The sequence below is a fragment of the Paenibacillus arenosi genome (genome assembly GCF_014841135.1).
Lineage (GTDB): Bacteria > Bacillota > Bacilli > Paenibacillales > Paenibacillaceae > Paenibacillus_B > Paenibacillus_B arenosi.
Window position 1 is genome coordinate 1 of record NZ_JACYTN010000032.1, and the last position, 40,599, is coordinate 40,599.

General features: G+C 42.2%; 36 protein-coding genes, 3 pseudogenes and 1 riboswitch. Of the genes and pseudogenes, 26 read left to right on the top strand and 13 right to left on the bottom strand.

Features of this window, described 5'->3' with window-relative positions; all coding sequences use genetic code 11:
* Positions 1-334 precede the first annotated feature (334 nt).
* Positions 335-877: a GrpB family protein gene (locus IFO66_RS21855; protein ID WP_192027158.1), complete on the bottom strand. Its 543-nt coding sequence runs from the start codon at positions 875-877 to the stop codon at positions 335-337.
* Between the two features lie 62 nt (positions 878-939).
* Positions 940-1,896 carry an NAD(P)H-dependent flavin oxidoreductase gene (locus tag IFO66_RS21860; protein WP_192027159.1) on the bottom strand — a complete coding sequence of 319 codons (957 nt, stop codon included), beginning with the start codon at positions 1,894-1,896 and terminating at the stop codon, positions 940-942.
* A gap of 579 nt (positions 1,897-2,475) precedes the next feature.
* Here IFO66_RS21860 and IFO66_RS21865 point away from each other — a divergent pair.
* Entirely contained in the window at positions 2,476-3,378 is a 903-nt protein-coding gene (locus IFO66_RS21865; RefSeq protein WP_192027160.1) for a prenyltransferase/squalene oxidase repeat-containing protein, read from the top strand.
* 194 nt (positions 3,379-3,572) lie between these two features.
* Here IFO66_RS21865 and IFO66_RS21870 read toward each other — a convergent pair whose 3' ends face one another.
* Positions 3,573-4,760: an ornithine--oxo-acid transaminase gene (locus IFO66_RS21870; protein WP_192027191.1), complete on the bottom strand. Its 1,188-nt coding sequence runs from the start codon at positions 4,758-4,760 to the stop codon at positions 3,573-3,575.
* A gap of 24 nt (positions 4,761-4,784) precedes the next feature.
* Positions 4,785-5,726 (bottom strand): arginase, encoded by a 942-nt coding sequence (rocF, locus tag IFO66_RS21875; protein ID WP_192027161.1) that lies wholly within the window; start codon positions 5,724-5,726, stop codon positions 4,785-4,787.
* Positions 5,727-6,238: 512 nt separating this feature from the next.
* Between rocF and IFO66_RS21880 the strand changes: the two genes are divergently transcribed.
* The 16 genes and pseudogenes from IFO66_RS21880 to IFO66_RS21950 all read left to right on the top strand — a co-directional run bounded on the left by IFO66_RS21880 (position 6,239) and on the right by IFO66_RS21950 (position 25,141).
* Positions 6,239-7,066 (top strand): CPBP family glutamic-type intramembrane protease, encoded by an 828-nt coding sequence (locus IFO66_RS21880; RefSeq protein WP_192027162.1) that lies wholly within the window; start codon positions 6,239-6,241, stop codon positions 7,064-7,066.
* 163 nt (positions 7,067-7,229) lie between these two features.
* Complete coding sequence (locus IFO66_RS21885) at positions 7,230-8,075, top strand: STM4015 family protein (RefSeq protein WP_192027163.1); 846 nt, start codon at positions 7,230-7,232, stop codon at positions 8,073-8,075.
* A gap of 2 nt (positions 8,076-8,077) precedes the next feature.
* Entirely contained in the window at positions 8,078-9,295 is a 1,218-nt protein-coding gene (locus tag IFO66_RS21890) for an STM4014 family protein (RefSeq protein WP_192027164.1), read from the top strand.
* A gap of 19 nt (positions 9,296-9,314) precedes the next feature.
* Entirely contained in the window at positions 9,315-10,100 is a 786-nt protein-coding gene (locus tag IFO66_RS21895) for an STM4013/SEN3800 family hydrolase (protein WP_192027165.1), read from the top strand.
* Positions 10,101-10,119: 19 nt separating this feature from the next.
* Entirely contained in the window at positions 10,120-11,496 is a 1,377-nt protein-coding gene (locus IFO66_RS21900) for an STM4012 family radical SAM protein (protein WP_192027192.1), read from the top strand.
* Positions 11,493-12,350, top strand: a complete 858-nt coding sequence (locus IFO66_RS21905) for an STM4011 family radical SAM protein (RefSeq protein WP_192027166.1) — start codon at positions 11,493-11,495, stop codon at positions 12,348-12,350. The genes IFO66_RS21900 and IFO66_RS21905 overlap by 4 nt, the downstream gene beginning before the upstream one ends.
* 722 nt (positions 12,351-13,072) lie before the next feature.
* Positions 13,073-13,153: riboswitch (ZMP/ZTP riboswitch) on the top strand.
* A gap of 80 nt (positions 13,154-13,233) precedes the next feature.
* A complete protein-coding gene (gene purT, locus IFO66_RS21910) occupies positions 13,234-14,394 on the top strand; it encodes a phosphoribosylglycinamide formyltransferase 2 (RefSeq protein WP_192027167.1) in 1,161 nt (386 codons plus the stop codon).
* Between the two features lie 276 nt (positions 14,395-14,670).
* A complete protein-coding gene (locus tag IFO66_RS21915) occupies positions 14,671-15,234 on the top strand; it encodes a hypothetical protein (RefSeq protein ID WP_192027168.1) in 564 nt (187 codons plus the stop codon).
* A gap of 20 nt (positions 15,235-15,254) precedes the next feature.
* Positions 15,255-15,503 carry an SMI1/KNR4 family protein gene (locus tag IFO66_RS21920; protein ID WP_192027169.1) on the top strand — a complete coding sequence of 83 codons (249 nt, stop codon included), beginning with the start codon at positions 15,255-15,257 and terminating at the stop codon, positions 15,501-15,503.
* Positions 15,504-15,593: 90 nt separating this feature from the next.
* Positions 15,594-16,616, top strand: coding sequence for a hypothetical protein (locus IFO66_RS21925; protein ID WP_192027170.1), 1,023 nt, complete (start codon positions 15,594-15,596; stop codon positions 16,614-16,616).
* 20 nt (positions 16,617-16,636) lie between these two features.
* A pseudogene (locus tag IFO66_RS23915) lies at positions 16,637-16,816 on the top strand (hypothetical protein); the annotation flags it as partial.
* Positions 16,817-17,211: 395 nt separating this feature from the next.
* On the top strand, positions 17,212-18,489 hold the full coding sequence (gene codB / locus IFO66_RS21930; RefSeq protein WP_192027171.1) for a cytosine permease: 1,278 nt from the start codon (positions 17,212-17,214) through the stop codon (positions 18,487-18,489).
* On the top strand, positions 18,458-19,729 hold the full coding sequence (locus tag IFO66_RS21935; RefSeq protein ID WP_192027172.1) for a cytosine deaminase: 1,272 nt from the start codon (positions 18,458-18,460) through the stop codon (positions 19,727-19,729). The genes codB and IFO66_RS21935 overlap by 32 nt, the downstream gene beginning before the upstream one ends.
* A gap of 460 nt (positions 19,730-20,189) precedes the next feature.
* A complete protein-coding gene (locus tag IFO66_RS21940; protein WP_192027173.1) occupies positions 20,190-21,599 on the top strand; it encodes an NAD(P)-binding domain-containing protein in 1,410 nt (469 codons plus the stop codon).
* Positions 21,600-21,603: 4 nt separating this feature from the next.
* A complete protein-coding gene (locus IFO66_RS21945) occupies positions 21,604-22,476 on the top strand; it encodes an EamA family transporter (protein WP_192027174.1) in 873 nt (290 codons plus the stop codon).
* A 389-nt stretch (positions 22,477-22,865) separates the two neighbouring features.
* Positions 22,866-25,141 (top strand): annotated as a pseudogene (locus tag IFO66_RS21950) (preprotein translocase subunit SecA).
* 176 nt (positions 25,142-25,317) lie between these two features.
* Here IFO66_RS21950 and IFO66_RS21955 read toward each other — a convergent pair.
* Positions 25,318-25,878: a TetR/AcrR family transcriptional regulator gene (locus IFO66_RS21955; protein WP_192027175.1), complete on the bottom strand. Its 561-nt coding sequence runs from the start codon at positions 25,876-25,878 to the stop codon at positions 25,318-25,320.
* A gap of 674 nt (positions 25,879-26,552) precedes the next feature.
* Here IFO66_RS21955 and IFO66_RS21960 point away from each other — a divergent pair.
* From IFO66_RS21960 to IFO66_RS21970, 3 genes are all read left to right on the top strand, one after another.
* Positions 26,553-26,699 (top strand): hypothetical protein, encoded by a 147-nt coding sequence (locus tag IFO66_RS21960; protein WP_192027176.1) that lies wholly within the window; start codon positions 26,553-26,555, stop codon positions 26,697-26,699.
* Positions 26,686-27,702, top strand: a complete 1,017-nt coding sequence (locus IFO66_RS21965) for an aminoglycoside phosphotransferase family protein (protein ID WP_192027177.1) — start codon at positions 26,686-26,688, stop codon at positions 27,700-27,702. The genes IFO66_RS21960 and IFO66_RS21965 overlap by 14 nt, the downstream gene beginning before the upstream one ends.
* 115 nt (positions 27,703-27,817) lie before the next feature.
* Positions 27,818-27,991 (top strand): asparagine synthase, encoded by a 174-nt coding sequence (locus IFO66_RS21970; RefSeq protein WP_192027178.1) that lies wholly within the window; start codon positions 27,818-27,820, stop codon positions 27,989-27,991.
* A gap of 117 nt (positions 27,992-28,108) precedes the next feature.
* On the opposite strand, the gene IFO66_RS21975 is transcribed toward IFO66_RS21970, so the two are convergent.
* Positions 28,109-28,774 (bottom strand): DNA alkylation repair protein, encoded by a 666-nt coding sequence (locus IFO66_RS21975; RefSeq protein ID WP_192027179.1) that lies wholly within the window; start codon positions 28,772-28,774, stop codon positions 28,109-28,111.
* Between the two features lie 119 nt (positions 28,775-28,893).
* Positions 28,894-29,349 (bottom strand): DinB family protein, encoded by a 456-nt coding sequence (locus IFO66_RS21980; RefSeq protein ID WP_192027180.1) that lies wholly within the window; start codon positions 29,347-29,349, stop codon positions 28,894-28,896.
* Between the two features lie 511 nt (positions 29,350-29,860).
* On the opposite strand from IFO66_RS21980, the gene IFO66_RS21985 reads away from it, so the two are divergent.
* Positions 29,861-30,319 (top strand): cupin domain-containing protein, encoded by a 459-nt coding sequence (locus tag IFO66_RS21985; RefSeq protein WP_192027181.1) that lies wholly within the window; start codon positions 29,861-29,863, stop codon positions 30,317-30,319.
* A gap of 157 nt (positions 30,320-30,476) precedes the next feature.
* Here the strand turns inward: IFO66_RS21985 and IFO66_RS21990 are convergent, their stop codons facing one another.
* The 3 genes from IFO66_RS21990 to IFO66_RS22000 form a co-directional block, all read right to left on the bottom strand.
* Positions 30,477-31,157 carry a stalk domain-containing protein gene (locus IFO66_RS21990; RefSeq protein WP_192027182.1) on the bottom strand — a complete coding sequence of 227 codons (681 nt, stop codon included), beginning with the start codon at positions 31,155-31,157 and terminating at the stop codon, positions 30,477-30,479.
* Positions 31,158-31,406: 249 nt separating this feature from the next.
* Complete coding sequence (locus IFO66_RS21995; protein ID WP_192027183.1) at positions 31,407-32,066, bottom strand: cysteine hydrolase family protein; 660 nt, start codon at positions 32,064-32,066, stop codon at positions 31,407-31,409.
* 564 nt (positions 32,067-32,630) lie between these two features.
* Positions 32,631-33,263 carry a flavin reductase family protein gene (locus IFO66_RS22000; RefSeq protein WP_192027184.1) on the bottom strand — a complete coding sequence of 211 codons (633 nt, stop codon included), beginning with the start codon at positions 33,261-33,263 and terminating at the stop codon, positions 32,631-32,633.
* A 182-nt stretch (positions 33,264-33,445) separates the two neighbouring features.
* Here IFO66_RS22000 and IFO66_RS22005 point away from each other — a divergent pair, with 182 nt between their 5' ends.
* The 3 genes from IFO66_RS22005 to IFO66_RS22015 all read left to right on the top strand — a co-directional run bounded on the left by IFO66_RS22005 (position 33,446) and on the right by IFO66_RS22015 (position 36,533).
* Positions 33,446-33,817 carry a winged helix-turn-helix transcriptional regulator gene (locus IFO66_RS22005; protein WP_192027193.1) on the top strand — a complete coding sequence of 124 codons (372 nt, stop codon included), beginning with the start codon at positions 33,446-33,448 and terminating at the stop codon, positions 33,815-33,817.
* A 15-nt stretch (positions 33,818-33,832) separates the two neighbouring features.
* Positions 33,833-34,546, top strand: a complete 714-nt coding sequence (locus IFO66_RS22010) for an alpha/beta hydrolase (protein WP_192027185.1) — start codon at positions 33,833-33,835, stop codon at positions 34,544-34,546.
* An 862-nt stretch (positions 34,547-35,408) separates the two neighbouring features.
* Complete coding sequence (locus tag IFO66_RS22015) at positions 35,409-36,533, top strand: RICIN domain-containing protein (RefSeq protein WP_192027186.1); 1,125 nt, start codon at positions 35,409-35,411, stop codon at positions 36,531-36,533.
* 52 nt (positions 36,534-36,585) lie between these two features.
* Here the strand turns inward: IFO66_RS22015 and IFO66_RS22020 are convergent, their stop codons facing one another.
* Together IFO66_RS22020 and IFO66_RS22025 are read right to left on the bottom strand one after the other, a co-directional pair.
* Positions 36,586-36,762 carry a hypothetical protein gene (locus IFO66_RS22020; RefSeq protein ID WP_192027187.1) on the bottom strand — a complete coding sequence of 59 codons (177 nt, stop codon included), beginning with the start codon at positions 36,760-36,762 and terminating at the stop codon, positions 36,586-36,588.
* A gap of 377 nt (positions 36,763-37,139) precedes the next feature.
* The gene (locus IFO66_RS22025) at positions 37,140-38,300 is read right to left on the bottom strand and encodes an alpha/beta hydrolase (protein WP_192027188.1); all 1,161 of its coding nucleotides are present in this window, start codon (positions 38,298-38,300) and stop codon (positions 37,140-37,142) included.
* Positions 38,301-38,599: 299 nt separating this feature from the next.
* On the opposite strand from IFO66_RS22025, the gene IFO66_RS22030 reads away from it, so the two are divergent.
* The gene (locus IFO66_RS22030; protein ID WP_192027189.1) at positions 38,600-39,190 is read left to right on the top strand and encodes a histidine phosphatase family protein; all 591 of its coding nucleotides are present in this window, start codon (positions 38,600-38,602) and stop codon (positions 39,188-39,190) included.
* A gap of 134 nt (positions 39,191-39,324) precedes the next feature.
* Entirely contained in the window at positions 39,325-40,185 is an 861-nt protein-coding gene (locus tag IFO66_RS22035) for an alpha/beta hydrolase (RefSeq protein ID WP_192027190.1), read from the top strand.
* A gap of 20 nt (positions 40,186-40,205) precedes the next feature.
* Here IFO66_RS22035 and IFO66_RS23920 read toward each other — a convergent pair.
* Positions 40,206-40,478: pseudogene (locus IFO66_RS23920) on the bottom strand (nucleotidyltransferase); the annotation flags it as partial.
* Between the last annotated feature and the right edge of the window lie 121 nt (positions 40,479-40,599).

Below are 40,599 nucleotides of genomic sequence, written 5' to 3' on the forward strand. Positions count from 1 at the left end.
AGGGCTGAGAAGTTTACTTACTCGTTATGTAGAACTTTGTTAACCTTTTGGAACCGCCGTATGCGGACCCGCATGTACGGTGGTGTGAGAGGACGGGGGCTAGGCGCCCCCTCCTACTCGATCTTGTCGTTCTTGTCAAAATTAGATTGCTATAAAACCCTGTCCCTTTTTCAAAGGTCACAGGGTTTCTCTTTTTTAATTACTGTGTATGTCAGAAGAGGATAATGGCGTTGATTAAACATAGTAATCTTGAAAAATATCAAGATCCGATGATGAGGATAGGGGACTTTTCTCTAGTATAGTGTCAATGATCTCGCACAAATTTGATTCCACATTATTTTAGAACCTGTTTAATAAAGTCTGTTTTTGCTTTTGAGTATGCTTCTCTATCTTGGTTAAATCTTTTCGCTAATTCTTTCTTAAGAATTGAATAATCATAAACGAATTGTGGATTTTCTCGTAAACGATTACGAAACAAAAGTTGCTGTTCCCATCGTTCAGTTCCTTTAACCATCACATGCAAATGCGCCACACGCTTATTGTTTTTAACCTTTACAAAGAATCTTCTCCAAGGTCTTTCGTCTAGTTCCGGGCTTACATAATGCCAATTATATGTCTCCAATTTCGCTGAAATATCTGCTACTCTGTCAAATGAATCTGTTTCAGCCATTAGATCAATGATAGGTTTAGCAGGTAAATCAGGAATAGATGTACTTCCTATATGTAATACCTTGCTTATACCAAGGGAAGATAGAAGATCATAGAGTTGCTGTTCTTCTTGTCTCCCTTTGTCTTGCCAATCAGGATCTGCCTTAACTATTTCTACCGACTCAGTTGCCCATAAAGGCCAAGCATTTTGCTTATTATTTTTATCCATTTAACAAATCTCCTTTTGCAAATTATAACACTTTTTTTTATGTGGCTGTATAGAAGCTCCACCTACAAAGCATCTAACGCTTCCTTATACTGCTGCTTTAATTCTTCAGTGACCTGTGCGACGGGAGCAACATGTTGGATCGCTCCTAATCCTTGACCAGCTGACCAAATGTTCTTCCACGCTTTGGCTTCAGTCGCATTAAGTTGGGAAAAGTCCACGTTTTCTTTTTTATTCAAGTTGGCAGGATCGAGTCCTGCATTGCGAATGCTTGGAATAAGATAGTTGCCTTTTACGCCACTAATGGCATCCGTGTAAATCAAATCATCCAACGTGGAATCGATAAGCATCATCTGGTAATCATCATGGGCAAAGCTCTCGGTTGTCGCGATAAAACGCGTGCCCATATATGCAAGATCAGCACCGAGTACTTTGGCAGCCAAAATTTCTTGCCCATTTGAGATGCTGCCAGCGAGAATCGTTATGCCTTTCCATGTTTTTTTAATTTCAGCGATAAAAGCGAAGGGGTTAATCGTACCTGCGTGTCCACCAGCGCCGCTGCAGACAAGGATAAGTCCGTCTACGCCGCGCTGCGCAGCTTTTTGCGCATGTTTAAGTGTACTGGCATCGGAAAAGACAAGCCCGCCGTATTGATGTACGACATCAACAATTGGCTGTGGGTCGCCAAGCGACGTAATGACGATCGGTGGCTGATGTTTCACGATTAGGGCTAGATCGGTTTCAAGGCGCTTATTCGATTGGTGAACGATAAGATTGACTGCCCACGGAGCAATTTTTCGTTCAGGGTCATCGCTCTTTGCGGCAGAGAGCGCATCCGTTATTTGCTGCATCCATTCGTCAAGTTCATCTGAAGTACGTGCGTTTAAGAGAGGAAATGACCCGATCAATCCGGATTTGCAGCTTTCGATAACCATTTTGGGACTGGAAATAAGGAACATAGGGGCGACGATAACAGGTAAGTGGAGTTGATGTGCTATCGCTTGAGATAACCGTTTGGACAATTGAACTCATCCTCTCGTCGTTCATATTTTAATTAATAAACTGAATCTCTGCTATTAAAAGGAAAAAGCGCTTAGAGGGAAGCGTATCATGTATATGAATATGTAGGCGTTGTCAATCCATTCTGAATTAAAAATTAGCTTAATAGCATTTGATTGTTTTTTCGAATGATAATTCTTTGTTTTAATTAATTGGTGTAGGTGTGCTCTCAGTGTGGTTTTCAAAATGGGGCTGATGGCCGCGGTGGAGCAGTTTAAATGGTAGACATGCCACCTAATTGCTTGGAGAGAATAGAATAGGCGTTATCATATATATTAGTATATTTACTAATAATTTGATAGGCAATATCTTATAAATGATTGAGCAGGGCTTCCATGCCTACTCATTTTTTAACAAATAAGATTTACAATAATGCTGCGGGACCTTTACTAGTATCTTCATGTAGGTAGTGCTTGTACGTATGATTCTGCAAGATTATCGGATTGATTAATGACCCATCGAATTTGTTAACGTGAAAAAACATGTCATAAGGTAATGCTTTACTGGATCTTGAAGCCGAGCTAACGAAAAGGAGATACTAGATGCAAACGAATCAAGCGATTCATTGGGCGATTGAAGAATCTATAAAATTTCTTGAATGTGCAACGAATTTTACGATAGATCATGGCCAGTTCAGTCGCCAAAAATGGGATGGAGCTTGGTGGCATATGGCTGCTCTTTATGAGATGGGTGAGGTAACACGAATTCCCGAGTCAGCGATCGTCAGAGCTAAACATTTACTTAAAACCCAGGTCTGGCAAACTTTTATGATAGCCACCGATGATCACCCAACAAGTGAAACCGATAAAATGAAGCTGGATTGCTGCCATTGTGAACTTGCCGTATTTTATATGATATTAATGGCGTATGGCTGTGATTTGGATGAGGAACTCCCTTGGATTCGTGAATGGCTTTTAAAACACCAGCTACCTGATGGTGGCTTGAACTGCGAGCCTGAAGCGTATACGCATTCTAAAAAAAGCTCTATTATTTCAACACTTCCACCACTTGAAGCTATTCTTTTTTATACAAACCGCGAATTTACTGAGCAGGAAGCTATTTACCTAGACGAAGGCGCACGTTATTTAATAGAGCATCGTCTTGTATGCTCAAAACAAAATGGGAGCGTCATTGATCGAACTTGGCTGAAGCCTTGCTTTCCGAGATTCTTTGAATATGATATTTTGCGTGGCATGTTCTTCTTGGCAGAATGGTCCCGGCGTAGAAACAAACCACTTCCAATCGACGTGCTTCAGGAAGGTTTAGAACGCTTGAAACCATTAATGGAGGCAGAAGGCTTACAAATCGGTAGACAGATTTTTGATCCACAAGGCCCGTGGGGTGGGCGAACCTTTCCCCTGCTCCAAGCAGTAGCAGGTATTGGTTTCGTTTCGCCTTATTTGACTCAACAACTGAATCAAGTGATCGAACGATTACGAGCGTAAGTGTGCTTTAGAACAGTGATCTGGGTATGACAACAGAACCTTCCATCTAGGTTCTGAAATGAGCGTCAGGCTACCTAGCACTGATTTGAGAAATTGTTAACCAAAGCTGTCTTACCTATAAAGGAAGGACGAGAGTCTACCTATTACATGGAAGACAGCTTTTTTCCTGCATAGAAATCGTCTGAAGCGTTACCTTACAGTACTTGTTTAATGCGTTCCAAAGCCCAATCCAATTCATCTTGTGTAATGACAAGGGGTGGAGCGAAGCGAATCGTGTTGTCATGCGTTTCCTTAGCAAGCACGCCTAAGCGCTGCAGTTGTTCGCAATAGGGTCTAGCAGCTTCTGTAAGCTCAACGCCGATGAAAAGCCCTTTGCCGCGTACTTCCTTAATAAGTGGGGATTGTATGCCTCGCAGTGCCGTGATGAAATAATCTCCAAGTGCAAGTGAGCGCTTAACGAGTTGTTCATCTTGCAGCACTTGAAGGGCCGCTACAGCTACCGCACTTGCGAGTGGATTTCCACCGAAGGTTGAACCATGTGAGCCTGGATTAAAGATGCCTAGCACATCCTCATCGGCCGCTACCGCAGATACGGGAATTACACCACCACCCAATGCCTTACCGAGAATATACATGTCTGGAACGACATCTTCCCAGTCACAAGCAAACATTTTACCTGTACGTCCAAGACCTGTTTGGATTTCATCGGCAATGAATAAGACATTGTGCTTGCTGCATAGCTCCCGAGCTGCCCGCAGAAATCCATGCTCTGGCATCATTATTCCCGCTTCACCTTGAATCGGCTCCACTAAAAATGCGGCGGTATTTGCGTTAATCGCTTGTTCTAATGCTTCGATATCACCGTACGGAATCGTGACGAACCCTGGGGTGAATGGTCCAAAGCCGCGTTTATAGCTATCTTCGGACGAGAAAGAGGTTATCGTGACCGTGCGTCCATGGAAATTCCCTTCGCATACGATAATCGTTGCTTCATTTTCAGGAACCTTTTTCATATCATACGCCCATCTTCGTGCCGCCTTAATTGCGGTTTCCACCGCTTCTGCTCCTGTATTCATTGGGAGAATCAATTTTTTTCCTGTGAGGGTAGACAACTGTTCATATAAATGACCTAGCTGATCGTTATAGAAGGCTCTTGAAGTTAGTGTGACTTTGTCAGCTTGATCCTTGAGTGCTTGGATGATAGTCGGATGGCGATGTCCATGATTCAAGGCGGAATAAGCGCTAAGCATATCCATATAGCGTTTACCCTCAGGATCGGAGACCCAGACTCCTTCGGCTTGTGAAATGACGATAGGTAGGGGGTGATAGTTACGGGCACCGTACTGTTCGGTCTGATCGATAATTTGCTTAGATTTATTCATCATCAATCCGCTCCTTATTAGGAATTATAAAATGGTTTGGCCGAGCAGTGAGCAGATAAGCCCATTAGCAAGAAGAACGGTTCGTTTGTTTTGATCTAAGGTTGGATTGACTTCGACGAACTCTGCTGAGGTAATGAGTCCTGATTCGTGCATAAGCTCTAACGCAAGATGAGCCTCACGATAATTTACTCCGCCTTGAACTGGAGTTCCAGTACCTGGTGCTTCGTAAGGGTCGAGACTATCAATGTCGAAGCTGAGATGTACACCGTCCGTACCGCTACCTACGATAGCCAGTGCTTCTTCCATCACACGCAGCATGCCCTTGCGGTCGATATCATGCATCGTGAAGCAGGTCACACCGAAAGAACGGATATATTCGCGCTCTCCTTGGTCAAGCGATCTAGCGCCGATAATGACGACCTTACTCGGATCAATCGGGTAAGCACTTTGGTGAATCTGGGTGAGCAAAGGATGGCCTTGGCCAAGATTGACAGCGAGCGACATACCGTGAATATTTCCCGTTGGACTTGTCGCTTCCGTATTCAAATCTCCATGGGCATCGAACCAGATAACGCCTAAATTACGATAGTGTCGCCTAATTCCTGCAATTGTTCCGATAGAGATACTGTGATCACCACCAAGGATGAGAGGGAAGTGTCCTTGTTCGACGATGTTACTTACTCTGTCAGCAGCAACTGTATTCAGCATAATGATTTCATTTAGATATTTAAGATTTGTGGATGCGCTTACAAATTGTTTGGTACTCGTATCAATAGCGGTTAATTCTGAGGCGGCAGCAACGGGAGGAAGGATGACTTCTCCTTCATTAATAACTTGGATGTTCAAATTCGTTAGATGGCGTACAATACCAGCTTCGATCAAGACCTTTGGACCAAGCTCTGCTCCTTGACGAGCCCCGCCTAGTCCGAATGGTACACTTAATAAAGATACAGCTTTGTTTCTCATGAGAGTGCTCCTTTCCCTATGTCCGTGAATATAAACAAACAAGATCGTTGGAGATAATAAGCTGTTGCTTGTTAAAGTAAATAATCGTGTTACCTTAAGATTCGCTACTAGTATAGCAGAAAATAATGTAAATTTAATAGCTGAAAATTTAAATACTAAAAGTTGTATTTCTATGCAAAATGCACGGTGTGTATGTGAAAGGATCAGAATTTGATTCTAACTTAGCATATGAAGACATGCTGTGAATTGTTAACCACCGTTTAATAAAATGGCTTTTGAATATTCATGCGATGGTATTCATGCATTAAGTGGAAGAATATAAAGTTTGTTGATCCAATGGTGTTGCCGTGCTAACGTAAAGGTATGAGACATAATTTTTATCTACCTGGTTAGAGCCATTGGTGTTACTTCTATATATTCTCAGATAGGCAGTCTCTTTTTCCATTTAATTCTCAGAATAGCCTTCATGGTAAATACAATGTACAAACAAAAAATTTAAAGGGGAAAGTAACGTGAATAAGTCGATGACGACGAAAAATTTTAAAGTGCAAGACTTAATAATAAGGGTTGCTATCGTGCTCATTATAGGTATCTTCATTTGGAATGGTATCGCTTATGTTAGTGACACGTTTATTGGGCAAGAATATAGCCCTCTTAAACATTTTTTAATGGCACTGCTCACAACTGCTTTGACGCTAACACTCGTACAAGTAGCACTAAAATGGGACAAAATGAAATGGAACCAGCTTGGACAAACAACCGTTAAGAAAAATATCTTTTCCTTTCTTCTTGGTTTTTTACTTTGGGCAATACCTGCATCTATTGGTTTATTTATTTGTATTCGAATTGGGTGGGTTAGCATAAGTGTTACTACCGATTTAAATTTCCTATTACAAAGTATTTTGATTTTATTTATAACTGTATTTTTAATCGAGGCACTACCTGAAGAACTTATATTTAGAGGATACATATATCGCTACTTACATGCATGCTTCCCTCATTGGGCAACAATCCTTTTACAAGCATTGTTGTTCTCATTATTTGCTTATTGTATAGGGGCCATTTATTCGTTGGAACAGCTTCAATTTATCCCTGGCTTTGCAATTATATTAGGTATGCTTAGGGCGATATCGGGGAATGTATGGACATCCATTGGATTTCATGCAGCCATAATGACGGCAACACAAATTTTAGGATCTACTCACGGCCATTTTGATGTGAGTGGAATGTTTACACTTCGGTTCTTTGCATTTATTTTGCTGCCAAGTGCTACTGGAGCGATGGTATTATCATTTATGTATACAAACTATAGCTGGAGTAAAAAAGAACCTTTACGTTAGATGACATTGGACATTAATTACAACTATACTTACCTGAGATATAGAATTTCCTTCTACAAGACTACTATGCAAAACATGTTTATGAATTGGTAAACATTTGTAACTTATAAATATGGCTATTATAATGAAAGAAAGATTGTATTCATATCTAGGAGGTATCGTTATGTCCGAATGTAAACTATCAGTCGATTATGATCAATACGAGAGTGGTGTCAAAATTGTAGATTTAATAGAGGCGCTCGCAGGCAAGGATGAAACCCTTCAGCTTGAAAGTCTCATCATCGGTGACTGGGGCGGCGCCTACGAAAATGACTCTAGTGAAATTGTCGAAGCTCTTGTTCGGCTGAAAGACCGCTTCCCACAGCTGCGGAGCTTATTTATTGGCGATATGTCCTATGAAGAATGCGAGGTCTCTTGGATTAATCAATCTAACATTGGGCCGATTCTAGCTGCTTATCCAGAACTTCGCTCACTCACGATAAAAGGAAGCACAGACCTGAGCCTAGCTCCCGCTCAACATGACAAACTGGAGGAGCTTACGATTATTTGCGGCGGGCTTGGCAAAGACGTCCTTACTAGCATAAGTGAAGGTAGTTTCAAAAACTTGAAGAAGCTGGAGCTTTATTTAGGGGTCGAGGAGTATGGATTTGACGGAAGTCTTGAAGATGTGCTCCCGTTGATTGAACCTGGGAAATTCCCTTTGCTTACCTATCTTGGACTCAAAGACAGTGAAATTCAAGATGAAATCGCTATTGCAGTAGCCAATTCACCGATTGTTGATCAACTACATACGTTAGATCTTTCTATGGGGACGTTGACAGATAGTGGGGCTGAAGCACTTATCACTAGTGAAAAGATAATGAAATTGAAGCAGCTAGACCTAAGCTACCATTACATGTCGGATGAAATGATGAATCGTTGGAAGCAGTCAGGCCTCAACGTAGATGTTAGCGATCAACAAGATTCTGATGAGGACGAGGATTATCGCTATCCTTCCTTGACGGAGTAACGATGGAAGCGATGATTATCATTGGCAATTCCGGTAATCGAAGAACAACCGGACTACAAGCGGCAAGAGCTCGGCTGGGGTTACCTCCGGCTCTTGTTCTGGATTATTTGGATGTACTGCAGGGAAAGGCATCCTTACATTCAGTTGCACAAAGCATGGGGCAAACGTTGGATAAACCTCCGTTGCTCCGGCTTGACGCGCCCGGGGAACATTTTGAAGTGGAACGTGAGCTTATTGCACTCGGTGCCCCTGATGCGGCGTTTCAACATGAAGACGAACGTTGGCTTAAATTTAATAAGAGCGTTGTTCAGCCTATCTCGGTAAAGATGGCCAAAGGTATGATGGAAGCTAAGGGAAAGTTGTATCATCCTTCCCAGTGGTTTCGCGGGTATTGCATTCTGTTAACTAAACTGGACCGGGAGGCAGCACGGTTGTGGAATACGCCACGATGGATGAATGATCCCAAGGATATAGCCGCCATGTTCGATAAAAGGCATACTCATCAGATCCTAACATCAGCTGGATTGCCGGTGCCTAGAAGATTAGCTGCGCCGGAAGCCATACCAAATTACGATACACTTCGGGATGCTATGGCAAAAGAGCGAATCTATCGTTTATTTATTAAACTTGCAGCTGGTTCCGGCGCATGCGGCGTGATCGCCTATCAAGTAAACCCCGTTACAGGGGCAGAATCGGCCGTGACGACAATAGGGGTGGAGAACTATCTGCGAAGACCGCCTATATTTTATAACGTAAAAAAGCTGGCGAACTACAAAGACCCCCAAGTCATTCGCCAAATCATCAATTGGTTATTAAGACATGGCGCTCATGTAGAGCAATGGATTCCAAAAGCGTCTTATCGAGATCGCACCTTTGATATCCGCCAGCTTGTCGTAGCAGGTAAAGCTTGTCACAGTATTGCAAGGGTAAGCAGAACGCCTATCACGAATCTGCATCTCGACAGTGATCGAATGAGCTTGGAGGAGGTAGGCATATCTGAGCAACTTCAAGCTAGCGTACGACAATGTGCAGAACAAACGTTATCGGTATTTCCGCGTTCTACGGTCGCAGGCATAGATGTTTGTTTGACGAGCGGTTCCAATAGACCTTACGTATTGGATGTAAATCCGTTCGGAGATTTACTGTACCATAGTTATTATGTAGGACATGATCCCTATGAATGGGAAATGAAAATGACCTCACTATCTACGACTATCTAAATGGAAGAGGATTACCACGATGTTTAACATGAATGAAATTGTAGGCAGTCACGATATTCTCATGATTACGCTAGATACGCTGCGGTATGACGTCGCTGTACTGGAGGAAGAAAACTGTCCGAATTTGTGCGGGGCAGGGCATTGGGAAAAGCGACATACGCCGGGCAGCTTCACATATGCAGCTCATCATGCTTTCTTTGGCGGATTTCTGCCCACACCCGCTACGACAAATAAAGCAGATCATGTCCGATTGTTTCATTCGAAAAATACGGGATTAAAGACACATCCGTATACATGGCAATTCGATACAACGGATATCGTATCTGGATTGCAGGCAGTTGGCTACCGCACGATTTGTATAGGTGGAGTCATCTTTTTTAGTAAAAAAGTTCCGCTCGCCAAAGTTCTTCCAAGCTACTTCCAAGAAAGCTATTGGCGGATGACATTTGGGGTTACGAATCAACGCTCTACCGAACATCAGGTGAACCATGCCATCAAGCTGCTACACAATTCGGATCAGACAGAACGTCTGTTTATGTTTATGAATGTATCAGCGATTCATGGGCCCAATCATTATTTTATACCAGGAGCAAAGAAAGACTCCATAGAGACGCAGCGCGCGGCACTCCGATATGTGGACGGCGAGCTTGGTCGATTATTTCAGGCATTCCGAGAACGAGAACGGCCTGTATTTTGCATGGTATTTTCAGATCATGGCACCGCATATGGTGAGGATGGATATAACGGTCATAGGCTAGCACATGAGGTCGTGTGGAACGTACCTTATCGTGAATTTATTTTGTAAAGTGAGAGAAGGGACTATGATGAGCCTTACGGTCTACCCAAATTACATGGACATCATCCAGAACTCGGAGGCTCTGCGCAGCTGGAAGGATAACCTAACATCAGAGCCTTACCGGTCTTATTTATACGCATATCCACACAAAACCTCCTATAGAGAATTAGAGAGGAAGCTGCCCTTATCGGAACTGTGGAGTCAGGAAAAGGCAGATTCACTCTTTTTATATATGCATATCCCGTTTTGTGGAGCACGCTGCGGATTTTGCAATTTGTTCACACTGCCTGACAAGAGGGCTGATGTACATACGAACTATGTCGATGCTTTGGAGAGACAAGCTGCACAATGGGCCACGCTCATTCCAAATGCACCAATTGCTCGATTTGCTGTTGGAGGCGGCACACCGACTTTGCTGCAACCTGACCAGTTGGATCGGTTGTTTCATATTGCTCAACATGGAATGGGAATGGATCCGAGTCAAGCTTCCATCTCGGTAGAAACATCTCCCGAGACGATAAGCACCGAACGATTGGACATTTTAAAGAGTAGGCAGGTCGATCGGGTCAGTATGGGCATTCAAAGCTTCGTTGAATTTGAAGCGGATGCAATCTACCGTCCCCAAAAGCCTCAGGAAGTCGAAAGAGCTCTGAGACAGCTCAAGTTGTATTCATTTCCGATTCTGAATCTAGATTTGATATATGGTCTTCCCGGTCAAACCCTAGATTCATGGATATATTCGTTAGATAAGGCGTTGTCCTATGATCCAGAAGAGCTATTTATTTATCCGCTGTATACGCGAGAACACACGATTGTAAAGCCAGAGCAGATCAGACAGAGTGGCGAGGATCAAAGGCTTCTGTTGTATCGTGCAGCGAGGGATCGATTACTTGCACATGGATATACCCAGTACTCTATGCGCAGATTTGCCAAAGCGGAAGCGGGTTCAAAGAAATCATTGCTTCCTTATGGTTGTCAGGAGGAGGGGATGATCGGACTTGGTTGTGGAGCACGCTCTTACACAAGAACGGTTCATTACTCTTCACGCTACAGCGTAGGTCGTTCTGCTACTGCAAGCATCATTGCCGATTACGTAGCTTCGTCCGACTACACTCATGCTGATTACGGTATTGTGTTAAGCAGGGATGACCAGCAGCGAAGATTTATACTGAAAGCACTGCTTCATACGGAAGGCTTGGCATTGAGCGAATATACAGAGCGGTTTGCAACATCAGCTCTCAACGATTATCCAGAGTTGAATCTCCTCTTGCATACAGAGCTTGCTGTTATAGAGCATGAGATACTGCAACTGACGGATGAAGGGTTAATGTACTCCGATTCCATAGGAGATTGGTTCATCTCTCCGGAAATACGGTCGCGTATGGAAAGCTGTGTACTGTCATGAAGGCGACCATTTATTTTCGCGGGAGCCTGAGCTCTTGCAATTATGACTGCCCTTACTGTCCTTTTAGCAAAAATATTGATAGTCAAGAGACATTGACGAAGGATAGGCTGCAAGTACAGAAGTTTGTCGACTGGGTAGGGAAGCAAGAAGAAAGCGGACATCAGCTATCTGTGTTTTTCAACCCATATGGCGAAGGACTTACGCATCGTTGGTATAGAGAGGCCATGGTTAAGCTGTCCCACATGCAGCACGTTAATAAAGTCGCAATACAAACCAACTTATCCGCTAAGCTAGATTGGACGCGGGATCTGAACCCAATTACGGCTGCATTTTGGGTAACCTATCACCCTGGCCAGACGAAGGAAGAGCGATTTTTACAGCAATGCGGTAAGCTTTATGAGCAAAAAATATCGTTCAGTGTAGGGTCTGTTGGGCTTAAGAGTGCGTTTAGCTCCATTTCTTCATTAAGGAATGCACTGCCTGATGATGTTTATATGTGGGTGAACGCCTACAAAGATAAAAAAGATTACTATTCTGCCGAGGATTTAGCATTTTTAAGCGATGTGGACCCTTATTTTGGCCTTAATGCCCAGGATTACGATAGTATGGACAAGCCGTGCCGCGCTGGAAAAAATGTGTTCTATGTCCAAGGAGACGGTCGCGTAAAGCGCTGCTATAAGGATCGTCTAGTGATCGGAAATTTGTATAGAGATGGGCTTGATGGCATTGCTCAAGAACGCCCGTGTCGTATGAGGCAATGTGATTGTTATATAGGCTATATCCATATGGAGGAGCAGCCGTTCGATTCTATTTACGGAGAACGCGCGCTCGAACGGATTGCTATATTATCGTAAAGGGGAAACAGCGGGTATCAATACACCTTCAAGTAAGTAAACGACCATTCCGTGAGATAGGGCGTATAAATTGGAGGTGTTTTTTGCATGTAAAGTAAAATGAACTATCCTGTAATAATATAAGCGAAAATGAAAACGATGAAATAACCTTTCACAAACTGAATTGGAATGCATATCCATAAAGAGTAATCAATCATATTCTCTTGGTGAAAACCTACTTTTAGGAGGTAGATTGACATTATGGGTTTGCATAAAAAGGTAAGGACAAGAATCTTTTTGTTGTTACTAACACTAATATGTATCATTCCGCTAGCAACGGCGAGCGCAATAGGGGATCCGCCAGTAACTTCCCAGAGCGGGGATGGAAAGTGGAATTGGGTAGGTGAAGATCGGCTAATTAGATTAGGCCCCAATTTTTACGTAAGCAGTCCTACTGTCAATTCTACTGGGGGAGATTTCAGAGTGTGTTCAACAGCGCACGATTACTATACTTTATACGAAGCTGATTCTGTACCCAATCCTCCTGATTTAGTATGGACTGAAAAAACCGGCAGCGACGGTTGTGCAGTTTGGCGAAAAATCGGTAGATTTGTGGACGGAGACAATAGAAAAGCCGAATTTTATATTATTGGGTCTAGGGCAGCATACGTATGGTTTTATGATTGATCTGGAAATAGTTGCATTTCAACAGGAAGTTCAGTATGATTTTACTGATAATGAATAGGTTTATGTGTGACTGGCGTAGCATGGGGCACCATGAGGGAGCACATAGATGACAACGGCCGTACGCCTGGGCAGAGGTAAGGGAGTGTATTTCCCTTGCCTCTTTCTTGTATTTTGACATAACTAATCTATTAATTGATGAAAAGAGGAGCTGACAATTATGCTACATACAACAAAACTACTACTGCTGGGCTCGGGAGAACTGGGCAAGGAAGTAATCATTGAGGCTCAACGTTTAGGAATCGAGACGGTGGCAGTTGATCGCTATGAGCATGCACCTGCTATGCAGGTTGCGCACCGTTGTTATGTGATAGATATGCTGGATGGGGACAAGCTGCGGAGCGTTATTGAGCAGGAGAAGCCGGATTTGATTGTACCTGAAATTGAGGCTTTGGCTACGTCGGAACTGGTTAAGCTCGAAGATGAAGGATATCGCGTAATACCGACCGCCAGAGCTGCGAAGCTGACGATGGATCGCGAGGGAATTCGTAGACTTGCGTCTGAGAAGCTGGGTTTGCCTACAGCAGGCTATCGCTTTGCAGATACATATGAGGAATTTGTTGAGGCCGTACAGCAGATGGGTTATCCGTGTGTAATTAAACCATTGATGAGCTCCTCTGGCAAAGGACAGAGTGTCTGCCGAAGTGAGCATGATATTGAACCTTGCTGGCAAACTGCCATGGAAGGCGGACGGGTGCAAAATGGACGGGTCATCATTGAAGAGTTCATTACCTTCCAATCCGAAATTACGCTGCTGACAGTACGTTCTGTGAACGGTACAAGCTTCTGCGCACCCATCGGACACATTCAGGAGGACGGAGATTATATCGAGTCGTGGCAGCCACATGCGATGAGTGAGCAGCAGCTAGAGGAAGCCAAGTCGATAGCTCGAGCCATCACAGATGAGCTCGGGGGCTATGGATTGTTTGGTGTTGAACTGTTTCTGACGGCAGACAAAGTGTACTTCAGTGAAGTTTCGCCACGTCCGCATGATACCGGATTAGTCACACTCGTCACTCAGAATCTGTCTGAGTTTGCACTGCATGTCCGAGCTATCCTCGGATATCCGATTCCGGAGATTACATTGATCACACCTGGAGCCAGCCGACCATTGAAAGCAACACAAGAGCTGGAGAATTATACGATTACAGGAGCTGAGCATGCTTTGGAAGTTCCGAACACACAGCTACGCATCTTTGGCAAACCGGTTACCAAAGTAGGTAGAAGGATGGCTGTTGCTCTATCTGGAGCGGACACTGTGGAAATCGCACGTCAGCGCGCGAAGCTGGCACTGGATCAGCTGCAGGTGGAAAAAGCTTGATTCAACGAGTTTTATGGACTTTTTGAATGAATCTACTCAGAAGTAGGTAGAGAATGTAAAAGATATGGAATTGTTAAAAAAGGGTGTCCCAAAGTCTTAAATGGCCTAGGGACATCCTTTTCTCATGAGGGAGTAAATCGTACACATTTCCAATATTCAGGTAAAAAGTAGGTGGATTCAAGATAAATGATCACTATAATGAAAATAAGATACAAATTATTTAGAGCTTTATTAGGTAATGAACATTAAACATCCATAGTTTTAGGAGGTTATCCTGTGGGAAGATCATTCGCAAATTTACATATCAAGTCGAAAAACCTTGAGAAGACTGTCGAAGCATTAAGAGAGCTAAGCGTAAAGCATCCTAAAGTACTGGGTAAAAATGAAGGTCAAGAAACCAAAATTATCATGTATGTAAGTAAAAGCAACGAGGTCTGGATCAGCGTGCTCCACGATTATTTCGTATGGGGGACAGTGAAGAGGATCGGCAAAACGTTGTCCCAGCTCATCGAGGGACCGGTGATGACTGCCGGATATATGAATGAGGAAATATTCGAGTTATCTATCTTCGGGGATGGAGACATCCAGGCTGAAAGAATCTTTTGCGAACCTTGGACGAAGGATGAATATGAGCTCAAAGAAGAATGTTTTAATGATGACTATCTCCGAGAAGCGTTAGATATCCGTAGTGAGGATTTTGACGCTTTAATAAAGATGACAGGACCAGCACAAGCCGTAGATAAGCTATCGGAACTTGTGAAAATATTTTTATGGAGTGATGCGGAGTGGATACCATACGAAGAAGCTCTCAGAGATAGATTTAGGAAATATGAATTTTAAAAGAGTGGAGGTCATCCTGCATGGCTAAGGACGTGTGGGATAACATTTTAAAACATATTGAAACGATATCACAGCCGATTTATTCTACCGTTAACCCTCCTGCTACCGAAGAAGAAATTGACCTCTTAGAAAGCACATTAAACGTCCAACTACCGAGCGATTTTCATTACTATCCACATGAAATGGACAACATGAACAAGTACCTTTTATCGGCTACAACTCCTTTTATCTGTCCCGGATATCATCGAAACATGGTCTATGATGAATGATTTGTTGGAGGAAGAAGAGCAGGTGGAGTGGATCGACGAAGATCGACTCTGATTTGGAGCAAAAAATGGATTCCGTTAGGAGGTTAAAAAATGCGTAAGAAATGGAAAAGAAAGATTTTGATCAATAATCCTGATGCGCTGGATCGAGTACAGATCAAGCAGGACTTGCGCGCTGGTAACCAAGTGATTGTTCAGTTCTCTCACCCGGATTTTTATGGCTCTATTTTGGAGGAAGTGGATGAGCTTTGCGCACGTTTCGATGAAAACTTCGGAGTACGTTTCTACGGGCATAATTCCCTCTCGTTCGATGCTCGTACGCTCCTGAAGATTCCTCATGTCAAAAACCTGCATCTAAATAGTCTTATCCACGCACATAACATTGAAACATTGTCTGCTTTGAAACACATACACAGTTTGCATGTGGGCATACATGAGCTGGAGAATTCGGATATTTTGGGAATAGACTCACTTCGATCTTTAAGAGATTTATCCATTATTTCGGACAAAAAGCTTCTCAACCTGCAATATGTTAAGGAGTTCTCTCATCTGGAACACTTGCATGTTGGGGGCAAGGTGAAAAACCTGGAGGCACTCGGCTATCTGGAAGGGTTAAATTATCTCGCGCTACATTCGATTAGTAAATTACCGTTACATTTTATAAACCGATTGAAGAAGTTGAAACATCTTCGCATCTTACTTGGAGGGCGAGAGCATATTCAGGAAATCGAAGAGAATGAAATTGATCACTTGGAAATTTGTAGAATCCGGGGTTTTCATGACCTGAGTAATATTACGAGATTCCGAGCGTTGACGAGCCTTACGATTGAGGATCAAGCTCAGATGCGTGAAATTAGCTTTGATCGTGGGATGGAGACGTTGGAGGAGATGACGATTTCAAATTGTAAAGGTTTATCATTTTTGTCGGATATGGAGCGGCTACCGTCACTGCGCAAGCTCCGCATTTTCAAAACGGCCATTGATTTTGATTCCTTCATCCAGCAAAAGCTTCCGCGTGCATTGTCCGAGTTAGAATTTACAACATCCAAAAGCAAAGTAGACTTAGAAATACAAGATTCCTTATTCAAGCTGGGTTTTCAAAGATGGAGCATCTAATTCATAGAGTAGAAGAAAGGATGAAGAAAGTGCCAAATGATAACCAAGCTCGCGTTTCTGCTTTTATTAAAGAAGAAGGCAGTTATTCTCTTGACCTGACGGGTCCACGCAGCCACACTCTTGTTATGCGACCCGGTGTGGGCAGTTTATCTATCGGACCAGCGCAATCGGGAAAAAAGGCGGACCTTCACGTTGCGCCACAATATTGGCTGGGACTGAGATAACCTATGAAGCATGCGTTAATGGAGAGATTAGAGATTTTTATTCATCGGGAAGAATAAGCGTTTGTAGGAAATGCTAGTAGAGAAGAAATGGCTTGCATAACCGATGGTTAATATTAACATTGACAATTATACGTTTTTTAAAAATAATAGTATGTAATTGAATACTGGTACCTTTAATTCAGTCCAGAGAGGCTGACAAGGGAAGCGGATCTATTTATTCACGCGTGTACAGGGCATATTCCGTCAGGGATGCTTTGCTTTTTCGCGCGGTTTAAGATGTAAAAAAGAGGCTACTTGTCAGTTTGATACATGACAAGTAGCCTCTTTTTCTGCTTTTTGGTATCAGAACACTTTAAGCTGGAGGTATTCTGATGAGCAATCAAGATCAAGAGTTTTCGTGGCAAGCGGTACCGAAAACGCAGAGAAACCATTTTTGGAAGACATTATCCGTAATGTTGGGATTCACTTTCTTTTCGGCAAGTATGTTGGCAGGGGGAACGCTGGGAGTCAGCTTGACGTTCATGGAGTTCATTGGAATTGTACTGGTAGGAAATTTGGTACTCGGCATCTATACAGGATCGCTGGCTCATATCGCAGCCAAAACAGGACTTTCCACGCATTTGCTGGCAAAATATTCGTTCGGTGAGAAAGGTTCGTACCTGCCTTCGTTCCTGTTAGGCTTCACACAGGTCGGATGGTTCGGCGTCGGCGTCGCCATGTTCGCGGTTCCGGTAGCCAAAGCCATGGATTGGAACGTGTACCTGTTGATCTTTTTGTTCGGTTTCGCAATGACGGCAACAGCCATTTTCGGTATGAAGTCGCTCGTCATTCTGGGCTATATTGCGGTTCCGGCCATTGCCATTCTCGGTAGTTACTCGATGTTCGAAGGAGCAGCATCGCTTGGTGGTTTGCAAGGGTTGCTCGATTACACGCCAACAGAGACGCTTACGATGGCAGCGGCATTGACCATTTGTATCGGGTCGTTCATAAGTGGTGGAACGTTGACACCCGATTTTGCCCGGTATTCCAAGACATCCAAACAGGCGGTTACGGCAACAGTCGTTGCGTTCTTCTTGGGAAATTCACTCATGTTCCTGTTCGGCGCAGTAGGTGCAATGGCCTATAAGCTGGCTGATATCTCAGAGGTCATGTTCCTGCAAGGTTTGACCATTCCTGCGATCATTGTTCTGGGGTTGAATATTTGGACGACCAACGATAATGCCCTTTACGCTTCCGGATTGGGTTTTGCAAACATCACTAAGATTTCGAAAAAGCTTCTCGTCGTTGTAAACGGCATCGTGGGTACTATATTTGCCATGTGGATGTACAACAATTTCGTAGGTTTCCTGAGTGTGCTCAGCGCTGCGGTACCGTCCATCGGGGCTATCATTATCGCGGACTACTTTTTTATAAAGCGAAGAAACTATAAACCATTTGCCGATACAACATTCATGAGTGTGAACTGGATAGCGATGGTCGCTTGGGCCCTCGGCGTTGCCTTCGCTCAGCTGGCTCCAGGAATTACGCCATTAAATGCACTGATTGGTACGGCTGTAGCTTACATCGTGTTGATGCTTATCGTTCCTGCGAAAGAATCTAAAGAAAAGGGGAAAATAAATGATTATACAGAACGCCAAATTGCGGGGTAAAGAAGGTTTATGGAATATCGTCGTGAAAGACGGGAAGTTTGAACAAATTACGCAAGCACAGGAAGAAGCCACTACAGATGAAGAAATAATTGACGTCAACGGTTCGCTTGTGCTACCGCCATTCATTGAACCTCATATTCATCTGGATACAACGTTAACGGCGGGCGAGCCAGAATGGAATTTGAGCGGAACGCTATTCGAAGGCATCCAACGCTGGTCAGAACGCAAGGCGTTCCTAACACATGAAGATGTCAAAACCCGCTCTAAAACGGCACTGAAATGGCAGATCGCACAGGGCATCCAACATGTACGAACGCATGTAGACGTCACTGATCCAAGCTTGACTGCAGTTAAAGCTCTACTTGAAGTGAAAGAAGAAATGGCACCTTACATGGACATCCAGCTTGTCGCTTTTCCACAGGAAGGCATTCATTCTTACCCGAACGGCGTGGAATTGCTAGAAGAGGCGTTGAAAATGGGCGTGGACGTGGTCGGCGGCATTCCGCATTTCGAATTCACGAGGGAATATGGCGTTGATTCGATGAAGGTCGCATTTGACCTCGCTGAAAAATACGACCGTCTCATCGACATCCATTGCGACGAAATCGATGACGAACAATCCCGTTTCTTGGAGGTCGTCGCGAAAGAAGCCTACGAACGCGGACTGGGCTCCCGCACGACGGCAAGCCATACGACGGCGATGGGATCCTACAATGATGCATATACGTACAAATTGTTTAGATTGCTGAAAATGGCTGACCTTAATTTCGTCTCTAATCCTTTGGTCAACATTCATCTGCAGGGACGTTTCGATACGTATCCGAAAAGAAGAGGACTGACTCGAGTCAAAGAGCTGCAAGAAGCTGGTCTTAATGTGTGCTTCGGTCATGATGACATCTTTGATCCATGGTATCCGCTAGGCACGGGCAACATGCTTCAGGTGTTGCACATGGGCATCCATGCTTCGCAGTTGCTCGGTTACGATCAAATCGTGAATTCAATCGATCTCATTACGAAAAATAGTGCAAGAACACTGCATATTGAAAATGTCTACGGCATTGAAGAAGGTAAGCCTGCTAACTTCATCGTTCTTGAGGCAGAAAACGAATATGAGGCCATTCGTAAACAGGCCGTAGTGCTTTATTCGTTCAGAGGCGGCCGCAAAATTGCAGAAACAAAGCCGCGTGATACGTCCATCATTTTTGATGGCGGTTCGGAGAAGATTACTTTCAATAAATAATTGAATTTATAATCGAATGAAGCATGCCATGTATCAAGCAGAGCCTGCGCATTAACCAAAATCCCCTCATGGTAGACAGGGTAATAAGAGGACGCGTAATCGTGAACTCTTCCTGGATACAAGAGGGGATCTTCCTTTGCAATAGTACGCTCTTCTTTATCTAATTTAGATCTATCCAATTCTTTTCCACGCTTTTTACTTGCTCCGAGTACCTCCTTTACACCTTCAGTCGCCGAACACCTATTTTAATAAATGCTAATAAAAAGCTCTTTTCATACTATAGGGGGGTATGGTATATTGATCGTGGAAATAAGGAGGTGAAGCAATCTCAACAATTTCAGAAATGCTTACTAAAGGTATTGAGATCGATCTATGCATCCTATTGAAAGCACTACAGACAAACTAACTTAACGATTCGTTCAGAAGATAATAAACCATCTAACGAAAGGAATGAAAAGTGATGAGTTTAGAAGCTCTAAATGAACAAGTAAGAAGGGATCTTTCTTATCTTGCATATGGAGGAGAAGACTGGATACGCCGAACCCGCCATCCTGAGGGGCATGTCTATGATGCCGTTATTATAGGAGGCGGCCAGTGTGGCTTAGGTGTAGCCTTTGGGCTACTGCGTGAAAGAATATCTAACATCCTTGTCCTCGATGAAAACGTTGAAGGATATGAAGGGCCATGGGCAACTTACGCTCGTATGATGACATTGCGTACGGTTAAACATTTGATATCCATTGATCTTGGAGTGCCTTCTCTGACTTTTCGGTCTTGGTGGGAAGCACAATTTGGGGCACAGAGTTGGGAGGAGGTCGATAAGATTCCACGGAACGATTGGATGAACTATCTACGCTGGTATCGAAAAGTTCTTCATTTACCTGTTATTAATGAAGTAAAGGTGAAACTGATTGAGCCTACAGGAGATGATGTTTATCGACTGCATATGGAAGGAGCAGGAGCATCTTCTAATCCATTACTCGCCCGCAAGGTTATCTTAGCCACTGGTATTCAAGGCGGTGGGGAATGGCATGTACCCTCTATGATTTCCGCAGCATTACCTCGTCACCTCTATGCACACACCTCAGAAAACATTGACTTTAAGGCCCTAAAAGGCAAGAAAGTGGCCATTTTAGGCGGTGGAGCCTCAGCTTTTGACAATGCCAATTTTGCATTATCCGAAGGTGTGGGGTCGGCTCATGTGTTTGTCCGCCGCACGGAAATGCCACGTATTAACCCAATGAGACAAATGGGGGTGTCAGGTCTAATTGAACGTTTTCATGTACTATCTGATGCTGATAAATATGCCATTATAGACCATTACTTAAAGCATCAACCTCCTACAAATGACACATTTGAACGCGCAGCTTCACAGCCCGGGTTTCAATTACACTTAGGTGCACCATGGATTGACGTTCAGTATGAAGCTGAAAAAGCCGTTGTCACTACTCCCCAGGGTAACTTCACTTTTGACTTTCTAATCATTTCCACTGGTCTTGTAACCGATCATTCTCTACGTCCAGAGCTTAAGCTGTTTGAGCCTTATATTGCACGTTGGGGCGACTATTATCATGCACCTGCTGAAATCGCCAACCATAAGCTTGATGCGTATCCTTACCTTGGCCCTGACTTTACTTTCACATGCCGCGATAAAAAGGATTCAAAGTTACTTCATGGGCTTTTTGTATTTAACTTTTCAGCATTAGTTAGTTGTGGCATCTCAGCCTCTTCGCTTCCGGGAATGAGATATGGGATACCTAGACTCGTCTCAGCTGTTGCAGACCAATTGTTCTCTGATAATCGTGAGGAGATTTTGAAAAGCATCTATTCTTATAATGAAGCTGAATTTGTTGGGTTAATGGGAGGGTAGGAAAGTGGATAAAGTTTTTACAAAATCGACGGGTGCATTACTAGTATTAGTCTTTATTTGGGGTGGAAGTTGGCCGATTTATAAAATGGCTGTGCCTTATACGCCCCCGTTATTATTTGCAGGTATGCGTACATTGATTGGGGGCCTTATACTTGCAGCTCTCTTATATAAAATGAGAAACAAGATCAAATGGCATGAAAATGGGGCTAAATATTGTATTTCAGCATTTTTCAATACGATTCTCTTTTTTGGATTACAGACGGTAGCGCTCAATTATTTGCCAGGAGGACTGTTGTCAGTACTTGTCTATTTTCAGCCCGTTCTACTTGGAATATTTGCTTGGATATGGCTTGGAGAGTACATGTCGCCGTTAAAAGTTATAGGTTTGATTATCGGATTTCTTGGCATTGTATTTGTCAGTGTGGATGGATTAACCGTTCATGTATCGGTCATTGGTGTTGTCTTAGGGTTGCTTATGGCATTGAGCTGGGCACTTGGTGTCGTTTATGTGAAGAAGGTGCGCAAGGAAGTAGATGCTTTCTGGATGGTGTCTTTGCAGTTTATTATTGGTGGAGTTGTTCTAATAGGAACTGGAAGCATTATTGAAAATTGGTCAGCTATTGAATGGAATAGTAAATACCTTTTTGGACTCGGGTACGGCTCTACTTTTGGCATTCCACTGGCATACATCATTTACTATAAACTTATAAATGCGGGAGAAGCCAGCAAAGTCGGAACATTCACCTTTCTTGTACCGATCATTGCCGTATTCATTAGTACGTTGTTCCTAAATGAACCGATAACTTACCGCCTTATCGTAGGTCTATTACTCGTAGGTGTAAGTATATATTTGGTGAATCATCGTGGAAAATTATAAATGCTTCATTTTTCAAATGAGCGCGAGCAAAATGTAATACAGAAGAGTAACAGCGTAAATTCTGCATATATAATGTTACTGAAGAACCAACTCCTATCGTGAGTAATGAGCCGATCCTAGTCTTTTGTATGCGTTGTAAGATGTAAAAAACGCTCAGCGTATTTTCCCCACCTATGCATTGTTGAAATCTATGATCCGGTCAGAAAACATACTAACATGGCTTAGAAAGACCATGTTAGTATGTTTGTTAATAGAAACTGACAAAAAAGTAGCCTGACATTATAATTGTAATATATATCCTACATAAGAACTGGCCGGGAGGAGCGGCGTGCAAGATTAAGTAATGTATTTAATGGGCAACTATTTCTACCGAGGAGGGAGAAATTCCGATGAATATAGCCGTCAAGTTGTTACGACAATTCAAAGACCGCACTGCCCGACATAAGCTGAAAGGCTATCGAGACAAAACGGAACTTATCAGGAAACGAAATTTGGAAGCATGGGACGAAAAGCAGCTGCAGGCGGAATCTCTCCGGCTAAAAAAGGAAGCAAGATCAGGTACGCCTTTGGACGAGCTGCTTGTCGATGCCTATGCGCTAGTCTGCGAGACAGCGAAGAGAAAGGTTGGATTACAGCCTTACGATGTCCAGATCATGGCTGCCATCGCTCTGCACGAGAGATTTTTGATCGAGCAGCATACCGGTGAAGGAAAAACGCTCTCTGCTGTTATGCCTGCTTATCTCAATGCGCTGTCTGGTGAAGGCGTTCATGTGCTCACTTTTAACGACTATTTGGCAAATCGAGATGCGGAGTGGATGGGCCCGATCTATCGTTTCCTCGGATTAACGGTAAGCTCGGTTCAAGCAGGCATGAGCCAGTCCGAAAAACGAGGAGCGTACACCGCAGACATAACCTATGTTACGGCCAAAGAGGCAGGCTTCGATTATTTACGCGACACGATCGCACTCATCGAAGCTGATACTGTGCATCGTCCTTTCCACTATGTCATCGTCGACGAAGCGGATTCACTGCTGCTCGACGAAGCACGGGTACCGTTAGTCATCACCGGTGAGTCGGGCTCTTCCAGCAACGACGGTACTCGTTTCGCAGAAGTAGCTAGGCAGCTCGAGCAAGACGAGCATTACGACTTCGATGATTTCCAGCGGAATGTTTATTTGAATGAAGCAGGAGCAGCGAAAGCGGAGTTGCTTCTGGGATGCGGCAATTTGTACGATAGCCATAATAGTCATTTATTAACGTCATTAAATTGCGCGCTGCATGTAGAATCGTTATTAAAAAGAGACGTCGATTACATCGTCCGAGACGGGAACATCGAATTGATTGAAGAATATACAGGACGCGTGGCGGAGAACAGGTATTTGCCGGACAGGTTGCAAGCCGCACTTGCGGCTAAAGAAGGGCTACAGTCGAAAGCCGACGGGAAAATTCTCGGTATGATCACCCTACAACACTTTCTTAGCCTGTATCCGAAAATGTGCGGAATGACAGCTACTGCCCACGCTTCCGCAATGGAATTTGAAGAAATTTATGCGCTGCAGGTCGTGCAAATCCCGTCGAATCGGCCAAACATACGGATCGACCATCCGCACCGAATTTATACCCATAAAGAAGCCAAACTTAAAGCACTTGTACAAGAAATCTCTCCGTCCATGCGACGGGACGTCCTATTCTCATTGGTACGTCAAGTGTAGAGGAGTCTGACATGCTAGCGGAGGCGCTAGCGGTTATCGATGTACCTTGCCATGTTCTAAATGCAAAAAACGACAAAAAGGAAGCCGAAATCATCGCCAAAGCGGGAGAAATCGGCGCCGTGACGGTGTCTACGAATATGGCAGGACGCGGCGTAGACATTCGGCTCGGCGGCGGGAGCCCCACGCAAGCAGAGGTTGTCGCCAAGCTTGGCGGGTTATACGTGATAGGTACACATGTAAACGAAAGCGTGCGGATCGACGACCAACTTCGCGGGCGTTCCGGCCGCCAAGGTGATCCGGGAGCTTCCGTGTTTTTCGTAAGTTTGGAGGACGAGTTGTTGCTGCGGTTCGGCATCCATAAAGTGATTCGTGCTCCCAGGCAGGATAAGGCTCTCGAAGATCCGGTGCTCCGCAGCCAAATTGCGCATATTCAGCGTGTGATTATGGGCCAAAACTTCCATATCCGTCAGGAACTGAACGGTTATTCGGATATGGTGGAGGATCAGAGGCGAATTCTATACGAAGAGCGGCTCGGCATTTTAAAAGGCGAGAAGCCGATGAGCCCTTCGGAGCAACGGGTACGGCTTTTTTATATGGACGAGTTCTGGGCTGATCATCTTGCCTACGTTTCTTACATTCGCGAAGGCATCCACTTAGAGGGCCTTGCCAGCCGCAATCCAATCGATGAATTTCATGTACAAATCACCCAAGCCTACGATCAAATTCCCGCTAATATAAATAGAGAGACAGCGAATATGCTTGAGAAGCTCGGAGGTTCGAATGATCCGGCAAAGCGGGAAGAGTTCGGGCTGAAGAGCCCTGCTTCTACTCGAACTTATATTATTAACGACCAATACATCCAGAATAGGCGCAGCTCATGGAGCGCAGTGCCGGTATTTGCTTTTTGGATTCGCAAGATGTTGAGTCCACTATTCAGTTGGTCGAAATTTTGAATGAGAAGCATATAGCAACGAGAACAGAGGGGCGACTCCAGCAATTTCACCAAGCACAAAGAACACGCCACACTCAGCGTGTTCTTTGTTTTTTTATAGTGAATCGCGAGTAGAAGGAATTATTCCCCCTCTGTATTTTAAACGCTTGCAAACTGAGTAGTAGAGGAGGCCTCTTTTTATGTAGTCTGTTGTTGTCTACTTCGAACCCATTCCATCGCTAATTGAACATGTTTCTCTAGCATAGTCATATCATCATTTAAGTATCTCATAAATAGCAAACCGTGAATCATAGAGAAAAGGAACGTTGCATCTTCCCGATTAGGTAGTACCTGTTGAAGAGTTACAATATACTTTTCACCAATTGCATGAAGAGCAGCAAGATGTTCCGGCTCTAATTCCGTGCTGCGATAATAATCTAATATAAACAGTGTTTTCTGGATGAAGTAACTTTCCTGTGTTAGTAAATATCGAAAAAGATGCTGTAGTCGTTGTTCGGCGGTTTCATACGGAAGATCATCCATTCCATGCATAATGTCTTTCGTTGTAAGATGTTGAAGCATTTGTCTAAGCAAATCTTTTTTGTCGGGGAAATAATGATAAATTGTTCCTGTAGAAACATCTAGATACTTTGCAATCTGCCGCATCGTTAGCGACGATATCGCTTTGCTTGCAAACAAATCGAAACAACGATCTAGCAGCTCTATTCGATAGCTTTCATGATCGACAATCTTAGGCATAAGTATTCACCTCAATAGTATCCATAATTTATATATTATATAACGCACGTTTGACATAACTATATGGGTGAAAATTGTTGAAATCAATACCTACTTCTGTACATTTCCAATAATACTTTATTGTTGCTATACACTTTTAAATAATCATTTATTTGATCACGAGGGCTGTAACAGCTCAATTTCGCTTGAACGGTTACAGCCCATATTTCCTAGCACGTACAACCTCACTCATACCTCTTATTAAAATCCTGATTCCAGTAGTATCTCTGCGCTTTACCATATTGCTATTGATTTCTTACATAGGGTTATGTTTTACTATAGGTGTAAATTGATTTTCTACTTTTTTCCTGCGAAAGGGGATGTTTTAATGACTGCTTATATGGTATTGGTGGTTTTAACTTAACCGAATATCGGGCATAGGGAATTCCAATCTTTGTTTATAGCTTGGAATGAGAAAAAACGGGACTATCACCCGTGTTTTTTTGCTATGCCGTAAACAGTAACCTTTCGTGAATACTGCTGTTAGCGGGATACGATGATGGTCGTATCCCTTTTTGCTTATAAGCCGATTTTTGGCTTTTCGCCGCGAACAAGCAGCTTCTTAGGAGGCTGCTTGTTCGCGGTATTTTTATGCCCAAAAACAACTTTCATTTATATAGGAGAGGATCGGTTCAATGATTGATTTGAAACAGTATGGATATATCGAAGCCGAAACACCGCCGATAGGATTCATACCTGGAAGAGTTACAGAACTTCAGCGGGATCAATATACCGTCATCACCACACTAGAAACGGAGGATACAAGAAATGAACAACCATAATGAAAAGTTTGTAAAGCCCGAAATACTGATGCTTGCTTTGAGTAAAATGCTCGACAAGACGATAATCCACGCAGATTATCAATTTAAAGAGCTGCAAGGTGGGACAGTAGGAAATGTTCAGCTTGTAACAGGTATGGCTGAAACGTCCGATGGTGAAATTCTACCGTACAAGGTGGTTTGGAAAACACAGAAAACATTTGAGCGATATGGTGATCCGAATTCATGGCGTAGAGAGTACGATCTCTATGCATCGGATTTCAAACAGGTTTTCTCTGATTCATTCCGTTGGCCGGAGTGTTATCACGCCGAAATAAATGACAATGAGATTCAACTGTGGATGGAATATATAGATGGTGTGTCAGGCTTACATCTGACCACAGAAATGTATGAACGTATAGCCGAGGAATTGGGACGATTTCAAGGGAGGCTATATACAGAACGACCAAGCGGATTGCAGAATCTCTCCAATTTAAGTAAGGTTGAGTATACGAAAAACTACTATCTGCGGTATCGTTCATGGCATGTTGTGTATGATTATATACGCTCCGATGACTGCGAAATTCCGAAGCACCTGTGTAACATGCTCATAGACTTTGATAATAACGCAGACGAAATATTTAGTCGTATTGACAAGCTGCCAATCGTGCTTTGCCACAGAGATTTTTGGGTGGCCAATATATTCTATTCGGACAATAAAATCGTACTTATCGATTGGGATACCGCCGGATGGGGTTATATGGGCGAGGATATCGCAAGTTTAATAACAGATGAAGCGGATGTCTGTCATATGATTGAATACTACCACAAATGCATTCCTGCGTATTACAAAGGTTTTTCGGAATATGCGGATGTGTCGCATATCTCTGATCATTGTATTTATGAACGAATCGTTGCTATGTTCGGATATAGACTTGTGGAGTGGTATAAATTCGCTGAGTCTCCCGAAGATAAATCCATGCATCTTAATACCTTGCAAAAAATCTATGAGATGAAAAATTTGTAGATGCGAATAGAAGAAGCCGCCCGTGGGGGGAAATTGAAGCATATTTAAACTAGTTAAGGTCAGAATAAGGAGGGTGAATAAACACCAACTAACTACGATGTAGGGGGACTTTACAATGAATATTCGAGAAGGTCTAATACCAACTGCATTAGGTGTAGCTGTAACGGGTGCAGGTTATGCGATGAAACAAAATCGCGGTTCAAACAAGATGATTGCAAATACCGTTTTTGGTTTCGGTTTAGCACACGTCGTATTAGGCGTAATAGACCTTGTAGAGCATCGTCGTTAGAAATAAAGAGAGCCGAGCAGTGTTACGCTCGGCTTCTTACATTATTGAAGATTGCAGTGAAGTGGGGAAAGATCATACACCGTAAAAGTGATCTAAGAACTTATAAAACCGTTCAAATTAGTTTTGTCGTTTGTTAACTTCAATCGTAATGAACTCCGGTAAATAGCTTGGCGTACATCCTTTTGCTACCATTTCGTCTTTATAAAGCCCCGTTTTCTCACCAAGTTTCATACAACGTGCACGATTCTTTTCATCATAGACGCCTATCCAGCCTGCGGTGAAATTCATAGCCCATTGAACCTCCGGTTCTTCCTGCGTAATAGTGGCTTCTATTGTAGATAGTAAGTCTTCGGTGTTATTAGGCGGTGTTTGTCCAGTCCATCTCAATCGCGCTTGATAATACCAGAAGACTCGCCTTTGAAGAGCAGAAGGGCTATTTCCCCATGACTCCATAAATGCAATTGTCTTCTTGTCTTTGGTGAGCTGATTAGCCATTAACCAATCCATTAAGTAGTTTCGCTCATCAAAAATGTGCGTCTGCATATCTTCATCAAGCTTATTTAACACTTCTTGTGAAAGAAGTTTTTTATCCATAATTAAGATCGCTAATAGTCTGGGCAAAAACTCTTCGGTTGACCAAAGTTCCATAGCTAGTTCGTGGTCTTTTTTTATGTCCTTTGCGATTTTTCGTAAGTCGCCTAGCTTTGTTTTACTATTGATTTGAGTTAGAATGTGTTCTGCTTTTGAAGAACGCTTTATTTCTGTACCTTTATTTTCATTCATTTTATACCACTCCTTGATAACAATATTATCGCATATTGGGGGTTATCGTCGTAGTCCTCAGAGCTTGTGTCTAGCTTTCACCTCATAGTATCCACGACGCTGCCATATTTCCAGTACTGTTAGCGCTTAACGAACGTAATGTAATCGACTTGGACAGGCTCTGCCGATTCGATCCGAAGTAACCGGTTGATCTGGCCCCGGTGATATTGCCCATGTAAGATCACCTGTAATAGAATGTCCCGGATGGACGTTCGGAACGGAATCCCGCTCAGGTTCGCATAGTCGATCATCTCGTCCAATTTCGATTCCTCGAGCCCCTCGATATATACACGATATTGCTCAGCGTTTTCTTCAAACATCGTCCGGATCTTCATGAGGCCTTCCGCTTCTTCCCACAACAAATATTGCGTGCTTCCTTGGCCCTGCAATCGGGACAGCCAGACAGTTTCTGCAACCGCAACGTGCCGAACTAGCTTCAAAAGGTCCTTGTTCTTCGTCTTACTTTTCTCAAGCGCGTCCAAGATGCGTCCATCCGCCCAGTACAAGTGGTCCATCATGCATTTGATCGTCTTCATTTCGGCTTCCCCCTCTTGGTCTTATTGTTTGTTTAAACCTACAGTTATCCGTTAGTTTAATCATTTGAGTAAAGTAAAATAACCTTTACGGGCGAACACTTTATTATTGTAATACAGATATTTGTTTCAAGGATATGAAGCGATCGTAAGTAAGGTGTTATAATGTTCACAAAAAAGTCTAGGTTTATCTATTGTAAATAGCTGCGTAGAAGATAAACTAAGAGGGAGCATGCAATTTTAATCTACAGCGTGTGGAACAATAGTTTCATTCACGTTTAATAAAATAGAGGACTACAAAGGCGTAGTCTTACCAAGAGCAAAGAGGCTTAAGGTTATAGCATTCCTACATGATAGGAAGAGGTATAACCTTAAGTCTCTTTGTGTTTATTCTCTCTTTTAACCGAGAAATGAATCAATGATCAAAAATGTATCACAGCTGTAATGATTGCTATGTTCATTGCAAGTAAAATGATTCCAAAAAATTACACCTTAGAAGTAGAGGAGAGTACTCATGAATATCGATAAAAAGATGATTGAAGAAATGGTTCGTAACATGATCATGGAAAAAGTAGCGGCTGATGCTACTGAACAGAACGTTCATAGAGGTCCTGGAGGGATTACTTCTGTTAAAGTGCCAAATATGAAAGTAACAGAAGAGGATCGTCTTGATACGGGCAACCCTAATGATATCGTCTATTGTAAAGATCTTTTTTCGCTAAAGGAAAGTCCAAGACTTGGCTGCGGTATCATGGAAATGAAAGAAACAACCTTTGATTGGACACTTAACTATGATGAAGTTGACTATGTGATTGAGGGACATCTGGATGTTATCATTGATGGTACAAAGGTGTCTGCTGGTCCAGGTGAAGTAATCCTAATTCCAAAAGGAAGTAAAATTCAATTTTCTGTGCCAAATTATGCACGTTTTATCTATGTAACGTATCCGGCTAACTGGGCAGAACAAGCGTAACATTCTAATTGCTACTTGCCAGAGGAACAGCCATTTCATTAAGCTAACGGGCAGCTTAGTTAAATAATGAACAAAGGACAGAGTTAGCGGTGAAGAATCACCGACTGACTCTGCTCCAATAAATTAACTGTTCCTGACCACTGGCTAAAAGCTTGTATTATTTATATGTACCTGCAAGGAATATTGTACCTGAAGCACCGATTATATCAACTAATTTCGCAGTCACCTTAAGTTCCTTCGCACCCTTGATATCTAATGTAACTGATTGACCACTACCACCTGGGGACAAGAACACTTCTTTCAGCAACACCTCACCGTTAAATACTTTAACGGAAATCTCTTTAGAAACCGATACAGGGAGCACAGAAAGTTCTAATGTCTGGTGTTTACCTTCGGGTTTGAACGTAACCTTTTGCTCTACATTAATTTCTTTCATAAGTACACCTGATCCATAATCCTTACCGTCATGAACGGTGTACTGTTTGTCCGTTGTGACAACAGAGGAATATCCTACATCAATTTTTTCAGATGTTAGTGGAGTAGTAGCTAACTTTTCGCCAAGAGTGATTTTTTGAGTTTTATTATCAAACTTTACCGCGATCCCTAAAGCATCAGAAACCGCTCTAACCGGAAGGTAGGTTGTGTTATTATAATTAATAGCGGCTATTTTATTTCCAGATTGATCCTTAGGCGTCCACTGCTTTCCGTTGACTTCATAACGAATTCCCCAATTCAAGTTTGCTGTAATCTTTTCAAGTACTGGTGCAGCCCCGACACCAATAGCCATACCCCCAAGCATCGTTACAGCAGATAATAATACGACAAATTTCTTCTTCAATTAACATTACCTCCTATTTCTTACTTACCAATCATTATATGAAAATATGAAAATGTATACAATATAAACCATTTCATATTATTCAAGCTTTAGTAAGCTGAGAAGGCGGAGCGGGATAGAGAGACTTATTGCAAGTCATAAATGGATTGGGATAACTATAGGGACAGGGTGGAAGCGGGTGCTAAAAATTTAGGTATCATGTTCACTGCATTTTATCCTGAATAGTTAGAAACAAAATGACAGAAATCATCATGATTGTGGAGTAGGAGGATACCTGCAAGGAATATACTTCTCAATGAATTGATCGACGGTAATCGATTTTCCAAAATGATGAACTACGTGTTCGAGGACATGCTTTCTTTGTTCTTGTGTAAAAGCGGATGTCGCGTCTTCGACAACTGTCACTTCATAACCAAGGTCATGCCCGTGTCTAAGGGTAGATTCTACGCAAACGTGAAGCGCATAACCTGCGATGTATATTTTGTTGATCCCCTGATTTCGAAGGAAACTATCCAAATTGGATCCCGCAAACCCACTGGCCCCGGTTCTGCCCGACACAACAAACTCTCCCGATTCAGGAGTGAACGCTTCTCCGAATTGGCTTCCTAGTGAGCCTTTAATGAATGTTTTATACGTGGAAATGGCAGCGCGCAAACCATACGTTGTATTGCCTAATTCAATATGGTTTTCCTCAAAGAACAGACCGCAGTGAATAATTTGAATATCGGTTTTCCTTGCTGCTTCTAGTAATTTTTTGGAGCTTTCAATGGAGTTAGCAAATTGTTGATGATCTTTGATCAAATGATGAATTTTTCCGTCTTTTGAGAGCCATTCATTCTGGTATTCAATTAAAATAAGAGCTTCTTTTTCACGGAGCGTTACGTCGGAAGGATATTGTTGAATGAACATTTGAATTCCTCCTTATATTTGCACATAAAGTTTTTCGTTACAGTACAAGTTTCAATCTGTACCTCGCTACTAACCGCCCGTACCGTTACATCTAAATGTATTTGCAAAAGCAGACCAGCAAACCATTCCTTCAGTTGTAATCGTTGATTTATTGGGCGTGACATCATCTCCTCGAGCAAATTTTTTCTTGTAATTTTAACACCTTCATTGTAACTTTTCTACAATCATTGTCAATAACGTTTATTCATTGAAGTAACAAGGCTTGGGTGATAAGGCGTTATTCAATCATTTAAAGAAGGCGAAGGGGTGACCAGAAAATACGATTATCTCAGTAAAAGAAATAAAAAAGACGGTCGTTACATAACGGCCGTCTTAACTTGTAAGTATAAGTTTTATAAGTATACATGTTAATGCAGGTGACTTGTGGGGACCAGTAAAGTCCGCAGGATCGCCCTTATTTGTAGTTACATCGTATGGGGAATAGAATACAGGCAGCTCGTGCATATATATCGAGGAATTTGAGTGGGAGAAAGATTGGTCATAACGAAGATGACATTGCCACCGCTACATATTCTCATCAGTTACATTTATAAGTGAAAATGTAGATGTCAGTCCGGCATAGTCACCGGCCAAGCTTGCTAATGGCTTCCATTTATCTACTACTGTTTTATAATTTCCCGCATAGTAGGCGGAATCTATTTGCACATGCTCTATAATTCCAAGAACTAGATGATCTCCGCCGATGGGTATAATTCGATCGAGTTTTAGCTCGAAAGCAATTGGAGCTTCAAGTACCGCTGGTACATTGACACACTTACAAGGCTTGGGCGTGACCCCTGCAAGTTCAAACTCATTCTTTAACGGCCCGACATTAGCGGACGAACGCTGCATCGCTTCGCCTAGAGGCTCGGAAACCATATTAATTACATACTCTCCAAGCTCACGAATATTGGTCAGCGTATCTTTGACTGTACCGTCTCGTTCACCTACGCCCGGGCCGATGGAAATCAGCAATGTTGGTGGGTTACGGGAAGCAACCGTAAAAAAACTAAAGGGAGCCAAGTTTAATACGCCTTCCTTGCTTTTGGACGAAACCCATGCAATAGGTCTCGGTACTACTGAACCGATCATCAATTTATACATTTCATGTTCACTTACATCGCTCGTATTAAACTCGATTGCATCATAACTAGGCATAATTACTATCCTTTCATTACTTTCTCCCGCGGCAGTTTCGGTTTAAACTGTTAATCAGAGAGAAGTTAACTGCTTGCACTTGGAACTCATACTAACACATATCCTCAAAAAAAATAGTACGCACTTTAAAGTGTGTACTTACTTCAAGGAAAGGGAACTTGATGATGAAACAGACCGAATCTATGGAAAAACAGAATAGCTTGACTCCGTTTGACTATACGTTAACTATAATTGGCGGCAAGTGGAAAATGAAAATCATGTATCAATTAACCAGCCAAGAGGTTATACGCTACGGTGAGCTCAAGCGGCGCATTCCAAACATTACTCACAAGGTCCTGAGCTCCCAGTTGAAGGAGCTAGAAGAAAGCAATATTCTCAACCGGAAAGAATATCAACAAACACCTCCTAAGGTGGAGTATTCTTTAACTCCAAGGGGCAGAACCTTGATGCCGATTCTGGAGGCTATGTGCAAATGGGGGATGCACAATCTCCCTAGTAATTTAAGTATCGAACCTGTAGAAAATAGCAGCTACGAACCAGACAGTAACATATAGTGGAGGTCATATAGGTTGAAAAAATGGATAAAAGTTTCTGTGTACTCTATTCTAGGCATATTGATTGTGGGAATTATTATTTTTATTGGTTGGTCCCAATTTACTTATAAACCAACCGAAGAAGCTCTCTCATTAGTAGAACATAATAAAGATGACGGTAATTTAGTGTTTGGACAGAAAGAATCTACAACAGGGATTATTTTTTATCAAGGAGCAAAGGTAGAAGTAGAGTCTTATAGTTATTTGGGAAAAGAACTTAAGAACAATGGTTATTTTGTTGTCATGCCTAAATTACCATTAAACTTAGCAGTACTCGGAACGAATGCAGCAGACAGTATAATTGAAAAATATCCTGACATTCAAAAGTGGTATGTTGTTGGGCATTCACTTGGTGGATCTATGATTTCTAGGTATGCCTTTCAAAATGAACAAAAGGTAGACGGTATTATTTTCTTAGCTTCTTATCCAGCAGATGATTTCTCTACAAAATCAATTCCTATGTTATCCATTTATGGTGAAGTAGATGGCTTAGCCACTGTAGAAGAAATAAAAAGTAGAGAAAATGTAATGTCAAAGAATACAACGATGCACATGATAAAAGGAGGGAATCACGCTAACTTTGGTATGTATGGTAAGCAAAAAGGGGACAATGCTAGTTTAATTACTCCAGAAACTCAACAAGATGAAACAATAAAAGTCATGCTCGACTGGTTAAAAAAACAACAATAAACTACCTCAAGAGCAGGGTGAACAGGTAGCGACAGACCTTTCGATCTAGAGAAGAGATACTACAATAGGGCTACACTTCCTTGGCGTCCCTACAAACAGGAGCCGACCGTATGGCCTGAAGGACTCGTGCCAGGCAAAGGCGGGGAGTGTGGCTCGTTTATCTACGGAGAGATGGGAGTCACAAGGGCGATCTTCCTGTCGCTACCTAATTATCGCGCCCTATGAATGTTCGTCTCCTTCGTACAGTTCTAATGATATCGTCTTGCTCTCGAACATAAAAAAAGACCGTTTACATTAATGGATACTGATGGTAAAATCAACATCATTACTTCATGTATAAACAACGGGTAATCAATCACAGGGAGGGCGATATTGAGTCACCATCTATTTCAAGTATGGGTGACATTAAATAGTAACGAAGACTAGCAGCCAGTTTATCGCACTTACATCTTCAAGAACAATCAAACTTCACAACCCTTTTACTCCATTCACTCCTACACAATTACCACTAAACCCCACAAAAGCTTGAAAACAATATCTATTTCTATTATCCTTACACTTACCTCAAAGACAGTTATGAAGCAGCTAAAAATGATTCACGTTAGCACAGAAAATTGAAAAGTCTTTCGATACAACTGAATCTATACTAAGGGATTCCTTCTTAAAATTGTTGCTCTCATGAAGGTTTTTTCTGTCATGCCTTTTCTGGCATACCAACTCTCATACATCTGAAATAATGCGCATCAAATGTGACGTATGGATATCTATCATCTCTCTTATCAGATGAGTGTGTTCATTGTGCTGTGTATCGTTCACTTCAGCATCTTTAAAAGATGTGATTGACCAAATTAGGAGGGATACTATGAACGTTTTATCAAAAAAAGCATTGTCATTGTTTTTGGTAGGTGCAATGAGTCTTTCATTTTGGGCTCCTATAAGTGAAGCAGCAGTTCCAGAAAAGAATCAATATTATAATGTTAAGTTAAAGGCTAATCTCAACACACAGTGGGATAATCCTAATTCAAGCCAATCTAATAACGCCGGCGTTAATCTACACTATGCACATAATGGTGACAATCAAAAATACGTATTTTTCCCACTAGATGGAGGATTGTATGCTATTGTAAATAAAAGTAGTGGTAAAACTACTTCATTTGCGAACTGGACCACAGAACAGTTGGTACAACATACTTGGACTGGCGACACTAGACAACAGTGGTATTTACGAAACCAAGGAAATGGTTATTATGAAATTGTAAACCAAGAAAATGGAAAAGTCGCATCTTATGCAGTATATAATGGGGCAGAGTTTCTAGATCTGGATCATGCAAATTCTTCTGATCCCTATCGGGTATTTCGACTTTCAGCAGCTAATACCAGCATTACGTTACCAACTTTGCCGGCAATAGGAACTAGACCGAGTGCTCCGGTTTATACAACAGGAAATGTCGATGAACAATTACCTGATACTTCAAGCTCTGCTGTAGTTGGAGCGACTTTATTACCATTTATCGTAGTACAGGATAACCAAGCGAGTGATTATACAAAAATAAACACTTCACCTTACTATACTCTGGTGAAGGAGGAATACTGGGAGAAAACATTCTCAGCGGTTGTTCCGGCTGGACTTACTTATAATTATTCATTTACATCAGGCGTGAGTTCTGAGGATCAACGAACGTTGACGGATACACTTTCAATAACTGTCGGAGCGGATTTTGGGTTTGCATTTAAAGCAATAACAGCATCACTGAGAACCGAAATCACGAAATCATTACAAACATCCGTTAGTTCAACTACTAGCAGAGCAACGGAAGAAACCATTTCAAGTAGTGTAACAAATCCATCTGGGATAACAACAGGGTATACAGGATATCAACTGGTAACAAAATATACGTTAAAGAGAGCAGATGGCACACTTGTTCAAGAACCTTGGATTATAAAAAACAACAAGATAACAATCGCAAGAAAAAATCCTCCGCAATAATAATTGATAAGCTAATTGCAAAAACCGTTTCTCCATTAAGGGGAACGGTTTTTTATTTCAAATGAAACAACAACCAAGTTAGAATTGCACGGTAGCCGATCAATTCTAAAGCGTAGATAGCAAAGTTACTTCCGTATTGACCTGAATCGGGGAAGCAGCAGTGGAAGTAGTAAGCCGCGCCAACCGAACTCTCCCAGCCCTCCAAGCAGATAGGTAGCGTAAGAGGCACAAGTGGCCACTTCCATCTTCTCCTGCTTGATGGATATAGATTGCGTATATGCACCAGCTGCATTATCAGTAGCGATAATAGGTGGGAACCCTGTAGGTTTAGCGGTAGCGAAATAGTAGAACATCTGTCTGGGCTAGATATCCACGCAAGAAACTTTCATGGGAGAACTGTTTCATTTAGCATTATGTCATCAACTTCTTGCCATTTTCATTTGACAAGAAGTTGATGACTTTTCCATTTTTGATAAGAACATTAAGACATTACCTATTAGCACCGAGAACTACGTGTAAGGGTATGTCCGACTAAATGCTGGTTACATATGAGTTTAGCTAAACTTGAGGCACGTCTTTCTGCCCTTGAGTCCACCGAGTGTGGAATTATTTTCGTAGTAAAATCACATCATCAAGTGAATCATCCGTATCTAAATATCGGGAATCGCTACCATGTATATATTTATTGAAAAAGTCCAGCAGCAGCGTATTCATAATCGTTTGCATCTTGTCGGGATCGATATCTCCAAGTACTTTGAATTCCACTTCTTTCTCATCAATCACGATCTTTTGTATTTCATTTTCAGCCATAATATCGGTGTAATCGGTAAAGTTATTATGCGTACTCTGTTTAACCGTTACCAAATAGGAATCATGTTCAGCATTTAAAAATGGAAAGGTGAGGTGGGGGCCCACCTGCATGCTGTCATGCTGCATCATTAGAGTTGGTTTCGAAAAAGGTTTCGACCATTTCGAGTTATAATAGAAACCATCCAGATTGGCGCTCGCTTTGATGAGATCGCAACTATGTGTCAGCCCTAATGCAGCTGCCCCTCCATAGGACATGCCGAACGCACCAATCTTGTCTTTATCGATATGGTTGGACACCAAGTTCGCTCCTTGCTCGGTAGGATTCAACAGCATCTCAAGTGCAACCAAGCAGTCCTGCAACCAAACGTCCATATGAGCCAATATTCGGGGCTGGCTGTCCATCATTTCTTTATATTTCGTGTAGTGTTGTTCAAAGGTTGCATCAGTACCCTCTTTGGTGAGCCAAGTTGCATAATTAGGAAAGAGTTCCTTGTCATTTGAAAAGTCTACTAAAAAATCCGCCTGCATGTCCTTATCCATCGTGATCACTTCGCCATTAGGCAGCTCATACGAACCTTCACCTTGATGGCCTATGCTCAAGACAATATACCCGTGAGATGCTAGTTCCTCGCATTGTACGGTATTCGCTTCAAGGTACACACTGTATCCATGATTGAACAGCAGCAGTGGATGCTTGCCCTCGGATATAGGCGCATTCAAATATGAATTCGTTTCAATGCCCTCAGTCCCAGGGAGAATCTGTTCACTTACATATTTTTTGAGTGTCCCTTCGTCTACTTGATTCGCCGGATAAAAACAAAGGCAGGGGATTAGCCGCTTTTTTTCGTCCTTTTCCTTCTGCGTATATTCAAACATCAAATGTATACAGCCAACTGCGTAACGGCCGCTAGGTTTTCTAAGTTTGTGTGCTGCTTTGAACTTCGGAATCATTAACATGCAAATCTCTCCTTCCAATTGGCTTGTGTTCAAAACTATCGTACAACATTGAAGCAAGTATTCGAAGGTTTTCGGAAAATTTCATTAAAAAGAACAGTACAGCATGAAATCATAAATATAAAACAAGCAGGAAGTGGGACAGTGATAAAAAGCTGTCTAGTTCTACAGCATAAATAGAATATAAACTTACATCTTGGTTTTTCTTAAACACTATGATCAATTTCACTAGATTATTCGAAGATATCGGTAAAATATGATAGTATATCAATCTAGTTTAAAAGATATAAGGGGGTAATTGTATGCAAATACTATTAATTAGGCACGGGGAATCGGAAGCAGATATTTTAAACATGCATGAAGGAAGAGCAGATTTTGAATTAACGGAAATGGGTAGAAGACAAGTGGGAGCTTTAGTACATAAAGTGAAAAATGACTTTCCCCCAGATTTTATCTGGGCAAGTACATTAAAGAGGGCGCGAGAAACTGCTGAAACATTAGCGGATGCTATTGGTTGTCCAGTGAAGTTTGAAGAAGAATTAATGGAGTTTAATAACGGTATACAGGCTGGCATGTCTTTTGAAGAAGCAAAAAAGCATCCTGTACCAAAATTTCTTCATGATCGTTTTGAAAATGGGGAATCATTTATAGAGTTTCGAATGAGAATTGAAACGATATTTTCTAAAATTGTGACAGAAAATAAGTATGAACGGATTGCGATTGTAGCTCATGGTGGAGTAATTATTAGTATATTACGCGCTTTTTTCCTAATGCCAATTAACATGGATTACTATTTTAAAATCGGGGATACAGGGATTAGTATGATTGAACTTACGGATAAAGAAAAAGTAATTCATTTTATCAACGATACGAATCACTTAGATTGTATATAGGTGAAAATCTCATTTTGTTTTCGACTGAAATAACAGGGTTTGTGTGTTGTAAAAAAAGTTGGTTTCAGGAAACAAATGTTTCGATATAATGAATTCATGGATAGTATATTTACAAAAGCAGGGAGGAGCCATCCATGAGTTTCGAGCAAGAAATAAGGATATATAGAGAGAATCATCCTCAAAAAACAATGACTATTAACAATGTGCAGTTTCCGTACATGCTATCGGGAAAAGGGAAACATACCTTGGTACTGCTTGCTGGTGGAGGCGGTGTGTCGGAAGCATTTTTCAAACATGTGCAGGCTCTGGAGCCCCATTATCGAATATTGACCTTTGATTATCCTGCCGGATATCCGACAAGTGATAGTTTGGCCGATGCCATTGCCCAATTGATCCGGACTGAGGATTTACGGAATGTTTATCTTGTGGGTCAATCTTTCGGAGGTATGCTCGCCCAATGCATAGCCAAGCATCACCCGGATGTTGTGTCCGGCTTGATTTTAAGCAATACGGGTACGATTATGGCCAACATGTCGTCGGATGCGAGAAGCTTGATGAGATTGAAGAAGAAAAAGTTTAAAAAAGCAATGACCCTCGTTAGATGGTTGCCGTTTGGTTTGATTCGTTCCCTCATGTTAAAAAATGTGTTAAAAAATATGAAGAAGAATGACCCTAACGAAACTCTGTACGTCCATAACTTCTTCAAGTTCATGTTTCTTCAGTTGAACCGAAAAAAAGAACTTCACATGTGCGCATTGATTCTTGATTTTATGGATACACAAACCTTCTCGAAGAGCGACTTTACCTATCTGGACGGTAAAATACTGCTGCTACAATCGATTGACGACGACACATTCGGTTCGGAGATACCGGATCTGCTGGTCGATCTAATGCCCAATCCACGCGTACAAAGAGATATGTCCGGAGGACATTTGCTCATATTGTTAAATTTCGAAGCATATATCGACGAGATCAAAGCTTTTGTAAGGGACTAAGCACGAGAGCGGATATGGTGTTAGCCTAAGGAAGTTCTGGAAGCAGCCATTGCATGTAAGGCGTTCTCAAAATAGCTATATACTTCATCTGCAATTCCCAGAAACTCTTCAACAGGTACATTACTATCCACGTAACAAGCATACAGATAATCAACTAAAGCGGAGTCAATCTCACAATAGTTTATTATGGCATTCTTCATCTTAATAATATCATCTTGCCATTCACCTTCATCTTCTAGAACCAAAGAGTATAATGCACGAATTAATCTCTTAGAGTAACCTTTAATATATTGGATCGGCTACACTTAGTTGGACAATAAAAATAAGGGCTAGTAGAATGAAGAGAATAATACTAGGAGCGGATCTACTATGCCAAAACAAAGACGTACATTTACAGCAGAATTCAAAAGACAA

What these genes read in the sequence shown, in the direction of transcription:
- IFO66_RS22025 (WP_192027188.1), bottom strand. Translation starts at nt 38,300, where the DNA reads ATGTTAATGATTCCGAAGTTCAAAGCAGCACACAAACTTAGAAAACCT.
- rocF (WP_192027161.1), bottom strand. Translation starts at nt 5,726, where the DNA reads ATGAGAAACAAAGCTGTATCTTTATTAAGTGTACCATTCGGACTAGGC.
- IFO66_RS21900 (WP_192027192.1), top strand. Translation starts at nt 10,120, where the DNA reads ATGAGCCTTACGGTCTACCCAAATTACATGGACATCATCCAGAACTCG.
- IFO66_RS22005 (WP_192027193.1), top strand. Translation starts at nt 33,446, where the DNA reads ATGGAAAAACAGAATAGCTTGACTCCGTTTGACTATACGTTAACTATA.
- IFO66_RS21890 (WP_192027164.1), top strand. Translation starts at nt 8,078, where the DNA reads ATGGAAGCGATGATTATCATTGGCAATTCCGGTAATCGAAGAACAACC.
- IFO66_RS22015 (WP_192027186.1), top strand. Translation starts at nt 35,409, where the DNA reads ATGAACGTTTTATCAAAAAAAGCATTGTCATTGTTTTTGGTAGGTGCA.
- IFO66_RS21920 (WP_192027169.1), top strand. Translation starts at nt 15,255, where the DNA reads ATGGCTAAGGACGTGTGGGATAACATTTTAAAACATATTGAAACGATA.
- IFO66_RS21885 (WP_192027163.1), top strand. Translation starts at nt 7,230, where the DNA reads ATGTCCGAATGTAAACTATCAGTCGATTATGATCAATACGAGAGTGGT.
- IFO66_RS21960 (WP_192027176.1), top strand. Translation starts at nt 26,553, where the DNA reads ATGATTGATTTGAAACAGTATGGATATATCGAAGCCGAAACACCGCCG.
- IFO66_RS21970 (WP_192027178.1), top strand. Translation starts at nt 27,818, where the DNA reads ATGAATATTCGAGAAGGTCTAATACCAACTGCATTAGGTGTAGCTGTA.
- IFO66_RS21870 (WP_192027191.1), bottom strand. Translation starts at nt 4,760, where the DNA reads ATGAATAAATCTAAGCAAATTATCGATCAGACCGAACAGTACGGTGCC.
- IFO66_RS21985 (WP_192027181.1), top strand. Translation starts at nt 29,861, where the DNA reads ATGAATATCGATAAAAAGATGATTGAAGAAATGGTTCGTAACATGATC.
- IFO66_RS21955 (WP_192027175.1), bottom strand. Translation starts at nt 25,878, where the DNA reads ATGCCTAAGATTGTCGATCATGAAAGCTATCGAATAGAGCTGCTAGAT.
- IFO66_RS21975 (WP_192027179.1), bottom strand. Translation starts at nt 28,774, where the DNA reads ATGAATGAAAATAAAGGTACAGAAATAAAGCGTTCTTCAAAAGCAGAA.
- IFO66_RS22035 (WP_192027190.1), top strand. Translation starts at nt 39,325, where the DNA reads ATGAGTTTCGAGCAAGAAATAAGGATATATAGAGAGAATCATCCTCAA.
- purT (WP_192027167.1), top strand. Translation starts at nt 13,234, where the DNA reads ATGCTACATACAACAAAACTACTACTGCTGGGCTCGGGAGAACTGGGC.
- IFO66_RS21905 (WP_192027166.1), top strand. Translation starts at nt 11,493, where the DNA reads ATGAAGGCGACCATTTATTTTCGCGGGAGCCTGAGCTCTTGCAATTAT.
- IFO66_RS21980 (WP_192027180.1), bottom strand. Translation starts at nt 29,349, where the DNA reads ATGAAGACGATCAAATGCATGATGGACCACTTGTACTGGGCGGATGGA.
- IFO66_RS21935 (WP_192027172.1), top strand. Translation starts at nt 18,458, where the DNA reads ATGATTATACAGAACGCCAAATTGCGGGGTAAAGAAGGTTTATGGAAT.
- IFO66_RS21995 (WP_192027183.1), bottom strand. Translation starts at nt 32,066, where the DNA reads ATGTTCATTCAACAATATCCTTCCGACGTAACGCTCCGTGAAAAAGAA.
- IFO66_RS22030 (WP_192027189.1), top strand. Translation starts at nt 38,600, where the DNA reads ATGCAAATACTATTAATTAGGCACGGGGAATCGGAAGCAGATATTTTA.
- IFO66_RS21865 (WP_192027160.1), top strand. Translation starts at nt 2,476, where the DNA reads ATGCAAACGAATCAAGCGATTCATTGGGCGATTGAAGAATCTATAAAA.
- IFO66_RS21940 (WP_192027173.1), top strand. Translation starts at nt 20,190, where the DNA reads ATGAGTTTAGAAGCTCTAAATGAACAAGTAAGAAGGGATCTTTCTTAT.
- IFO66_RS21895 (WP_192027165.1), top strand. Translation starts at nt 9,315, where the DNA reads ATGTTTAACATGAATGAAATTGTAGGCAGTCACGATATTCTCATGATT.
- IFO66_RS22000 (WP_192027184.1), bottom strand. Translation starts at nt 33,263, where the DNA reads ATGCCTAGTTATGATGCAATCGAGTTTAATACGAGCGATGTAAGTGAA.
- IFO66_RS21855 (WP_192027158.1), bottom strand. Translation starts at nt 877, where the DNA reads ATGGATAAAAATAATAAGCAAAATGCTTGGCCTTTATGGGCAACTGAG.
- IFO66_RS21965 (WP_192027177.1), top strand. Translation starts at nt 26,686, where the DNA reads ATGAACAACCATAATGAAAAGTTTGTAAAGCCCGAAATACTGATGCTT.
- codB (WP_192027171.1), top strand. Translation starts at nt 17,212, where the DNA reads ATGAGCAATCAAGATCAAGAGTTTTCGTGGCAAGCGGTACCGAAAACG.
- IFO66_RS21925 (WP_192027170.1), top strand. Translation starts at nt 15,594, where the DNA reads ATGCGTAAGAAATGGAAAAGAAAGATTTTGATCAATAATCCTGATGCG.